Raw genomic sequence first — 57,492 nt, 5'->3', positions numbered from 1 at the left:
CGCAGTTGCTCGTCACGCTGGGCGATGCCGGTGCTGACCGATTCCATCTCGACTTCAACCTCGGCCAGCCCCTTGTCATCAACCTTGCCGTGCAGCACCAGGAAGCGATGCACTTCGGCGATGTCGGTGTTTTTGGTGGAGGTGAACGACAGGCGTGATGACTCGTTATCCAGATACCAGCTGGCGTGGGCGGGAAGCGCCGCTGTGGCCAGAAGAACCAACAGCAGGCGAGGCAGGTTGAGCATGCAGACTCCGGGCGGGCAATTGAGGAGCACCTTATCCGCCTGTCAGACCGCTGGCAAACCGCTCCGTTCGTCCGGCGTCTGTTATGGCGATTTCGACAACAGACGACAACCTTCCAGCGGCCCTTGCCAGGCGGCGATGCTGACACGTCCAAGACCGCTGGCAATCACGCGTTTCTGCTGGGGGTCATCGATCAGCGTGCTGGGCACGTACTGTTTGATATAGGCCCGGCAATACGCCTCGGGGTTGTTCACCACGTAGCGGCACGAGCAGTATTCCTTGGCGGTATACGCGCTGATGATGGTCGGAAACGCTTGCAGGGCGACGCGGTACTGGAAGATGAGTACAGCCAGCGCCGCGAGCAACAGCAGCAGCAGCAGACTGGTGAACGGACGGCGCAGGATGAACGCTCGACGATTACTCATTGCCCGTTCTCCTTGCCGAACGCTGCCTGGATGCGTTTGAGCATCTGGTCGTGGTCATAGCTGCCGTCGCGGTCGTCGGCGTAGCGCACGATCACCAGCTTCTGGCTGGGGATGACGTAGAGCGCCTGGCCCCAATGGCCGAGCGCGGCGAAGGTGTCAGCGGGTGCGTCGGGCCAAGGGCCGCTGCCACCGTCGGCAGTGCGGTTGAGCCACCACTGCCCGCCCGGCACTTCGACCCTGGCCTGAATTTGCTCGCCGTTGAAGGGCGTCAGTACGAAGTCCATCCATGCCTTGTTGAGCAACGGTTTGTCCTGCCACTGCCCGCCACGCTGCATCAGCAGGCCGATGCGTGCCAGATCCCGGGCGGTCATGTAGGCGTAGGACGACCCCACGAAGGTACCGCTGGCATCGGTTTCCCAGACGGCGCTGCGAATGCCGAGCGGTTCGAACAGTGCGGTCCAGGGATAACTCGGGTAGGCCTCGGCACCGACCATGCCCTTCAAGGCGGCTGCCAGCACGGTGCTGTCGCCGCTGGAATACAGGTAGCGCGTGCCAGGTGTCGTAGCGGCCTTGTGGCCGGCGGTGAAGCGGGCCATGTCGTCGCGACCGCGGGTGTACAGCATCGCGACCACAGAGGAATTGAGCGGCGCGTATTCGTAATCTTCCTGCCAGTCCAGACCGGACGCCCAGTGCATCAGGTCTTGAACGGTGACGTCGGGATGAGCGCTGAAGGGCTTGTAGAACTTCGCCACCGGGTCTGTCAGTTGAAAGCGCCCTTCCCCGAATGCCACGCCCAGCACCGTTGCGAGGATGCTCTTGCTGGCCGACCAGGTCAGGTGCGGCGTTTCTGCGGTGGTCACTCCGGCGTAGCGCTCATAGACGATCTCGCCATTGCGGATCACCAGCAGCGCATCGGTGCGCACGCCCGTGCGGTTGACTTCGTCACGGGCCGGGAAGGCGTAGGTTTCCAGTGCATCGAGTGCGGCGCTGCGGGGGGTCGGTCGAGAAGACCATTGCTCGCCGGGCCAGGTTTCGGCCTGTGCATTCAATGCGTTTGCACCCAGGGCTATCAACAGAAACAAGCGAGCCAATCGAGACAGCATGACGAGTCCTCGCAAATTGATCCGGGCACCGTAGCAGGCGTTTATGACAGTCGTGCGGCGCAATGCGTGTTCGTGCTTCTGTTAAGCATTCGCACGCAGCCCGTGACGCTCTGCGTCACTTCAACGGCGGACGCGGAACGAGGGACGGATCACGCGCGTTGCGGCCGTCACACAACCATCACCAAAGCTTCATGGGCATGACACGCCATCTCCCTAGCCTGCAACCACAGCAAAGCGCTTGGACAATTCAGTCGACCGGCCATTTCGCAAGGCTGGCTCATGGAGATTCGTATGACCCAGATCGCACGCATTCGTGAAAACACTTCTGAACGCCGTCTTCAGGCCGAGCGCCTGATTGGAGCACGAGCCTTGCAGGAAGCACAGGCTTTGCGTTTCAGCGTGTTCAGTGAGGAGTTCAACGCCCGCCTCAACGGCGCAGAACAAGGTCTGGATATCGACGACTACGACGTGCATTGCTCGCACATCGGGGTACGTGACCTGAACACCGGGCGACTGGTGGCGACCACGCGCTTGCTCGATCACAAGGCGGCCACCACTCTGGGTCGCTTCTACAGCGAAGAGGAATTCAGTCTGCATGGGCTGGTTCATCTGCAGGGTCCGATTCTGGAGCTGGGCCGCACCTGTGTGGATCCGGCCTACCGCAACGGCGGCACCATCGCCGTGTTGTGGAGTGAGCTGGCCGAAGTGCTCAATGAGGGCGGCTACAGCTACCTGATGGGCTGCGCGAGTATCCCGATGCAGGACGGCGGCATTCAGGCCCACGCGATTATGCAGCGCCTGCGCGAACGCTACCTGTGCAACGAGCACCTGCGTGCCGAACCGAAGAACCCGCTGCCGGCCCTGGACATTCCGAGCAACGTGATCTGCGAGATGCCCCCGCTGCTCAAGGCTTACATGCGCCTGGGTGCGAAAATCTGCGGCGAGCCGTGCTGGGACGAAGACTTTCAGGTTGCCGATGTGTTCATCCTGCTCAAGCGCGACGATCTGTGCCCACGCTACGCCCGTCACTTCAAGGCGGCGGTGTGATGAGTCGGGTACGCGGCTATGCCCGCGTAGTCAGAGTGCTGTTGGTGGTTGCGTTGGGGCTGACGATTGCCGGGGCCTTTGCGGTACTGGAGCGCTTGAAGTTCGGCAGTTCCATGGAGCGTCGTCAGCGCTGGAGCCGCTGGTTCATGGCGCGTCTGAGCAATGCCCTGCCGTTTCGCGTCACCGTCACTGGCGAGCTGCCGCGTGAGCCGATGCTGTGGGTCAGCAATCATGTGTCATGGACTGACATTGCTCTGCTGGGCATGCTTGCCCCGCTGTCGTTTCTGTCCAAAGCCGAAGTGCGGACCTGGCCGGTTGCGGGCTGGCTGGCGCTGAAAGCCGGCACGCTGTTCATCCGTCGCGGTTCGGGTGACAGTCGCTTGATCCAGAAGCAGATGAGCCGCCATCTGCAACAGGGCAATGCGCTGCTGATCTTCCCGGAAGGCACCACCACTGATGGCAAGAGCCTGCGCACCTTCCATGGTCGCCTGTTGTCGAGCGCCATCGAAGCGGGCGTGGCGATTCAGCCGGTCGCGATTGCCTATTCACGTGACGGTAAGCCTGACCCGATTGCGCCGTTCATTGGGGATGATGACCTGCTGTCGCACTTGCGCCGCCTGTTCGCCAACGAGCAAAGCGATGTGCACATCCACCTGCTCGCACCCATCCAGACCGCCGATCAGGAACGCGCCGCTCTGGCCTACAAGGCACAACAGGCGGTTCAAATCGCGCTGTTCGGCGAAAGCGCTCAGCCGAGCGAAGTCACCTCGCGACCCGCCAAGGCAGCCTGAGCAAAGGCCTGCAATTGCGGATAGAACTCAGCGAAATCCGCACTCAGGGGTTGGTAAAGCGCCTGCAGTTCCTGCATGCCGCCTGCCAGCCCTTCCGGCCGTGACAGACGCCGGGAGATCCCGCTCAGCACCTGCTCCAATACGCCGAACTCCCGATACGAACCCAGCCAGTCCTGCGCCGCCATGCGCGGTGCGATCAGCGCCAGCCGTTCCGGCAATTGTGGCTCGGCAGCCAATACGCCGTAGACCTTGCGCGTGAAGCTCTCCAGCGGCAGATCCGCATAGCGATGCCAGTCACGCGCCAGGCAATGGTCGAAAAACACGTCAAGCATGATGCCCGCGTAGCGACGTCGCTGCGTCGGAAAGCGGGCGATGGACGCCTTGATCAACGGATGGTTGTCAGTGAATGCGTCGATGCTGCGATGCAACTGGATGGCCGCTTCAAGCTCCGCAGGGAAACGCCCCGGCAGCGGGCCTTTGACAAAGTCGCCGTACAGGCTGCCGAGCAATTGGGCGGGTCGATGACCGCCGAGATGGAGATGTGCCAGATAGTTCATAGTGGCAAGCGTACGCCGCTTTTCAGGCTCAGGTCCATATATCGATATAACCCGATATACCGATTTCTTCAACGCTCAGTCCAAAATCATATTTGTATATCGCGAAATACAGATATAAGGTTCGCCCTATCGCGATATATCGCTACACCGCCTGTGAGAACGACATGCCCATTGACCTCGACGACATCATCAAAGCACTGGCCCATCCGGTCCGCCGAGAGATTCTGACCTGGCTCAAGGATCCGCGCACCGCGTTTCCATCTCAGGAACACTCGATCGAGCACGGCGTCTGCGCCGGGCAGATCGATCAACGTGCCGGGCTTTCCCAGTCCACCGTTTCTGCGCATCTGGCGACCCTGCAACGGGCCGGTCTGATCAGCAGCAAGAAGGTCGGTCAGTGGCATTTCTTCAGGCGCAATGAAGAGACCATTCAGGCGTTCGTGCAGGCCTTGGTGCAAGAGCTGAACAATCCGGCCTGATCTATCCACTTTTCAAGGAGCCGCCCCCGTGCCTCTTTCGCTATTCATTCTGGCCTTGAGCGCCTTCGCCATCGGCACTACCGAGTTCGTCATCATGGGTCTGTTGCCCGATGTGGCTGCGGATCTGGGCGTGTCGATTCCCGGTGCCGGCTGGCTGGTGACCGGCTACGCGCTGGGCGTCGCCATCGGTGCACCGTTCATGGCGATGGCCACCGCCAAACTGCCCCGCAAGGCCGCGCTGGTCACGCTGATGGGCATTTTCATCATCGGCAATCTGCTCTGCGCACTGGCCAGCGACTATGACGTGCTGATGTTCGCACGCGTAGTGACGGCGCTGTGTCACGGTGCGTTCTTCGGTATCGGCTCGGTGGTCGCTGCAGGTCTGGTGCCCGCCAATCGCCGCGCCTCTGCCGTGGCCTTGATGTTCACCGGTCTGACGCTGGCCAATGTGCTGGGCGTGCCGCTGGGCACTGCGTTGGGTCAATACGCAGGCTGGCGTTCGACCTTCTGGGCAGTGACAGTTATCGGTGTGATTGCCTTGATCGGCCTGATCCGCTTTCTGCCCGCCAATCGCGACGAAGAGAAGCTCGACATGCGTGCCGAGCTGGCCGCTCTCAAGGGTGCCGGAATCTGGCTGTCGCTGACCATGACCGCATTGTTTTCGGCGTCGATGTTTACGCTGTTCACGTACGTGGCGCCGCTGCTGGGTGATGTGACCGGCGTCTCGCCTCAGGGTGTGACCTGGACACTGCTGCTGATCGGCCTGGGCCTGACCGTGGGCAATGTGATCGGCGGCAAGATGGCGGATCGCAAGGTGTCGTCGACGCTGATTGGCGTGTTCATTTCAATGGCCGTGATTTCCACTGCGCTGAGCTGGACCAGCGCTGCGCTGATTCCGACGGAAATCACTCTCTTCCTCTGGGCCGTTGCCGCCTTTGCCGCTGTGCCTGCGCTGCAGATCAACGTGGTGACCTTCGGCAAGGCCGCGCCCAATCTGGTCTCGACCCTGAACATCGGCGCATTCAACGTCGGCAACGCACTGGGTGCCTGGGTTGGCGGCAGTGTCATCGCCCACGGCCTGGGCCTGACCCGCGTGCCGTTGGCCGCCGCGGTCCTGGCAGTGCTCGCCCTGCTCATTACCCTGATTACTTTCCGTCAGACCGGCAATCCCGATCTGGCCCCGGCAACTCATTGATCACTGCAAGAGGATTCGACGCATGACGACTATCTTTGACCCGATCACCATTGGCGATCTGCAACTGCCAAACCGCATCATCATGGCGCCGCTGACACGCTGCCGCGCCGACGAAGGCCGCGTGCCCAACGCGTTGATGGCCGAATATTACGTGCAACGCGCATCGGCCGGCCTGATCATCAGCGAAGCCACATCCGTGACGCCGATGGGCGTAGGCTACCCCGATACGCCCGGTATCTGGTCCAACGACCAGGTGCGCGGCTGGAGCAATGTCACCAAGGCCGTGCACGGTGCGGGCGGGCGTATTGTCCTGCAACTGTGGCACGTAGGCCGTATCTCTCATCCGCTTTACCTGAACGGTGAAGCACCGGTCGCGCCGAGCGCCATCCAGCCTGAAGGCCATGTGAGTCTGGTGCGCCCCATCACGTCATTCCCGACGCCCCGCGCGCTGGAGCTGGCGGAAATCGGTGACATCGTCGACGCCTACCGTGTCGGCGCGGAAAACGCCAAAGCGGCAGGTTTTGACGGTGTGGAGATTCACGGTGCCAACGGTTACCTGCTCGACCAGTTCCTGCAGACCAGCACCAACCAGCGCACCGACCAGTACGGTGGTTCGCTGGAGAACCGTGCCCGCCTGCTGCTGGAAGTGACAGACGCTGCCATCGAAGTCTGGGGCGCTGGCCGTGTAGGCGTTCACCTTTCGCCTCGCGCTGACCTGCATGACATGGGCGACGATAATCTGGCCGAAACCTTCAGCTATGTCGCCAAAGAGCTGGGCAAGCGCGGTATCGCGTTCATCTGTGCACGTGAGCGTGACGCCAGCGACAGCCTCGGCCCACAGTTGAAGAAAGACTTCGGCGGCGTGTACATCGCCAACGAGAAGTTCACCAAGGACAGCGCCAATGCCTGGCTGGCAGAAGGCAAGGCCGACGCAGTGGCCTGGGGGGTGCCTTACATCGCCAACCCGGACCTGCCGGAGCGTCTGGCCAGTGATGCACCGCTGAATGAAGCGCACCCGGAGACCTTCTACGCCAAGGGCCCGGTGGGTTACATCGACTACCCGCGCTTGTAATCCGCGTATGGCAGCACAAGAACCCTGACGCACACGCGTCAGGGTTTTTTATTGCCTCGGGAAACCGATTCGATCACTTGGGAGCGACGGGCTCCGTGACACCAATCACATTGCCTTCTGCGTCAGTGACGGTGCCATCCGCATGCTTCCAGCGACCGTCGGGATAGTTGACCGAGCCATCTGCAAACACCCACGTACCATCCTTATGCAGAACGCTGCCATCGGGGTGTTCGGTGCTGCCATCAGCGTGCACCGTCGTGCCGTCGATATTCTGCACGGCGCCGTTGGGTCGGGTGACGGATTGGGTCTTGGTGTCGGCAACACTGCCGTCAGGGTAAGTGACGGTGCCGTCGGGATTAAAAACGCTGTTGAGTGGATGAATGAGTTGCAGCACGCCCGTCGCGGTATTGACGATGCTTAGCAGTTTATCCAGTCGCGACGGTGGTGTCGGATCGGCAGGCATCTTCATTTCAACAGGAGGTTTTTCGGATGCCTTCACAGGCGGTTTTACAGGAAGCGGCTTGACCTTGGTGTTGACCGGAGGCTTTACCGGGGGCACCTTGCCGTCCTGGTCTCCCGAAATCCTGATCGGCGGTTTTGAAGGCGGCACTTTATCTTTATCGCCACCCCCTACTTTGACAGGAGGCTTCTTGCCTGCCTTGTCCACAACACCTTTGATCGGCGGCTTTTTAACAGTCTTTGCAAGCGGCATGAATCCAGCCGCATGGAGAACCTGCTCATCCTGCACGTTGGCCTCTTCGGCTTGATCGTGTACCGCAGAAGCCGTCAGAGGCTCGATATCACGTTCAGTGGTATCGCCATCAATGTTCGTTGTTTTCGGATGCATCGGGTTGATTCCTTTCATGAGTGAAACTCCGTTCTTGAACAATGACGCAAGCGTAAGCCGTCCCTACATCGGCCGTGATATAGGTAGTTATGTGTCGGGAAATTTCTGCGAGAGCCGACCGGCACCCGCTCTACTCATGCTGAAACCTGCCCGCCACCCGCAAGCATGGCGGGTAGCGGGCTTTGCAGGCCTCAACGACGGGCGTTGAGTTGCTGCGACAGGTTTTGAATCTGGCTGGTCAGGGTATTGATGTTGCGCGTCACCTGAGCACGAAAGGCATCGAACTCGGCGGTATTGCCCGCAGCCGCAGGGGCCGGGCGATTTTCCTGCTCGCTCTTGAGCACGATCAGATCCTGTTCGAGCCGCTCGACGGCGGCGGAAGGATTGCCCTGTTTCTTCAAGGTCGCGACATCAGCGGCCAGGCTCTTGAGCTGAGTGTCCAGCTTGCCTTGATCGGCCTGGGCGGTTTTCAAGTCAGGCAAGGCCGCCTTCAATGCGGTCAGCTCGGTGACCACGCCCTTCAGCTGTTCCTGCAACTGAGCGCTCTCGGCCTGCTGCTGCGTGGTTTGCGCGGCCATCTGTTCCAGCCGTTTGTCGAGGCTGCTTTGCTGGCCCTCAACGCCTTCACGCTGCTTGTCCTGGTCTTCCAGTTGCGCTTCCAGCAACTTGATCCGTTGCTTGAGCGCCTCGCCGTCGCTGGAAAGAGACTCCGTCGCCACGACCTTGCCGGAAATATCCTGCAGGCGTCCCGCCGCTTCCTCACTGATGCGCGCAAAGCTCTCCTGCGTCGCGACCAGTTGCTGCTCCATCAGCGAAACCTGCTGAAAGCTCCACCAGCCCAGACCGCAAAAAGCGATGAACAATGCCCCGACCAACGCCCAGAGCGGGCCGGTGCTCGGCCCTTTGACCTTGACCACTGGCGTGGTGCGCGAGTAGACCGTCGTGCGCTCGCGTGCCCCTTTTTCCGGCACGAAATCATCATCGTCGTCCTTGGCACTGAGGCTTGGGACGTCATCGATGTCGTCATATGGATCGTTACGCATGAGCAACCCTTCAAGAAGCTGTTGAAACCAAAGCTGACGAGTATACCAATGGCACCTGATGATATTTCAATGTGCCACTACTGACTCAGCTCGATTGTTGGGCTTTCCACCAGCCGCAGAACTCGTCCAGCGCAGCCCAGAGGCTGACACGCGGCTGATAGTCCAGATAATGCATGGCACGGCTGATATCAAGCGTGAAGTCCTTGTTCATGACCTGCATTCCAAGACGCGACAGCGTGGGTTCAGGTCGACCCGGCCACAGCATGCAGGCTCCTTCATTGATCGCGGCAGCGGTATAAGCCAGCCCGTATGAACGATAACGGGTGACCTGAGGCAACTGCATCTGCCGCATCACGTAATTGATGGCATCCCACAACGGCACCGGCGAACCATTGCTGATGTTGTAGGCCTTGCCCAGCGCAGAACCGGTCGCCAACAGACTGCTTAACATGGCCTCGTTAAGGTTCTGCATGCTGGTGAAGTCCACCTTGTTCAAACCGTTGCCGACGATGGACAGGCGCTTCTTCTGTTGCATGTGCAGCAGGCGAGGAAAAATACTGTTGTCGCCCGCCCCTGTGACAAAGCGAGGACGCAGGGCGATCACTTCCAGCCCGAACTCCTGCGCGCCGAATACTTTCTGCTCGGCCAGATACTTGCTCGCGGCGTAATGGTTGTGGAAACGCTTGGGGACCTGCTCTTCCTTGATGCCCTGGCGCGAATGGCCGTCGAAATAGATCGACGGCGACGAAAGATGGACCAGTCTTCTCACCCTTTGTTTCAGGCAGCCTTCGACAATGTTTTCGGTGACTTGCACATTGCCCAGCATGAACTCCTGACGCCGCCCCCACACACCGACGGAACCTGCGCAATGCACCACAGCGTCCATGTCATCGCACAACGCCCTGACCAGTTGCGGGTCGGTCAGGTCGCCCTGCACGAATTCGGCGCCCCGTCTGACCAGATGTTCGACGCCTTCGGCTCGGCGACCATTGATCCGCACGCTCATACCCTGCTCCAGGGCGAAGCGCGCGAAGCGTCCACCGATGAAGCCGCTTGCGCCGGTAACCAGAATATTCATTTACCGCTCCATTGACGCGTCTGCGGGACAGGACAAACCCTACCCGCATTGTTTTCATATATGAACGTGTTGACGCTCACTTGCCGCCAGGCGGCACCAGCCAGCGCCCCGACTTTTGTGCCAGATGCTCCGTCAGCCGGTTCAGCAACTGGCCACCGTTGCGCCAGTGATGCCAGTAAAGCGGTACATCGATGTAGCGGGCGGGCAGCAGTTCGCGCAATGCACCGCTGCGTAACTGCTCGCTGACCTGCAGCTCAGGCACCAGCCCCCAGCCCAGCCCGGCCTCGATCATGCGCATGAAGCCTTCGGATGAAGGACACAGATGATGCTTGAAACTGTCCTCGACCCCAAGCAACGCCAGATAACGGTGCTGCAGAAAATCATCGGGGCCGAAGACCAGCGCCGCTGAGCGCGCGAGTTTCTCAGGGCTTACGCCATCGGCAAAATGCCGGTCGATGAAAGAAGGAGACGCCAGGGCACGGTAGCGCATGGCGCCCAGTAACTGACTGCGTGCACCCGCCACCGGCCGTTCGCTGCCACAAAGGCACGCAGCCACCTCGCCTGCACGCATGCGCTTGAGGCCCACATCCTGGTCCTCCACCACCATATCCAGCAGCAGATGATGTTCGGCGCAGAAATCCCCGATCGCCTGCGCCCACCACGTGGCCAGGCTGTCGGCATTCAGGGCAATGCGCAAACGCTCAGGCATGCCCTCTGCGTCCAGCGCAGGCACCTGGCTTTGCAGGTCACGCTCCAGCAATCGAACCTGTTGCACGTGATTGAGCAAACGCCGCCCGACATCTGTGGGGCTCGGCGGCGTGGCCCGGACCAGCACCGGCTGACCGATGCGGGCCTCCAGCAATTTGATGCGTTGCGACACTGCCGACTGAGACAGACCCAGCACTTGGGCAGCGCGTTCAAATCCGGCCTGTTCGATGACGGCGGCGAGCGCCGACAGCAGCTTGTAGTCAAACATCATTTTTCCTAATGAGCGATCAGGATTATTGGTTTTCCTTATACCGCTTCTGACGCCAGAATCGCCACCTGAACTGACTGCCGGAGCGCGTCTGATGTGGCAAAGCTATTTAAACGGTCTGCTGGTGGCTGCGGGCCTGATCATGGCCATCGGTACACAGAACGCCTTCGTTCTGGCCCAGGGGCTGCGTCGTGAGCACCATGTTCCGGTGGCATTGCTGTGCATTGTCTGCGACGCGCTGCTGATTGCTGCCGGCGTGTTCGGCCTGGCCAATGTGCTGGCGCAGAACCCGACCTTGCTGGCTGTCGCGCGTTGGGGCGGCGTGGCATTCCTGAGCTGGTATGGCCTGCAGGCCCTGCGGCGTGCCTGCTCGTCACAAGGACTGGAAAACGGCGCAGCTACCGGAATCCGGTCGCGGCGCGCGGTGCTGCTCAGCGCATTGGCGGTAACCCTGCTCAATCCGCATGTCTATCTGGACACGGTGCTGCTGATCGGATCGCTCGGCGCACAGCAGGCCGTGCCCGAAGCCTACGTGGTGGGCGCCGCCAGCGCCTCGCTGCTGTGGTTCTCGAGCCTTGCCATCGGAGCGGCATGGCTCGCGCCCTGGCTGGCCCGGCCCGCAACCTGGCGGCTGCTGGACGTGCTGGTTGCGGTGATGATGTTCACTGTCGCTGCGCAATTGATCCGCAGCGCCTGATGATTTTCATGGCCATTGGGTCGACAGCGCTGGAACCTCTTTCCCACACAGTTGTTGCGTGGTTATGCCGCAGGGCCGGTGCTATAGTCCGGGGTCTGCGCCGCAAAAGAGTAAAACTCCCGGTGCATGCTGTATCCGGCCGCCCGTGATCGGCCGTGCGATAACCGCAAATGACCTGAAAGGAGATAAACCATGGCTTTTGAATTGCCGCCACTGCCTTATGCCCACGATGCTCTGCAGCCGCACATTTCCAGGGAAACGCTGGAATATCACCACGACAAGCACCACAACACCTACGTCGTGAACCTGAACAACCTGGTGCCAGGCACCGAGTTCGAAGGCAAGACTCTGGAAGAAATCGTCAAGACCTCCTCGGGTGGCATCTTCAACAACGCCGCTCAGGTCTGGAACCACACCTTCTACTGGGAATGCCTCTCGCCTAACGGCGGTGGTGAACCTACCGGCGCACTGGCTGACGCAATCAACACGGCGTTCGGCTCGTTCGACAAGTTCAAGGAAGAGTTCAGCAAGACGTCCATCGGCACCTTCGGCTCCGGCTGGGGCTGGCTGGTGAAGAAAGCTGACGGCTCCCTGGCGCTGGCCAGCACCATTGGCGCGGGCAACCCGATGACCAGCGGTGACAAGCCGTTGCTGACCTGCGACGTCTGGGAACACGCCTACTACATCGACTACCGCAATGTGCGTCCGAAGTACGTAGAAGCGTTCTGGAACCTGGTGAACTGGGACTTCGTGGCCAAGCAATACGCTGCCTGATTTCCAGTGTCATCAAGAACCCGGCCTTGTGCCGGGTTTTTTATTGCCTGCATTTCTCATGTGTGTGACAGGAAGCACAGCCCTTCGATATCGTGAATACGTCGCAGATGCGTCACTCAAATGCGTGAATATGGCGGTTTTTGATGTACAACTGTAACGTGATGTATTGCCAGAAAACGCTAGCTGACTAATATCACCGAACAGTTCTTTTACAGCGTACGCTCAAGTTACAAGCGCAGCCGCCCGACACATTGGGATGCACGAGTCCGTGGGCCCCGGGCAGCGGCGCAGAAAAAAGAGGGATCAACCGGGCGCGACCATCTCGATCACCCGTTTTTCGAGGGTGACAGGGCGATACGCCTGCGACTTGAATTAAGGAACGGCCATTGAAGCTGGAACTCAAGAACAGCTTGTCGGTGAAGTTGCTGCGCGTGGTGCTGCTGTCGGCGTTTTTCGTCGGCGTGGTGTTGAGCTGCGCGCAGATCGTCTACGACGCCTACAAGACGCGACAGGCAGTGGTGAGCGACGCCGAACGCATTCTGGACATGTTCAGGGATCCCTCCACTCAGGCGGTTTACAGCCTGGACCGTGAGATGGGTATGCAGGTTATCGAAGGCCTGTTTCAGGACAATGCCGTGCGCATGGCCTCCATCGGGCATCCGAACGAAACCCTGCTGGCCGAAAAAGACCGACCATTGAAAACCTCGTCGACCCGCTGGCTCACGGATCTCATTCTGGGTCAGGAGCGTAGCTTTACCACGCAACTGGTCGGACGCAGCCCGTACAGCGAATACTACGGCGATCTGCGCATCACACTGGACACGGCCAACTACGGCGAAGGCTTCATCATCAATGCCGTGATCATCTTTATTTCAGGCGTGCTGCGTGCGCTGGCGATGGGTCTAGTGCTGTATCTGGTCTATCACTGGCTGCTGACCAAGCCGCTTTCCAGAATCATCGAGCACCTGACCGCTATCAATCCCGACCGACCCAGCGAGCATCAGCTCCCCCTGCTCAAGGGTCATGAAAAAAACGAGCTGGGTATCTGGGTCAACACTGCCAACCAACTGCTCGCCTCGATCGAACGCAATACGTACCTGCGTCACGAAGCCGAAAACAACCTGCAACGCATGGCCCAGTACGACTTTCTGACCGGCCTTCCCAACCGGGTGCAGTTGCAGGTGAGTCTGGACAACATTCTGGAGAACGCCGGACGGCAACAGCATCGGGTCGCGGTGCTGTGTGTCGGACTGGATGATTTCAAAGGCATCAATGAGCAGTTCAGTTATCAGGCAGGCGATCAGCTGCTGGTGGCTCTCGCAGACCGGCTGCGGGCCCATAGCGGGCGACTGGGTGCGCTGGCACGTCTGGGCGGTGACCAGTTTGCGCTGGTCCAGGCGGATATCGAGGAGCCTTACGAGGCTGCCGAGCTGGCGCAGAACGTACTGGATGAACTTGAAGCGCCCTTCATGGTAGACGGCCACTCCATTCGCCTGCGCGCCACCATCGGTATCACGCTGTTCCCGGAGGACGGCGACAGCCCCGAGAAGCTGCTGCAAAAGGCCGAACAGACCATGACCCTGGCCAAGGCCAGATCGCGCAATCGCTATCAGTTCTACATCGCCAGCGTCGACACCGAGATGCGTCGACGCCGCGAACTGGAAAAGGACCTGCGCGAAGCCCTGCCACGCAATCAGCTGTACATGGTCTACCAGCCACAGATCAGCTATCGCGACAACCAGATCGTCGGTGTGGAAGCGCTGATCCGCTGGCAGCATCCCGAGCACGGCCTGGTACCGCCAGACGTGTTCATCCCGCTGGCCGAGCAGAACGGCACCATCATTGCCCTGGGTGAATGGGTGCTGGACCAGGCCTGCCGGCAGTTGCGCGAATGGCACGACCAGGGCTTCACGGACCTGCGCATGGCCGTCAACCTGTCCACCGTACAGTTGCACCACGCCGAGTTGCCACGCGTGGTGAACAACCTGTTGCAGATCTACCGCCTGCCACCCCGCAGCCTTGAGCTGGAAGTGACCGAAACCGGGCTGATGGAGGACATCACCACCGCTGCCCAGCATCTGCTCAGCCTGCGTCGTTCCGGGGCATTGATTGCCATTGATGACTTCGGTACGGGCTACTCCTCCCTGAGCTACCTGAAAAGCCTGCCGCTGGACAAGATCAAGATCGACAAGAGTTTCGTCCAGGATCTGATCGATGATGATGACGACGCGACCATCGTGCGTGCAATTATCCAACTGGGTAAAAGTCTGGGGATGCAGGTCATTGCCGAAGGCGTCGAAACGGTCGAACAGGAAGCGTATGTGATCTCTGAGGGCTGCCATGAAGGCCAGGGCTATTTCTACAGCAAGCCGCTGCCCGCTCGGGAGTTGCTTGCGTTCCTGAAGCTGGACCAGCGCAATAACGCAGCCATTCTCTGAGCCGGTTACACGCGGTCGCACGGCCCCGTCATGCAGACTCCGGAACATCTCGAAACCGACTGTTACAAGCTCTCGGATAGCTGATCACGACTCGACAGGCGTTTTGCCTTTACATCGAATGCAAATCTTTCGCATTATGTCGCAGATTTTCTGGGCGCTCTGCGCCTTCACCCCTATGAACGCAGGATTCCGTCATGATTCGTATGCCTTTGGCAACCGCCAGTCTCTTGGCCATCGCTATCTCTCTCGCCGGTTGTGGCGAAGGCAAGGACAAGGCTGCAACTCCACCGTCCGCCGCAGCACCTGCCGCTCCGGCCGCCGCGCCAGCGCCGACTGCACCTGCCACGCCAGCCGCCGCCCAGACCGATGACGCCGCCGCCAAGGCTGTAGTCGCCAACTACGCCAACATGGTTTCCGCTGTTTTCAGCGATGCCGAAGCCGGTGCCAAAAAACTGAGCACTGCGGTTGATGCGTTCCTGGCCAAGCCGAACGATGAAACCCTCAAGGCCGCTCGCCAAGCCTGGATTGACGCACGTGTTCCTTACATGCAGAGCGAAGTGTTCCGCTTCGGCAACACCATTATCGACGACTGGGAAGGACAGGTTAACGCATGGCCGCTGGACGAAGGCCTGATCGACTACGTTGCCAAGGACTACCAGCACGCACTGGGCAACCCTGGCGCAACCGCCAATATCATCGCCAACACTGAAATCCAGGTGGGCGAAGACAAGGTCGACGTCAAGCAGATCACCTCCGAGAAGCTCGCCAGCCTGAACGAACTGGGCGGCTCCGAAGCCAACGTTGCCACTGGCTACCATGCCATCGAATTCCTGCTGTGGGGCCAGGACCTGAACGGCACCGGCCCTGGCGCCGGCAACCGTCCGGCCAGCGATTACCTGGAAGGCGCTGGCGCAACCGGCGGCCACAATGACCGTCGTCGTGCTTACCTGAAAGCCGTCACTGACCTGCTGGTCAGCGACCTCGAAGAAATGTCCGGCAACTGGAAAGCCGGCGTCGCCGACAACTACCGCGCCACGCTGGAAGCCGAACCCGGCGTAGACGGTCTGCGCAAGATGCTGTTCGGCATGGGCAGTCTGTCCTTGGGTGAACTGGCGGGCGAGCGCATGAAAGTAGCGCTGGAAGCCAACTCCAGCGAAGACGAACACGACTGCTTCAGCGACAACACGCACAACTCGCACTTCTACAACGGCAAGGGCATTCGCAACGTTTACCTGGGCGAATACACCCGCACCGACGGCACCAAGGTCAGCGGCCCGAGCCTGTCGTCGCTGGTGGCCAAAGTAGACCCTGCGACCGACGCCACCCTGCGCGCCGACCTGGACGACACCCAAGCCAAGCTGCAGGTCATCGTCGATCACGCCAACAAGGGCGAGCACTTCGATCAACTGATCGCCGCAGGCAACACGGCTGGCAATCAGGTTGTTCGTGACGCTATCGCTGCACTGGTCAAGCAGACCGGCGCCATCGAGCAGGCCGCAGGCAAACTGGGCATCACCGACCTGAATCCGGACAACGCCGACCACGAATTCTGATCCACGTCGCGGTCTTGATGTCCCCAAATGCCGGTCTTGCTGACCGGCATTTTTTTGTCTGGATGACGCTGTTTGCGTGACCTGCCAGTGACTTTTCAGCGCTGCCTGTAGGGCCTTTCCCAAACGCCCTTCTGCGTATTGATTGCACCTCTTGCACCACCGACTATCCGCGCCTCATGCCCTCTTCAAGGCGCGCTTATGCCCGAGTTTGAAACCGGTCCCCACGATCTGCCGTGGTCGAAAAATGCCTATCTGCTGCTCAATCCCATCAACGTCCCCGACCTGACCAGAAGGATGGCCGAGTGGGAGCTGAGCGGGGTTCGCACGATGCTGTTTTTGCAGACCCGGCTCCGTGAGCGCCTGGACGCCTCACCTGCGCTGATTCAACTGGAGGGCCCGGATGATCCAATGTTCGTGCGCTTTCTCGCCCATGCTCATGAAGAATGGGGGCTATTGCTGTTCAGCCCGGCAGACCGCAAAACCCTCATCGACCATTTACGCTGGCTGATGTTTGTCGAGATGCCGACAGGCCAGACCTGTTACATGAATCTCTCGGACACGTCACTGGCCAACGCCCTGTTCGGCATGCATCCGGCACACTTCGACAATCGCCTGTTCGGCCCCATCGATCATGTCTATGCACCCGACAGAATGACCGAGCAGTGGGGCTGTCACCCACGCATCGGCGAATCGGCGCCTCATGATCCCGGTGTGCCTTATCGCTTGAGCGCCGAGCAGATCGAAACACTGGGCGACGTCATGTTTCGCCTGACCGTCGTCAACCTCGATCAGCATCTGCGCCTCTTCTTTCCGGATTACCTGCCCGACGTGTCGTTGAAGACGCGTTACGAACAGGTGCACAGGCTGGCCAGCACCGCTTACGAGCAAGGTTTCAAGAGTGAAGCCGACATCTTCCATTACGCCAATGTTGTCCTCTTTCTCGCCGATCAGCCTGAGGATTCTCACCCCCCGATCAGAGCACTGCTGCGCGACACCTCTGAGTTGACCCCCTCACAGCGCATCGAGCAGGCCCACTGGCTCGTGGTGCTGCACGCCCGGCAACAGGAAGGAGCCTCGCAATGAACCCGCAGGACAATCCAAGAACGCTGCCTGCCAAGGACAAGGCCTACTGGGAATCCAGGGCCAGAGAACATGTCGATTCGCGCAGCAGACCGAACACCTGCCCTGCCCCCGGCAACAACATCCAGTTGCTTCCACTGCGCTACGGCCGGGTGGAACGGCTTGGCAGCAAACCGGATTCAAACATTTACGCTCGCCTCAAACGCCCTCTGGGTCTGCGTCTGCTTCGGGATGGCTATCTGTATGTGATCGAAGAAAGCAGCGGCTACCTGCATGAATACCGAGTCGAAAACGGCGTCCCGACCAAGCTGGTGTGGAAAGGCTCAGAGGTTGTTCAGGACGTTCGGCAGACCAGCACGGGTGAACACGCGTTGGTCTTCGCAAAGGACAGCATCCTGCATGTTGCCTACTCGGAACTGCAATGGACCGCAGCCAAATGTGCCCAGGCGCTGGGCAGCGCAGCGGATCGTTTCTACTTCATGCAAAAAGTGGATCTGGCCGAGGCTGACTGCCTGAAAGGCGGAATCCATCTGCGGGTCCAGAAGCAGGTCAGCGAACAGCTCGCCGAACTGGCCGAGCAGCCTGCACAACAATGCGCCACACCCGACATCCCCGAGGCAGAACAGCAGGACTACGTCTGGGAGCATCAGCCTCTGTTTCGCGAAGCCCACATTGGCGAGTTCAGGCATTTGCTCAAGCCGCTGCATGAGAAAAGCCATCTGTACCTGGTGCTCGAAGACAGCATCGGCATTCTGCGCGATCTGGCCGAAGAGCAGGACACCGTAGTCGGCTGGATAGAAGAATGGCGTGAGCGAAACAACAACGAAACCCGCTTTCTCACTGCCACCTACATTGACACGCTCATGACCGTGGGCGACAGCCATGCCCGTCAGGTAAACCCGGAATCAAATCTGCTGAAAAAGACCACGCCGCAGCAGCGCTCGCGCATCTACGACTTTATCAATGCCCGTAACCAATGGCGCCGTGAAAAACGTTTGGGGCCAGAGCCCTCCAGGACACCCGACGGTCAGTATGCCTACAAGAGAGGTGCCGATTACAACGAGCGCCCTCAGCAGCGATTTGCCAGGCTGGACATGGAAAATAAACAGGCGCTGATGAAGTCGGCGCTTGGCGAAAAACTCTACGGGGAACTCGAAGAGGATATCGAAGCGCTGGATGAAAAAAGTCAGGGCACGCTGAACGGTGTGGGGCTGGGTTCACGAGGCATCAACGACCTGATTCGTCATGACGAGATGCAAAGCTACCTGAATCAGGAGCGTTCGCACCTCAGGCGCTGGACCCAGCGACTGGATGACATCACTCATGACCGGATCAGTCTGTTCACCCAGAGCGAACTCTACCGAAGCGCCTGGTATTTCGACCCGGACCATCCTGACCAGCTGAAAAGCGCACTGGCCATGGAGCTCAACTGCACCCGCGACCTGTGCCGCACGGAAGAAAGTCTGCAAAGGGTCAGCGACTACTTTCACGACAACCCGCATTACATCCTGCCAGTGTTTTATGGGCGCCTGAATCTGGAGTTTCTGCGCTCCAAATCAAGCGACCTGATCAAATGGCTGGATGACATCCGCACCTTCAGCGGAGGGCTTGTCGATGCTCAGAACCGTATCACCACGGTCAGCCACGTCATAGGCCACCACTGGACCCTGAGCCTGCATTTGCCTGAAGCCGCACGGCCACTGCATCAGGCAGTTGTCGCCAGCTACATACCGTCCATCGCCCTGCGTATGGAGCAGTGGCTGCGGGATATGAACAGCAAACTGAACGACACGGAAGTGCGTCAGCACTTGAACAACTTTCCGAAGCAGAACAATCGGGCGCAACGCCTGGGCGCACTGGTCGCTATGCAGCAGGAAGCCGTCACGCTGAGCATTGCCAACGAAACCGATGTGCAGAAGTACCGTGACGCGTTCGTGCGCCTGAACCATCTGATCAAGGCCGAGGACGATCTCATCCGGGAGCGAACCCGTCTGAGCAAACTGAGCAGCAAACACTGGCTGACGCCGACCCAACGCAATGAGCTGATGTACGACAAACAGTACATCCAGCAGCAGTTGCTGCAAACGCGCAACCAGTTGGCCGCCATACGCCGCGAACTGGAGCACGCCATCACCCCCACTGGCAGACCCATCAATGGGGCTATCGGGGTGAAGCTGAACATCAACGATGCGCAGTTGCGGTTCTGGAAGACGAGATCGCGCGTTTGCGGGCTGGCCCGATAAGGGGGTATGGAACTCCAGGAGCAGTCGGGAGCGCATTCAAAGGCAGCTTGTTTCCGATGCTGGCGATGACGTTGCAGATTGGGAATTTGGGGGAGGCTTTGGATGTTTGGAGGACGTCGGAGGGGGTGAAGTCTATCAGAGAGCTGACGATAGTATTGGGAGCTTTACTAGCCCCCATAGCAGCAGCGATTTCAGTTTACCAATCAGTTCAAATCGCTTTGGTCGACAACGTATTACAGGGTCTGGCACGCAACCCTGCAGGAACGTCGGGGGGATTATTTGCGGTCCGGCTGGGGAAACTAAGCTTGGGCTTGGGTGCTTTCATTGCGCCACTCAGCCTCTTGAGTGCCGTAGGCACAACATTGAACAACTGGGAAAAATGGACCACTGCGCTGGACCTTGGCACAACGGGTGAAAAGTTCGGTGCCGGTATGGCACTGGCGGGCGATCTCGGATCTACCGCGGTTAACTCGATATTAACTGGCCACGCCATGATTGAACTATATGGCCTTCTTCGAGAAGTCAGAGCAGCACCTTTGGCCGAGCGAAAGTTGGTCGCCAGCCTAGCCTGGGCAACACGAGGCGCACGTTTCCTGCGGTGTTGGATTCGCATGACACCTTGGGGGCTTATCTCCACCGCACTGCAATTGGGCGGGGAATCGCTTTACAACTACTTCAATCTGGATGACCAACAGCGCTGGTTACTCGGTTGTCTTTGGGGCAATGAACCGGAGGGCTGGGATTGGCCTAGTCACGCGCAAAAGCTCGCTGAAACCAACTTGCGTCCCACCGTGCTCGACAAGGGCATGATCCATCGCGAGATCGATGGCGAACCTGTGCGCAGCCTGCACTTGGTAATGCCCGGCCTGACCCGCACCAGCTTCGACGACACGTCCTTACGCTGGTCGGCGCAGTTGCGGAAAGCATCCGATCAACAGGATGTCAGCGAGGCCCTATGCCAAGGACTCTCGGTAGTCGCCGCATCTCCCTTAACCCTAGCACTTGAGATTCCCAATAGTTGGCAAGGGCATCACGCCCTGCTGCTCCTAAGCGTGGCAGTCAAGCCAGCGTTGGTGACGACTTATCTAAAAGCCGATCAGGGGTACCTCATTTACCGCATTCCCCTTGGCATGGACACCGTGAACAAACCTGTCGGCGCATCGGTCGAGAAACCTGCGGAAAATATACAACTCCCGGCCACACAGATCACAAGAGAACATTTGGATGACTTCTGACAAATACGAACGTTCACCAAGAGCCGGGGATACGGAAACCGGATCTGGCACTGAGGTTTTCTACCTTGCACCACGACCAGTACCAACTGGGGTTGCAGCCTTTAGCTCACGCAGTCTTCATCAGTATGCCAATGAAGTTTATATGGACTTTGGACTGAGCTGCGCAACAGTAGAGTTTGCAGTACGCGTTAGCATTGGCTCCGTCATGTTTATTGTTATTTTTTTTATACTTGCCTCCATAGGGTTGGGGATTGATGATCATTTCAGATATGGAGCTCCTGTTTTTGAAGTCTTTGTGACTTTGCTTCTGCCAAATTATTATCTCTGGGGGTTCGCGGGTGGTTTGGCACTCATGTATTTCTGCTGCTTCGTCCACGCTGTCTACCCCCACTCCAGAGTCCCACCCACCCGCTTCAACCGCCAGCGCCGCGAAGTCGCCTACGTCGCCAAACGTGGCGAACCGCCGCGCTTCGTCCCATGGGAAAACGTCATTGCCTGCGTCAGCAGCAGCGTAGTCCCCACCCAATACGGCACTCAACAGAAGTTTGCCCTGATGATCGGTTTGCGGGATGCGTCAGACGGGCAGGTCGTCTGGCTGACCGTGCCCAGCTATACACTGGGTATGGCGGTTGGTGAGTGGGAGGCGATTCGCGCCTACATGGAAGAAGGCCCCACTGCACTGCCGCAGCCGATGATGGGCGAGAACATGGAGGAAGGCACGGTGGAGTTCTTCCACATGTGCCGCAAGGGCTACCGCTACGATCACTGGTACATCCGTTACCTGTTCGGCTTTCTGCTCATCCAGTTCTGCAGCGGCTGGACCCTGCCCTGCCGCATCGCCGCCTGGGTCGAACGCCTGCCGAAGAAAGCCTTTCCCAAAGCCGTGCTCGACTGGTCAAAGCCCTTACCGCCCGAGCAATGGCAACACCCCAGCACTGAACTGATTGAACAGAGCGAGGCCGTGCGCAAGACACTGCGCAGAGGGCTGACGGTGTTCGATCATTTCAGTGCGCAACCGAGAACTGAAGAACAATCACGCTCAATCACTGAATCCGAGAATTCGTAACAACACGTTGCCCCAGCAACAGCAAACGATAATCCCTCTTATTCAAACTGCACGAGGCTGATAAGCTTGCACGCCCTGATTTTCACCTCTTTTCGGGATGTGTATGACTACGCGGCTTCATCTGTCTCTTGCGCTGCTCACGACTCTGGTCGTGAGCGCGTGCGATGACGCCCCGCGTTTCACGCACGCCGAACCGGGCGAGGCGTTGTCGGGCGGCAGTGCTACCGTCAAAAAGAGTGACCAGAATGCGTTTTCACTACCGTCGGCCAATCTGTCGCCGGTACGTCGTCTGGATTTCAGCGTGGGCAACAGTTTCTTTCGCAGCCCTTGGGTCATTGCGCCTTCGACCACCACGGCCCGTGACGGACTGGGGCCGTTGTTCAATACCAATGCGTGTCAGAACTGCCACATCAAGGATGGTCGAGGCCACCCGCCTGAAGCAGGAGACAACAATGCCGTGTCGATGCTGGTCAGGCTGTCGATTCCTGACGATCCTGCCTTTGCCGACCTGATACAGCGCAATGGCGTGCTGCCCGAACCGAACTACGGCGGGCAACTGCAAGACATGGCAAACCCGGGCGTCATGCCGGAAGGCAAGGTTCGCGTGGAATACGATGCGCTCACGGTCAAGTTTCGGGACGGCACCGCGGTCGAGTTGCGCCAGCCAACCTTGCGTATCACCCAATTGGGCTACGGCCCCATGCACCCCGACACCCATGTTTCGGCAAGAATTGCGCCGCCCATGATCGGCCTAGGTTTGCTGGAGGCGATTCCTGATGAGGCCGTTCTCGCCAACGCCGACCCTGACGACAAGAATGGCGACGGCATTTCGGGGCGGGCCAACTGGGTCTGGGACGACGCGCAGCAAACAGTCGTCATGGGGCGTTTTGGCTGGAAAGCCGGACAACCCAACCTCAATCAGCAGAATGTGCACGCGTTCTCTGGTGACATGGGGCTGACCACCAGTCTGCGCCGTTTCGACGATTGCACGCCTGCCCAGACCGATTGTCTGGCGGCACCGAACGGTAATGGTCCGGACGGCGAGCCAGAAGTCAGCGATAACATTTTGCGTCTGGTCGAGTTCTACACGCGTAATCTTGGTGTTCCGGCGCGGCGTAACGTGGACGACCCGCAAGCCCTGGCGGGCAAGAGTCTGTTTTTCCAGGCAGGCTGCCAACAGTGCCATGTTCCGTCTTTCAAGACTCGGGCAGACGCCGCCGAGCCTGAACTCGCCAACCAGGAGATTCGGCCCTATACCGACCTGCTGCTGCATGACATGGGCGACGGACTTGCCGATAATCGCACCGAGTTTCAGGCGACTGGCCGCGAGTGGCGCACCCCGCCACTCTGGGGGCTCGGCCTGACCGCTGCGGTCAACGGCCATACGCAAATGCTGCACGACGGTCGCGCCCGCAACGCCATGGAGGCGATACTCTGGCACGGCGGCGAAGCCCAGGCGGCACAGCGACAGGTATTGGCGTTCAACGCCGAACAGCGCAAAGCGTTGTTGGCCTTTCTGAATTCATTGTGACTTTTCTCTTTTCACGCATAAGGAGCCGGACATGTTCCGACCCAAGTTGTTGCTGACCAGCCTTGCGGCGCTCGCCTTGGGTGCCTGTTCGCCATCCGACCCTCAGGCCGTCACGTCTGCCGCCATTGCCAAACAGGTGATTCTGCCGACCTACAGCCGCTGGGTGGATGCCGACCGTCAATTGGCAAGCAGTGCACTGGCGTTCTGTCAGGGCAAGACTGATCTGGCAACGGCACGTGCCGATTTCCTTAAGGCGCAGAAAACCTGGGCTGAATTGCAACCGTTGCTGATTGGCCCGCTGGCCGAGGGCAATCGCGCATGGCAGGTGCAGTTCTGGCCGGACAAGAAGAATCTGGTCGGACGTCAGGTCGAGCAACTGGTCACCGCCCAGCCGCAGATCAATGCCGAAGAGCTGTCCAAGGCCAGTGTTGTGGTCCAGGGCTTGTCCGCTTACGAATACATTCTGTTCGACGCTGAAATCGACATGGCCAACGCCGAACAGAAGGCCCGTTACTGCCCACTGCTGATGGCCATTGGTGATCGTCAGAAAACCCTGGCTGAAGAAATTCTCAGCCGCTGGAACAGCAACGACGGCATGCTTGCGCAGCTCAGCAAGTTCCCGAATCAGCGTTACGCCGACTCTCATGAAGCCATTGCCGAACTGCTGCGGGTCCAGGTGACGGCGCTGGACAGCCTGAAGAAAAAGCTCGGTACGCCACTGGGTCGTCAAAGCAAGGGCCAGCCGCAGCCATTCCAGGCCGATGCATGGCGCAGTAAAGCGTCGCTCAGCAGCCTTGAAGCCAGTCTGGCGAGCGCCGAAGCCGTGTGGGCTGGGGTCGACAATAAAGGCCTGCGCAGCCTGTTGCCCGCCGAGCAGAAACCGCTGGCTGACAAAATCGATGCGGCTTACGCTGCCAGCCGCAAATTGCTGACAGAACTCAAGCCGCCACTGGCTGACTTGCTGGCGACCGAAGCCGGACGCCAGCAACTCAATGCGTTCTACGACAGCCTGAACGTGGTCCATCGTCTGCACGAAGGCGAACTGGCCAAGGCGTTGGGCATTCAGTTGGGTTTCAACGCCAACGACGGCGATTGATTGAGAGGATAAAGTGATGTTCCGACGTCAGGTCCTGGCCGTTGGCAGTCTGTTGCTCAGCGCTTTTACGCTTGGTGGTTGGACCCTGTTCAAGCAGAAGGATCAGGGGCCGCTGCTGTTGTCTGCCCGTGACGATGCAGAAGGCCGGCATTTCGCCGTCGGTTATCGACTGGACGGTACGCAGGTGTTCGCCACTCAGGTCGGCCAGCGCTGCCACGACATCATCAATCACCCTTCCCTGCCGTTGGCGGTGTTCATTGCCCGTCGACCGGGTACCGAAAGCTACCTGCTCGACCTGCGCGACGGGAGCCTGCTGCAGACCATCACCTCTCGACCTGATCGGCATTTCTATGGACATGCTGTCATCCACCGCGACGGTGAATGGTTATACGCCACCGAAAACGATACCCGCGATCCGGGTCGCGGGCTGTTGGGGGTGTATCGATTCGTCGATGAACGACTGGTGCATTCGGCAGAGATCCCCACTCACGGGATCGGTCCGCATCAGGTGTCATGGATGCCGGACGGCGAAACCCTCGTGGTCGCCAATGGTGGCATTCGTACCGAAGCGGAAAGCCGCGTCGAGATGAACCTCAATGCAATGCAACCCAGTCTTGTGATCATGCAGCGCGACGGCACACTGCTGAGCAAGGAAACCCTCGCTCAGCAGATGAACAGCGTGCGACACATGGGTATCGCCAGCGACGGCACCATTGTTTCCGGACAGCAATTCATGGGGGACTCACACGAGTTGTCCGAACTGCTGGCTATCAAGCGCCCAGGACAGCCGTTCCAGCCATTTCCGGTCGCAGAAGAGCAACTGCGCGCCATGAATCACTACACCGCCAGCGTCGCGTTACACAGCGACCTGCGTCTGGTCGCACTCACCGCGCCTAGAGGCAATCGGTTCTTTATCTGGGACCTGGACAGCGGCGCCGTGAAGCTCGACGCGCCGTTGCCCGACTGTGCCGGCGTCGGTGCTGTGGCTGACGGCTTTGTCGTGACCTCAGGCCAGGGCCGCTGCCGCTTCTACGATTGCCGCACAGCGGAACTGCTGGCCAAGCCACTGGACCTGCCAACCGGTTTCTGGGACAACCATTTGCACCTGGTCTAAGCGCAGCGCCCCTGATCGGCAATGGCCCGGATGCCTTCAACGGCATCGCTGAGCTGGGCGACGATTCGGTTGCCGACATCCTTGTCATCACCTCCCATGCGCTGCTTGCGAACGAACGCCTGCTTGATCGCTTCCCAGCGAGTGAATTGCTCTTCGGTCAGCCGTCCGCACAGCTCGTTCAGCTTGAGAAGGTTTTCCTCGGCACCCTGGGTGAGCAGTTGTGACTCGCCACGGTAATGATCTGAAACCAACTGGTTGATCTCGGCATCGTTCATGACCGCCGATACTTTCTCCGCCAGCCTGTTCATGTTGCGATAACTGCCCTGAAGACGAAACGGTGGTTCTGTTCGGTACTCATCCGCTTGAGAGGCACTGTCGATGTAAGCCGCGTTGACGCGCAACAACACCTCCCGGATCGTCATCAGGCGGCGGATTGTTTCAGTCAGTTCGGTGATTTCTGCACCACTGTACTCATGGCTCAGATCGCCGGTGCTGAATGCCTTTCCCTGGGCATTCCCGGCCAACAGGTAAAAGTCCTGCATATCTCGATTGGCCAGAGGGGCCAGGACCGGATTGGAAGTCATACAGTTTTCGAGATAACTCAAGGCAAAAGTGTTTTCGTTGCCGCCCGATACCTCACCGAGGTTGTAGACATCGGCGCGGTTGACCAGCATATCGGGGATCCTGAACAGCTCGCCCGATTCCGTGTAAGGGTTACCCGCCATTACGATGCAAAACTTCTTGCCACGCAGGTCACAGGTTCGGGTCTGACCTTTCCAGACGCTTTCGATGCGCCGGGAACCATCACACAACGAAATGAATTTCTGAAGAAACTCGGGTGAAAGGTGCTGGATATCATCGATCAGCAGGCAGACGTTGTTGGCCATTTCAAGCGCCAGATTGAGTTTTTCAAGCTCCATGCGCGCAGGCCCGTCCACCGCCTGCGCAGGATCCAGAGACCTCGTGCGATGGCCCAACGCAGGCCCGTTGATCTTGACCAGCGCCATGCCCAATTGAAATGCAACGTATTCGATCAATGAGGTCTTGCCGTAACCGGGCGGAGAAATGAGCATCAGCAGCCCCATCAAATCACTGCGCTTGCCCTCTCCGGAGGTCCCTATCTGCTTGGCCAGATTGTCGGCGATCAGCGGCAGGTAAACATCGTTGATCAGCTGATTGCGAACGAAGGAGGTCAGCGGGCGCGCCTGCAGGTCGTTGATGCGCAATACCTCGCGCTCATGATGCAGGACCGATTGGCGCCATGACTGATAACGGTGCATCCGAGGTATGAACACCTCACGGTGCGTGCGCAGGCGCGTGAAGAAATCATCCAGCGAGAATGCAAGGGAACCCGCGTCGAGTGTCGGATGCTCTCCCAGAAGACCGTCAACCTGTACGTTCAAACCAAACGTGTTGACCCGTAGCGTCGGTTTGCCAGCGAAGCGCAGTAACAGCAAGGCTGTCGCTTCCGGCGCAAAGTGGGCAAGCGCTTCCTGTCTGGAGCCGTGACAGACGCCCATCACCCAGTGCCCGATGAGCGACCATTGCGCTCGAAGGTCGTTTGCCATTGCCTGCACCGTATCGGCCAGTTCCGCTCCACACTCGCCGGCCTCCAGACGCTGTTCCAGAGAACCGAGAATGTCCCAGCCATGCCCGCTGATTTCAAAAACAGGGCGGTCCTGGGTCAGAACCTGCGCAAGGTACTCGGCGCTTTCCGACACGACCTGGGGCGAAACCGTCAGGCCTGTGGCCATCGCGAACGACTCGAGCGTCAGCGCCATCTCCCTGCGAACTTCGATCATGCCATCCGGGTGATTGAACAACCTGAGAACCGTTGAACAGGACCGGGCACGGCGCTGCAAGTCCATCATTCTGGCTTCGAATGTTCCCGGCAGGTGCCAGGCAATCAACGCGAACGCTCTTGCCGATGGGCTGAAATGCAACAGACCGGCCGCAGCCATGCACGGCATCACCTGCTGGAGTATCAATGCTGCGTCGTGATCATGAACGCCTTTCACATAGCCTTGTTTGTAGAGCGGTGTGCAGAATTGACGGACGTGATGCTGCAGTTGCTCAAACGTCATCTGCGACAGGTCGATACCCGACTGCGCCGCAGCCTCAAGCACCTCTCCGGCGAGGTATTCGCTTCGATAGACGCTGTCGGACTCGGACTCCAGGCTGGCTTGAAAGCAGGAGCGAAACGACTCAATGACCTCGTCTTCGAGCCGCTCATAAAAATCAGTGCCGGTGATATGCAACCAGAGATGCCCGTCTCGGGGCAAAAGGGTCAAATCCAGTGCCTGGGTGTTGATACTGAACAGATGTCTGGCTCCCAACTTCAAGAGCTTACCGCTGGCATCGAACAGATCGGCCTTGTCCCGCTGCCCCCTTACGGCCTGATCGCGCGCAGCCTTGAGGCGTGCTTCGATGTCGTCAGACTTGACACTGTCCTCAAGGGTTCGCAGACGATCGGAAAGCTCGCGCAGCTTGAGCACCTGCGGGTCAGTGCTGAAAAAACTGTTCAGTCTGTCGATGTCCAGACACCCCGAAAGACGGCGCGGCAGGCTGTCCAGAATACGACTGGCCGCCTCATACAGCCCTTGCGCCTGACGCTGCCGGGCATTGATCAGCGTCTGTCGGTGCTGTTCGAACGCCTCCAGTACCTCATCACGCTTGCCCATGACATCGTTCAGAAAAGACTCATGCTCACCAAAGCGGCTTTCCAGTTCGTCCAGTTGAATCAGCAATTTCGCCAGTTGCTCATCACATGCCTGGGGACTGTCAGCCAGCGACAGGGCGTGGGTGAGGCTTTGGCCAATCAGCTGAAACTGCGCAGCGAATTGCGCAGTGGACTCGAACGAGACCAGCGCCCTGCGACGGGCCCCCGCATGTGCCATGGACTGATTCATGCGCGCATACACGTTCGAGATGGACTCGATAATGCCGGTACGCTGCGTTGCATCCTCAATGCCCAGCGAGCTCGCAAGCCCTGACAACAGGTCCAGCGCGGTCGCCATTCTTGCAAGGCTTTCCAGTGGCGGCTCCAGTTCGAATACCGATGACGCAGCCTGAACCTGACGATCAAGTTCGTCCAGTTGCAGGCTATAGGGCAAGAGAGCTTCGGCCTGACACATGAAATCGGCAGCATCGCCAGCGGTCCGTCCAAACTCGGCCAGCAGACTCTGCTCCATCTCTTCGATGGCGGGCAGATCGATGTAGCGTTGTTCCTTGAGGGTCACGAGATGGCCGCGCAAGCCGGTGATCGAATCCAGTCGGTCGACAAAACCCTGGATATCCTCGCAACGACTCAGGCGCAATTGGCTGGCGAGCGAAACGTGACGCTGTCGCGCCTCCTGCATCAAGCGGGTGGAGTGAGCCCGCAGGTGCTCGACTTTCTCGAACTCATCAGCAATCGAGCTGCCGGTATCCGCAATACTGCGCAGTGTCGCTGCCAGCGAAGCCGTGCTTTCGTGGATCAACCAGTGATACTTGTCGAACATAAGCGCGACCTGCCGTGCCAGTGCGCTGAAACGGGTGGCAGTGGCGCTGGCAGCAAGAGATTCTCTGGCAAGGTCATACAGATCGGAAATGCCGCGGACCAGTTCGGCATTGCCGATCCGACCGAGAAACGAATGGCTCGACGGCTGACCGGTTGCATGATCCTCGGTGAAGAAAGGGGTCTGCCATACCTGCACAGGATGGTTGCGGGCAGGTTCGACCTCAGCCGAAAAAATCACCATGCGCCCATCTTCGAGGTGCGCGTGACCATGACCGAATACGGGCGTCAGCAACTGACGTCGGATGGTGTTGTAAGTGAACAGGGCCGAACGCCCCTCAACCGCATCATGAAAGATGTACAGAAAATCCTCACCGTTGGGCGAGCGCAGCAGACGCTTGAAAAGCATGCCCTGCATCGCAGATTCGAACAGCCTGTGCTCACCACTCTGAAGATAGAGCCCTCCGGGAAATACAATGCCGTGATCGTCGGGAAGCCGCTGACACGCCAGACCAATCGCATCGATCCGGGTCAGCGCAAGCGTCTTCAGATTACAGACCAGATAGCGGCACTGCTCTTCCTTGTAAGGCCGGACACTCAAAAGGATCAGGTTGCCCAGTCTGGCGAAGGCTACCTGTAAATCAGGCAGCGACTGGTTTTTTTCCGCCAGCCCCTCACGGTACAGCTCAAGCCCTGCTTCTGACGGGCTTGCGCCCCTGACAATCAGTTCGCCGTTGTCCAGATGGATATGGATGCTGTCCAGGATAACAATTCGGGGCATCTGATCATTGACGATCATTTCACGCCCTGCCTGAGTCCATTCAAAATCGTAAGGTGGCACGTTGACGATATCGCGCTCCCCACGATTATCGAGGTAGCGTACCTCGTTGCCCGACGCGCTCATCGCCCAGCGGAAAACCCGGATATCCGTGAGACGTTCGCCGAATTGAAAAATGGCCAGCAACCGGTTTTCAGAGACTGAGAGTTCCAACAGCCGGGCATCTCGGTAATAGGTATAAAGCTCTTCGAAATCCTTGCGAAACACCGGGTCGGCCAACCAGGTGCCGTCCGGATCGACAGAGTGGGTCTCATAACCCTGCTCGCCCTCGCTCAGACGGAACAGCGCAAACACATCCTCGGTTCGGGCTGCCACATTGAGCCCGAGCGACACGTTGTAGCCGAACAAGAGGTCGGGACCGACACGCACGATGCCCCTTGGAATGCAGTTGTTTTCCGTGCGCAACCGAGCTCGTCCCAATACTTCCATCGAGCTGCACCCGAACTCTTCAAGCCTTTGGGCGTTGAGCGTGTCTACCTGTCGAGACAGGCTGTTACCCTGCTCTTGCAAGCGTTTGAGCAATACCTCATAGGCCCCGCTTTCAGTGACCGCCGTGTTCGACGCTTCCTGAGTCGGGTTTTCAAGCTGATCTTGGGACATGGGTCAATCCGGATGGGCAGGTCATGAAGACGCGCCCGGCAATTGAACCGGGCGGTGGGATGGGCATTACTGAGCGTCGGGGCGGCGGTCGGAAGATCTTTCAGCGGCCACTCTGGAAAGCATCCCGAGCCCGGTCTGAATAACCTGAGCGGCAAGCGGACTGCTCTGATTCAAACCTTCGATGGCTTTGCCAACCGAGAGGGATTTCACGAAGGCATCGAATACGCCGTTATCTCCTCCGCCCACGAACTGGATGCTGGCCTTGCTCATGGCAGCGGACAGCACCTCGGCCTGTTGCTCGGCAATCTTCTCGTTGGCCGCGATGCCTGCCATGGTGATGTCGAGCTGGTTCTGCAGAGCCAGACGGAACTCTTCGTGCTCGCGGGCACCGCCCGTCAATTTCTGCATTGCTTCGAACTTCTCGGTCAGACCCGCCGCTTCGGCCTCGAAACGCTTCTGAAGAACCTCGGCTTCGGCAGCCCCGACGTCCTGTATGGTCGCTGCCCTGGACTCGCCGATGGCCTTGTCGCCCTCGGCCTGGGACAACAGACGCTGCTTCAATACGGCTGCTTCCGCCAAGCCCTCACGCTCGATGGCTTCAGCGATCTGTATCCGGACCTCGGCATCGGACTCACCAACGGCACGATCACCTTCTGCCTGAGACAACAGACGCTGCTTCAGCACCAGCGCTTCGGCCTGCCCTTCGCGCTCGGCGGCTTCTGCGATCTGCATGCGGACCTCGGCCTCTGCCAGTCCGGACGCAGCCTTCTCGGCACGTACACCTTCGGCGCGCTTGATCGCAGCCTGCGATTCGCGTTCGGCCTTGCGCAAATCGGCATCGGCCAGTGTCACCAGTTCCTTGGCGCGGTATTCCGACACTACCGTATCCGCTTCGGCCTGTTTGACCAGACACACCAGATCGCGCTCGGCCTGCGCCTGGGCTTCAGTGACGACCACGGTTTTCTTGCGGTCCGCATCGGCGACCATACGTAACGTTGTGATGGCCTCTTCTTCCTGGGCGACGGTCTTCTCGACGATGACGCGTTCGCGAGTGACGCTGGCGATCTCCCCCCGCTTTTCTTCAAGCTGACGATCCCGCTCGATTCGGCTCAGCGACACTTCGCGCTCGCGATCGACCTGCGCCAGAGCCTGGGCGCGAATGACGGTTTCCTTCTCGAGCATGACGACGCGCTCGCTGTTCTGGTTCGCGACATCCACTTCACGCTGATGATTGACCGCAGCGACATCAATCCGCTGCGCGGCGGCGATGCGTGCTTCCTCGGCACGCAAATGCTCTTCGGACTGGATCTTGAGCGTCTCGGCTTCCTCACGGGCGATCACCGATGCGATTTCGCGTTTCTGCCGCGCCTGGGCATCGGCTTCCTGACGCTCCAGCGCCAGACTTGCTTCGATGGTTTCGACGTTCTTCTTCTGAATCTTCAGCGCCTGATCACGTTCCAGCTCGTTGGTGATAACGTTGTGGACGGAAGTCAGTTCGGTAATCTTCCGAATGCCCTCGGCATCGAGAATGTTGTCACGGTCGAGGTCCACCTTGGGCGTTTGCTCAAGGAAGTCGATGGCCACGTCCTCGAGCACGTATCCGGACAGATCCTGACCTATCACATTGACGATCTCATCGCGAAAACGGACGCGATCCTCGAACAGTTCAACAAAATCGAATTGTTTGCCGACGGTCTTCAGTGCTTCGGAAAACTTGGCGTTGAACAGCTCATTGACGGCCGACTTGTCCGAGGCGCGCTGAACGCCGATGGCCTTGGCCACCTTGAGCACATCTTCACGGGTTTCGTTGACCCGCAGGAAAAAAGCGACGGTGATATCGGCGCGCATGTTGTCCCGGCAGATAAGCCCGCCCTTGCCCTTTCGATCGATCTCCAGCGTGATGACACTGATCTGCATTTTCTCCATGAAATAGAGATAGGGCAGCACCATGGCGCCGGTGAAATAGACCTTGGGGCGACTCGACAGGTCATTGACAATCAACGCCGTGCCTTGGGGAACCTTGACGTAAAAGGTCTTGATCAATAGTGCCAAAGCGACCAAAGCAAGAATTGCGACGCAGAGGATGACGAGAAATGGCATGGCCATGTCCAGCATGCTGTATTACTCCATAACGGGCTCAGCCCTTGAATTCCGACTCGCTGACGACGAGATAGGCATGCTCGTCTGCGAGGTATTGAAGAAGCACCACCCGGTCATTGCGTTTGATTTCGGGGGTGCCGAAGGTACGAACCTGAAGCAGCAGTCCTGCACCGCCATCGCTCATCAGCGCGCGTCCACTTTTGCCGGTCACGGTCTGGCTGGTAACGACCGCCACCTGTCCACAAATCGGCGTCGGCTCCGGCCCTCTGATCTTTCTGACGAGAGGCTTGAAAAGGCGAAGGGTGACCAACGTAAAGATCGAAGCGGCCACGAGGGCCAACAGCCCACTGACAAATCCGAGGGGGTAGTAGAAAAAGCCCAGTGACAACTGGTCGATCAAAAGCAGGTGGCCGAGGTAGCTGATCAGCCAGCCGGAAAGACTGATCAGTGTCAGGATGATGGAAGCAGGCACCCCGGAGAGCCCGAGGCGGGCAACCAGACCTTTACCCGACTCCGCACTGGCGCTGTCGAGGGCCGATACAGCCTGCATGTCGATATCGGCCGAACCGCCATCAAGAACGCCCAGGCATACCATCAGCCAATAGAACACGGTTATTGCCAGCAACAGGCTGAATATCACCACAGGGAACGACAACGCTGTTTCGATGAAATGGTACATCTCGACATCCTTTCGAATCAGGCGCACTGCTGCCGGCGACTGGTCTTGATTCGCTGCAATACGGTTTGCGCGCTGAAGTTGTCCACGGTGATCCCGGCGTCCAGCAATCGCTGTTCAAGATCGGCATCGGCAAGGCTCGACTCCTCCTGAACCTGCCGACGGGCCTCCGTCTCCAGTTGACGTTGCTGGAGATCGTTCAATGCATCGGTGGCACTTCGCAGCCTGCTGGCCGACTCCTCGTGGGATACCGTCCAGCCGCCTTGGGCCTGCTGCACGAACTCGGTGGTCCGCACCATCTCGACCTGCTGCCGGAGAGCCCAAAGCTTCTGTTCACTGACGCGCAGACTCGCGCTCAGGCTGCTGGCGGCAGTGGCATAGCCTTGAGCAATACAGGCATCCTCTTCCATCCGCTTTTCCAGCAGGCCAATCTGTGATGCAACTGCCAGGGCGGCAGCTTCATCATCAGCCTCCAGGGCTGCCTCGGCATCGAGAATCAGAGAGGCGACCTGTGCGCGCGCCTGAGCCACCTTTCGCGTTGCATGAAGATTCCTGGCCATCAGACCTGCGAGGCTGGAACGGCTGGCGTCGAGGTGTTGTTCGGCGTTGCGGATTTCCTTGTCGAGGATGTGCAACGTTTGCCGGGCCACCACGCTACTCGACGCTTCGTTTGCTCCGCCCTGCAAGGCAGTCACTATTTTCGTCCAGATACCGGCCATGCCATTTTCCCTTGGGCGTATTGATCGAGTTCTGATGACTCGATAAACATCCCGCGAAAGATGACATAGGAGAAACCGGCGTTATGCCGGAACAGTCGTTTAAAAAAGTAAGAAACTTCCCCAAGGTCTGAAATTCACGACTTTGAACACTTATATTTTTCCAGACGCTGCATTAGCAACTAGATTTGAAAGGCTGCCATTCGGGTCGAGTTCACGATCCTGTGCGCTCCAAATATTCCAGGGAAGTGAAGCATGTTGCGTCGTCGCATGTTGATAATGCTGGGCGTTGTGCTGTTCGTCGTGCTTGCGCTCGCGGGTTACAAAGCGTTTTCCATTTACCGGCAGATTCAGCAGTTCAGCACGCCGAAGCCACCTGTCAGCGTGGCGGTGGCCATCGCTGTCGAGTTGCCTTGGCAAAGTCGGCTCCCTGCCATCGGTACCTTGAAAGCCGTACAGGGTGTGGACCTGAGCCTGGAGATCGCCGGCACGGTCAAGGCGCTGCTGTTCGAGTCCGGGCAGAAGGTTCGCGTCGGGCAGCCGCTGCTGCAACTGGACAGCGATGTGGAACGGGCGCTGCTTGGCACCGCCGAAGCGGACCAGGGGCTGGCACAGGTCGAGTACGGGCGCGGCAGCAGGCTGGTCGGCGATCAGGCGATTTCCCGAGGCGACTTCGACAGGCTGGCAGCGCAATTGAAGAAGGCCAGCGCCACAGTGGCTCAGCTCAAGGCGTCGCTGGCAAAGAAACAGATTCTGGCGCCGTTCAGCGGCACCATCGGAATTCGTCAGGTGGATGTCGGCGACTATCTGGCCAGCGGTACCGTCATCGCGACCCTGCAGGACTTGAGCAGCCTCTATGTCGATTTCCACGTGCCTGAACAGGCCCTGCCAAAGCTGTCCGTCGGGCAGCGGGTGCAAGTCAGTGTGCCTGCTTATCCCGGCCAGTCGTTCGACGCCACGATCAGTGCGATCAACCCCAAGGTCGACGAAAGCACGCGCAACGTTCTGATTCGCGCCACTCAGCCAAACCCGGACGGTAGGCTGCTGCCCGGCATGTTTGTTGATCTTCAGGTCATTCTGCCCAGCGCGCCCAGCCAGATCGTGGTCCCGGAAAGCGCGATCACCTACACCCTCTACGGCAATTCGGTTTACGTGGTGGTGCCCAGACAAACAGAAACAGGAAAGCCTGAAGCCAATGCCCAGGGCGAAACACAACTGACGGTAGAGCGTCGCTTTGTCAAAACCGGCGAGCGCCGTGACGGCAAGGTGGTGATACAGGAAGGGCTCAAGGCGGGAGACCAGGTGGTGAGTGGCGGGCAGTTGAAGCTGGACAACGGCGCTCATGTCGCGATCAGCGCAGACGCAACACAATCCGTCGACAACAAAGCCCCGGCAACGCGCGCGCAATGATCAGGGAACTGTCATGACCTTTACCGACCCGTTCATCCGTCGCCCGGTTCTTGCAACCGTTGTCAGCCTGCTGATCGTATTGCTGGGCATTCAGGCGTACAGCAAGCTGGTCATCCGCCAGTATCCGCAGATGGAAAATGCGCTGATCACCGTAACGACGGCCTATCCCGGCGCCAACGCCGAAACCATTCAGGGCTATATCACCCAGCCGCTGCAGCAGAGTCTGGCCAGTGCCGAGGGCATCGACTACATGACCTCGGTCAGTCGCCAGAACTTCTCGATCATCTCTATCTACGCACGCATCGGGGCTGACAGCGACCGGCTGTTCACCGAGTTGCTGGCCAAGGCCAACGAGGTCAAGAACAAACTGCCGCAGGACGCCGAGGATCCTGTGTTGAGCAAAGAGGCGGCTGATGCGTCGGCGCTGATGTACGTCAGTTTCTACAGCTCACAATTGAACAATCCGCAGATCACCGACTACCTGTCACGCGTCATTCAACCCCGTCTGGCGACACTGCCGGGCATGGCCGAGGCGGAGATTCTGGGTAATCAGGTGTTTGCGATGCGCCTCTGGCTGGACCCGGTGCGCCTTGCCGGTTTCGGCCTGACAGCCGCCGATGTCACCGATGCAGTGCGTCGTTACAACTTTCTGTCGGCGGCTGGCGAGATCAAGGGCGAATACGTGGTTACCAGCATCAACGCCACCACCGAACTGAAGTCTGCCGAGGCCTTCGCCACTATCCCCTTGAAAACCAATGGCGACAGCCGTGTGTTGCTGGGTGACGTGGCACGGGTAGAGATGGGCGCCGAGAACTACAACACCGTCAGCTCGTTCGATGGCATTCCCTCCGTGTACATCGGCATCAAAGGCACGCCGAGTTCCAACCCGCTGGATGTCATCAAAGAAGTGCGGCGCATCATGCCGGAGTTGGAAAGCCAGTTGCCGCCGAGCCTCAAGGTGTCCATCGCCTACGACGCGACCCTGTTCATCCAGGCGTCGATTCATGAAGTGGTGAAAACACTCCTAGAAGCCGTGCTGATCGTGATCGTGGTGGTCTTTCTGTTCCTCGGTGCGCTGCGCTCGGTGCTGATCCCGGTGGTCACCATTCCGTTGTCGATGATCGGTGTGCTGTTCTTCATGCAGTTGATGGGCTATTCGATCAACCTGCTGACGTTGCTGGCAATGGTGCTGGCGATCGGTCTGGTGGTGGACGACGCGATTGTGGTGGTCGAGAACATCCACCGGCACATCGAGGGAGGGAGGACGCCGTTCGAGGCCGCCATTGAAGGCGCAAGAGAGATCGCTATGCCGGTGATGTCGATGACCATCACGCTGGCCGCCGTATACGCCCCGATCGGCTTTCTGGAAGGACTGACCGGTGCGCTGTTCAGGGAGTTCGCCTTGACCCTGGCAGGAGCGGTGGTCATTTCCGGCATCGTTGCCCTCACCCTCTCGCCCATGATGTGCGCCATGTTGTTGCGCCGCGAAGAAAACCCCAGCGGCCTGGCGCACAGACTCGATCAAGTATTCGAAAGGCTCAAAGTGCGCTACCGACGCATCCTGCATACCACGCTCAATACCCGTCCGGTGGTCGTGGTATTCGCGATCATCGTGCTGTGCCTGATTCCGGTGCTGCTCATGTTCACCAAATCGGAGCTGGCACCGGACGAGGATCAAGGCATCATTTTCATGATGGCCACATCGCCTCAGACCACCAACCTGAATTACATCAACGCTTATACCGACCGGTTCGTGGCGCTGTTCAAAGCCTTTCCCGAATACTATTCATCGTTCCAGATCAACGGCTTCAATGGCGTGCAGACTGGCGTGGGCGGGTTCCTGCTCAAGCCCTGGAACGAGCGGACTCGCACTCAGATGGAGATCCTGCCTGAGGTGCAGGCCCGACTCTCCGATATTCCCGGGCTGCAGATATTCGGCTTCAACCTGCCTTCACTACCGGGAACCGGCGAAGGGCTGCCGTTTCAGTTCGTGATCAATACACCGAACGACTATCCGGCGCTGCTGGAGGTTGCCGAACGGATCAAAAAACGCGCAACCGATTCGGGCAAGTTCGCCTTCATGGACATCGACCTGGCTTTCGACAAACCGGAAGTGGTTGTGGATATCGACCGAGCCAAGGCAGCGCAGATGGGCGTGTCCATGCAGGATCTGGGCGGTACGCTGGCAACCTTGCTGGCCGAGGCGGAAATCAATCGTTTCACCCTCGAAGGACGCAGCTATAAGGTCATTGCCCAGGTGGAACGTGCCTACCGCGACAATCCCGGGTGGCTGAACAACTATTACGTCAGAAACAGCGAGGGCCAGTTATTGGCGCTTTCCACCCTGATCACCGTCAGCGACCGGGCACGGCCGCGACAGTTGAATCAGTTCCAGCAACTCAACTCGGCGATCATTCAGGGCTTTCCCATCGTCAGCATGGGCGAGGCGCTCGAAACCGTCAGACAGATTGCAAGTGAAGAGGCGCCTGAAGGTTTCGCTTACGACTACGCGGGGGCATCCAGGCAGTATGTCCAGGAAGGCAGTGCCCTTTGGATAACGTTCGCGCTGGCCCTGGCGATCATCTTTCTGGTGCTGGCGGCGCAGTTCGAAAGCTTCCGCGACCCGCTGGTGATTCTGGTGACGGTCCCGCTGTCGATCTGCGGGGCCTTGATCCCGCTGTTTCTGGGGTTATCGAGCATGAACATCTATACCCAGGTCGGGCTGGTGACCTTGATCGGCCTGATCAGCAAGCACGGCATTCTGATTGTCGAGTTCGCCAACCAGTTGCGTCGGCACCAGGGACTGTCGGCGAGGGAAGCCGTGGAAGAAGCTGCAGCGATTCGTCTGCGCCCGGTCTTGATGACAACGGCGGCAATGGTATTCGCAATGGTGCCACTGATACTGGCAACCGGCGCCGGAGCTGTCAGCCGTTTCGACATCGGTATGGTTATCGCGACCGGCATGTCAGTCGGCACGCTGTTCACGCTTATCGTCCTGCCTTGCGTGTACACCTTGCTGGCTGTGCCTGACAAACGGGCAGAGCGTGCCAGCCCTGTCGTACATTGACCCCTTGCCAAACGACAAAGGCCCCGACAAGGGGCCTTTCAGGTCAAAGGAGTTTTCAATTTTTCGAACCGGTACCCTGTGCCAGGCTGTACATCAGGAGCAGCAGATCGTGATCGGGCTTCACTGCTACTTGACTCTTGATTGCACGAGGCAAAGGACAATGCCCTTCTCCGTGCTGGGCACTCAGGATCTTCGTGCCCGGTTGTTCAAGCGCCGCCATGGCGACTGTTGCAGTCGCCAACGCCGCGAACACGAACAAACCTCTAGCCATTTCGAGCTTCATGACTCTAAACCTTTGATAGAGCTGCCAAACGCCGCCTGGTAAAAATAGACCAACTTCTGCCAGTCTGCGGCACTGAATGACGAATGGCGTCTGAGTTGCTTCATGTCATGCTGCGCGGCCCCGTAGGCTGTCCAGCGACGACGACCCTTTTCCAGGTCAAGCAGTGCAACCTCGGCTCTGGCCTGGGCGCCCTCGCCGGTAACACGCACAAAAATATGCTTGATATAAAGACAGCTGTGCTGCCAACGCCCCAAATGCATGCGTGCCAGCGTTTTACCGATTTCGCTCAGCATTTGCTCGTACAACAGTTCGCCGTATTGCTCGCGACCACCTGCAGCAAGCCATTTTTCGAACTCTTCGAATCCTTCGAGGGCCTCGGTTACCAGAAGCGCACGCCATTCGTTTTCGGTGCGCTCGGCTCCGCAGAACACGATCTGCGGCACACCGACGCCCAGCCTGTTCAGACCTTCAAGCGCATCACGCTCGCGAAGTACGGTCGGGCGTCCAAACGGATGCAACCAGCTGCGGTAGATATGGCCAGTCTGCCGTTTGCTGTAGAGCGTCTGTCCATCGTCCGTGACCAACCGTTGTACGCCGCTCTCGCCACCACGCCGCACGTTGGGCTCTTCAACCCATTCGCCTCGCTGGCTCCAAAAGTGACTGAACCCGTTATTTTCCGGGTTCACAACCGGTTCCCTCAAGGACTGCAGACCCATCTATTCACCTTTTACGCAATACATAGACTCGCCACATGGCGTACATCGGCAGGAAGTCCATTCGCTTCTGAATGCGAAATCCTGCCTCTTCAAATTCGGTTTCTGCGGTAGTGACCGGTAACACAAAACGGTTCTGGTAACTTTCCTGCCCATTTTTCTCGTGACGCTGGCTCTCGAGTTTTCTGCGCCTCCAGGCCTTGAAATTGCCATCCACCCACAATGAGACAATGACACTGTCGCGGGTAACGCGCTGAAACTCCCGTAACAGAGCCATCCGGTCGCTCGATTGCCCGACGTGGTGCAACAGACGCATACAGAAGATGCTGTCCACAGCGTTGTCAGGCAGGTCGATTGCAAAAGCAGACGTCTGCAAAGGTCGTACCCTTTTCACCACATCAGCCGGTTGAGACTCACAGGCGGTTCGCAGCATGTCGGCGGAGTTGTCCGCTCCAATGATGGAACGATTGGGCTTTTCGGCCAGCAAGGGCCAGAACCGACCTGCCCCGCAGGGAAGATCCAGTACCAGACCGGGATCTCCGACCATATGCAGCGCCTTTCGTGCCAATTGTTCGTCGCGATAGTGAGACAACTTGCGCCATAGACCGTCCTGATGTTTTTCCAGGTACTGGCGAGCGTGGTCCTTGTCGTACTTACGGGAAAACTCAAGTTCAATGCGGTCGCTCATGAGAGCATCTCCTGACGTTAATGGCAGCCAAATTAGTCAGGCTGCCGTCATCGTCAGGTCATCTGAATGTGAAAAAAACGTCACATTGACCGGCTAAATGTTTCCAGAGTTTACAGGTACTTGCGTGCCATGTGCGCCGCCTCTGGTCAGAGAGCGGCTTGCACGCGAGGGGTCCAGACGGACATTACGGCTTGACGATGTCCAGCGTAACCTTGAAGCGGCACCCGTGGGGCTCCATCGGAGTCAGGCTGACGCTCCACCCTTGGTTGGCACAGATACGCTGAACCAGCGACAGGCCGAGCCCCAGGCCTTCGCCACGCTGCTCGTTACCCCGCACGAAGGGTTCGAACATGGCTTCGCGTTTCTCTTCCGGGATACCGACACCGCTGTCTTCGACGACAAAACTTTCGGACTGCAGTGTCAGCGTAATGAAACCGTGGTCGGTGTAGTGCAGGGCATTGCGCAGCAGATTGCCCATCACGGCATGAAGGAACGTTGCGTTGTAGCGAATCTCGGAGACCTGACCTTCAGGTGGCGGGTTGTAGGTCAGCGTGAGTCCTTTGCCCTCTATCGGGTCACGCCATTGCGAGATCAGTTGCTCAGCCACGCCGACCAGCGTCGCCTTGGGCGTCATGGCCGGATCCTCGCGTTGCGTGCGGGCGAGCATCAGGAAGGTCTGGACCAGATCACGCATCTCTTCACAGGCACGAGCGATGCGCTCTACCTGACGGCGCGCACGCTGATCAAGTGCCGGGTTTTCGAGCAACAGTTCGCAGGAGCTGGCCAGCACCATCAACGGCGTACGCAGCTCATGACTCACGTCGCTGGTGAACATCCGTTCGCGAATCAATGCCTGGCGCAGACGCCCCAGCGTGGCATCGAAGGCGACGGCCAGTTCACCCACTTCGTCTGCGGCATAGTCAGGCGCCAGAGGCGGCGCAAGGCCCAGCAACTGGTCACGATGGCGGACCTGTCTGGCCAGCCGCACAACCGGCGCCATCACGCGTCGGGCAAGCACCCAGCCCAGGAAGACGGCCAGCGCCAACGCGAGTACGAAGCCCACCAGCACCACCGCGAACAGCACGCGCTCGCGCTCTTCGAAATCGCTCTGGTCCTGCAGCAAGGCGTAGTGCCGGCCATCGACCACTTCGATCATCGCGTGATAGGACAGCGGCCCGCGAAATACTTCGTGAAAGCCGGGTTCAAGATGACGCAAGTCCTTGGGCAGGTCGAAGTCGCCGGGGCCGTTGGTGAAGTAGAACAATTGGTCAGGCTTGGGCCGATGGCTCCAGTCGCTGACGCTGTCCATCAGCATGAGGCGGTTGAGATCGCCGCCCAGACCTGCGGAAATCAATTTCTCTTCGACCAGGTGAACGGTGGAAATAATGCCGATTGCAAAGGATCCGGCGACCAGCGCGCTCATCAGGGCAAACGCGATGATGATGCGCTGGGCAAGGCTCTGTTTAAACTCCATCCCGGCCCTCGGCCAAGCGGTAGCCCACACCGTGTACGGTTTGCAGCAATGGCTTGGAAAACGGTTTGTCGATCACCTGACGCAACTGATGCACGTGACTGCGCAGGCTGTCGCTGTCAGGGCAATCATCGCCCCACAGCGCTTCTTCAAGAATTTCACGACGCAACACGTGCGGGCTTTTCTGCATCAAGACCGCGAGCAGCTTGAGACCGACCGGGTTGAGCTTGAGCATCCGCCCTTCCCGTGTCACCTCAAGCGTGTCGAGATCGTAGATCAGATCGGAAACCTGCAAGGTGCGACGCCCGCCGCCCTGGGCGCGACGCAGTACAGCTTCTATGCGCGCCGCCAGTTCGGACAGGGCGAATGGCTTGAGCAGGTAATCATCGGCGCCGGAGCGAAAGCCCTGCAGGCGGTCGTCGAGCTGGTCACGTGCGGTCAGCATGATCACCGGCGTATCACGACGAGCGTCTTCACGCAGGCGCTTGCACAGGGTGTAACCGTCGATACCGGGCAGCATGATGTCCAGCACGATCAAATCGTAATGTTCGGTGGCAGCCAGATGCAGTCCCGAGAGGCCATCCTGTGCGCAATCGACGGTGTAGCCTTTCATGCCCAGGTAATCGGCCATGTTTGCCAGGATGTCGCGGTTGTCTTCAACCAGAAGAATTCGCATGGAGCACTCTCATATGCAATTTGGGCTGGCGCAGCTTAAGACGAAGTGGACGTCAGGGCCAGCGCCGAAATGGCCTAACGATTTTTTCATCTAGAATTCACAACTCGCGTGACACACTCCGAAACAAAATTGCCGCAATTCATGACTGCGGCCCGTCTTCCACTGAACCGGATTTGCCATATTGAAAGCCGCCTCCCCGCCGTACTCCCGTCCGCTCAACCTCTGGATATACCTGGGCATACCTGCCGTCACCGCTCTGATACTGGTTCTGCTGGAACTGACCACAGTGGACATGGACCTTGCCAGACTCGCCTTCGATCCGGCGACCGGTGCGTTCATCGGCAGGCACAGCTACTTTCTGGAAGACGTGCTGCATGATCGCGCCAAACAGGTGGTGATGGCGATTGGAGTACTGGCGATGATCAGCTTCGCTGCGTCCTTCAAGGTCGAGCGCATGATGCCGTGGCGTCGTGAACTGGGGTATCTGGTGCTGTCGATGGCCTTGGCTACCGGTTTCGTGACACCGCTCAAGGTCGCAACCTCCGTACAGTGTCCCTGGAGCCTGACCGAGTTCGGCGGCCAGGAAACCTACAGCGAACTGCTCAGCCCGCGACCGGCAACCGACAAGCCCGGTCGCTGCTGGCCAGGCGGTCATGCGGCTACCGGTTTTACTCTGTTCGCCCTGTTCTTCATGTTTCGCGACCGCAAGCCACGTCTGGCCAAAGCCGGGCTGATACTGGCATTCACGCTGGGATCGATCTTTTCGGTGGGTCGTATGCTGCAGGGGGCGCACTTTCTGTCGCACAACCTGTGGACGGCGGTGTTCTGCTGGTTGATATGTCTGGGGGTTTATTACTTCGTGCTGTACAGGCCTGAACGCCGCGAACCGGCAGTTCAGCTCTCGCGCTGACGTTTCACCTCGTCATACCAAAGCTGGCTTCACACTGATCATGCCCACCGTTTCGCGTGGGCATTAGGCCCGTGGCGCTGCGTGTCACAAATGGCACAGGTTGCGCCACTTTGACGGAGCGCCGTAAGCAAACTCCTTCGCGCTAGTTACGGCCCCGGCTTCGCCGGGGTTCCTTCGTCCTGACACTGATTCGGTGGTGCTTCGTACTATCGCGTTAAAAGAGCATGACAGCGCTAACGCCGGACTGCAGACCAGCTATAAAAAACCCCGCACAAGGCGGGGTTTTTTATGATGGGTGTTGCTTGAGGGGTAAAGCCGGCTTACATCATGCCGCCCATACCACCCATGCCGCCCATGTCCGGCATGCCGCCGCCTGCTGGCTTGTCTTCAGGCACGTCAGCGATCATCGCTTCAGTGGTGATCATCAAGCTGGCGATCGAGGACGCTGCCTGCAGAGCAGAGCGAGTGACCTTGGCCGGGTCCAGGATACCCATTTCGATCATGTCGCCGTATTCACCAGAAGCAGCGTTGTAACCGAAGTTACCCGAACCCTGCTTGACCTTGTCGACTACAACGCTTGGCTCGTCGCCGGAGTTGGCAACGATCTGGCGCAGCGGTGCTTCAACAGCACGACGCAGCAGAGCGATACCGACGTCCTGATCAGCGTTGTCGCCTTTCAGGCCTTCGATGGCCTGCAGGGAGCGAACCAGAGCAACGCCACCGCCAGGCACCACGCCTTCTTCGACGGCTGCGCGGGTTGCGTGCAGGGCGTCTTCAACGCGGGCTTTCTTCTCTTTCATTTCGACTTCGGAGCCGGCACCGACCTTGATCACCGCAACACCGCCGGACAGCTTGGCCAGACGCTCTTGCAGCTTCTCTTTGTCGTAGTCGGAGCTGGTGTCACCGATTTGCTGGCGGATCTGAGCGATGCGCGAGTCGATGTCGGTTTTAACGCCAGCACCGTCGATGATGGTGGTGTTTTCTTTGTTCAGCACAACGCGCTTGGCATTACCCAAATGTTCCAGGGTAGTGGTTTCCAGGCTCAGACCGATCTCTTCGGAGATAACGGTACCGCCAGTCAGAACAGCGATGTCCTGCAGCATGGCCTTGCGACGGTCGCCGAAACCTGGAGCCTTGACGGCTGCAACCTTCACGATACCGCGCATGTTGTTCACAACCAGAGTCGCCAGGGCTTCGCCTTCGACGTCTTCGGCAACGATCAACAGTGGACGACCTGCCTTGGCGACTGCTTCCAGAACCGGCAGCATTTCGCGGATGTTGGAGATCTTCTTGTCAACCAGCAGCAGCAGCGGGCTGTCCAGTTCGGCAACCATGGTGTCCGGCTTGTTGATGAAGTACGGGGACAGGTAACCACGGTCAAACTGCATGCCTTCAACGACAGACAGTTCGTTTTCCAGACCCGAACCTTCTTCAACGGTGATGACGCCGTCTTTGGTCACTTTTTCCATGGCTTCGGCAATGATGTCGCCGATGGAGTGATCAGAGTTCGCCGAGATGGTACCGACCTGGGCAATTGCCTTGGTATCGGTGCATGGCTTGGACAGCGACTTGAGCTGAGCAACGATGGCGATGGTCGCCTTGTCGATGCCGCGTTTCAGGTCCATCGGGTTCATGCCGGCAGCGACGGCTTTCAGGCCTTCGTTGACGATAGCCTGAGCCAGTACGGTAGCGGTGGTAGTACCGTCGCCCGCGTCATCGTTGGCACGGGAAGCAACGTCTTTTACCAGTTGCGCGCCCATGTTTTCGAAACGGTCTTTGAGTTCGATTTCCTTGGCAACCGACACACCGTCTTTGGTGATCAGCGGAGCACCGAAGCTCTTCTCGATGATGACGTTACGGCCTTTCGGGCCCAGGGTCGCTTTTACTGCGTCAGCCAGGACGTTTACACCGGCGAGCATTTTTTTGCGGCCAGAATCGCCGAATTTAACTTCTTTAGCAGCCATGATCATTATTCCTTGAATACTTTGTAGTAACGGAAATCAGCGCGAGCACTCAGCCTTCGATAACAGCGAGAATCTCGTTCTCGCTCATCACCAGCAGGTCTTCGCCGTCTACTTTCACAGTGTTGCTGCCGGAATAAGGGCCAAACACCACTTTGTCACCCACTTTCACGGCCAGCGCACGTACTTCACCGTTGTCCAGCACGCGGCCGGTACCAACAGCGACGATCTCGCCACGGTTTGGCTTTTCGGCAGCCGAACCTGGCAGAACGATACCGCCGGCAGTTTTCGTTTCTTCTTCGCTGCGACGGATTACGACGCGGTCATGCAGAGGACGAAGCTTCATTGTCGATCTCCTGATTATGGTTGTTGAGCGTCCGGTGAATGCACCGGCCTGTTATAAATTCCGGACTTGCCGGTTACGGTTCGACGCGCGAACCGCAGAATACGGTCTGGCAATCAGGCCAGAAACCTTGCGGTGACCCATACATAAGGGCGGGCAAGGTTATTACAAGGCTTGGGCAAGAAAATTTTTGCAGCCTGACAAAGCCCGCAAACGAGCGCGGCACCCGAAGGTGCCGCGCAGCGAAGGTATTGAAGGGTTTATTTGTCCCGGTGCTCGAACTCGCCCTCGATCACGTCGGGCTCGCGGGTGGGCTGGTGAATTGCGTGCGTGCGGCCGTTCGCCGTTTGCTCGTCGGCACGGCTCTGCAGATCATCGGCGAAGGCGCGCTGGCGCATGGCCTGAGCCTCGGCGCGTTGACGTACCTTGCTGATCAGCAACCGGCGAGTCACAGGCAGCAGGCAGATCACGCCCAGAATGTCACTGATGAAGCCTGGCAACAGCAGCAAGCCACCGCCTACTGCAACCATCAGACCTTCGAGCATCTGCTGGGCAGGCAGCTCACCACGGGAAAGGCTTTCACGGGCACGCAGAGCCGTGGCGAAACCCGCCACGCGCATGACGAAAAGTCCCAGCATCGATGTCGCCAGGACCAGCAGGAAAGTCCAGAGAAAACCAATGGACATGCCGACCCGAACCAGAATGAACAGCTCGAGTACCGGAAAAAGTAAGAACATCAGCAAAAAAACACGCATCAAATCAGTTCCTCAGCGCAAGGGTGCCTTGCAAGTAGACCGTATGTGATGTCAGAAAGTCGTTAATTCAAGCGTGCTTCCCGTCAATTACCGGCCATTTTTCTGCGTGAGCCAGTTGGACCAAGGCCTCACGGACTTGTGTCGGTGTATTACAAGGCTCGCGGAATGCCAACCAATAAAGGCTGTTCGCGATACGCAGGTGCATGCCTTCGCTGTCGATGCCGACCAGTTGCGCGGGTTCGGTTCGCGGCAGGCCCGACAATTCGACGTAGTGGGCAATGGCCTTGGCATGGTCCTGGTTCATATGCTCGACCATGCCCGTTTCGATCTTGCCGGCAAACGGATTGTCCAGCACGACCTCGTCCAGCCAGTGGATGGCGCCGAAGCCGCCGATGTACCGGAAGCGAACAGGATCAAGCACCCAGAAATCGAAATCGTGAGCCATGTGATAACTCTGCGACTCGGGGAAGAACCGGTAGTACCGTCGTGCTGCAGCCTCAATCGCATCAGGATCACTGAGCTTTTCGGCCTGCGCCAGAACCGTCACCCGAGCGACCGCCTGCACATCCTCGGCGCCCCGCTCGCCCACCAGCACCGAGCATCTGGGATCAAGCGTCAGATTACGAGTGTGCTGAGCGATGCGGCTGATCAGTATCAATGGACGACCCAGATCATCCAGGCAGTAAGGCACAACCGAACCGAACGGATATCCCGGCATGGAATTGGAATGCGTGGACAAGGCAGCTCTGTACTCCTTGAGCAGCAGGTGCCTGGCATCCTTAGAGGCTTTCGCGCTCATCATGTGATCCCTTATAACGTTTGTGTCGAGTTGAAGACGAACGCGCGGAAACAGAATATAACGTGCTCTGGCAACGGCACCTGAACTCACCTCGAATGAGTCATGCCGTGAAGACAATCAGCGGATTGGGCACGCACATGGAATTGAAAGACAAGCTAATAATAATCACCGGCGCGGGCCAGGGTCTGGGCCGCGCGATGGCCGAACACCTGGCCGGCAAAGGTGCGAATCTGGCGTTGGTGGATCTCGATCAGAAAAAGCTCGACCAGGCGGTTGCAGCTTGCCAGACACAAGGCGTGCAGGCACGGGCTTACCTGTGCAACGTCGCGAACGAAGATCAGGTCGTGGAAACCATCGGCAGGATCGCCGAGGATTCCGGGGCCATTCACGGATTGGTCAACAACGCGGGCATCCTGCGAGATGGTCTGCTGGTCAAGGTCAAGGACGGCGTCATGACCAAACTGAGTCTGGCTCAGTGGCAGTCGGTCATTGACGTCAACCTGACCGGCGTCTTCCTGTGCACGCGCGAAGTGGCAGCGAAGATGATCGAGCAGAACAGCCAGGGCGCGATCATCAATATCTCGTCGATTTCACGCGCGGGAAACATCGGCCAGACCAACTATTCCGCCGCCAAGGCCGGTGTAGCCGCAGCAACCGTGACCTGGGCACGGGAACTGGCGCGTTACGGCATCAGGGTCGCTGGCGTGGCACCCGGCTTCATCGAAACCGAGATGACCGGCAGCATGAAGCCCGAGGCACTGGAGAAGATGACGTCCGCCATCCCGCTCAAGCGCATGGGCAAGCCAGACGAAATCGCCCACTCGGTAGCTTACATTCTGGAAAATGATTATTTCAGCGGGCGCATCCTGGAGCTGGACGGCGCGATGAGAATCTAGACGGCGGTATGATTGGTCAGCGACGCGCCTGTAAGCGCGTCACTGACCTCTTGCTTACCAGGCGACGCCGAAACCTGCGGTGTAGCGTGTCTTGTCGACATCACCATTGCTGGAGCCGCTGATGACGTCTTTCTCGGCCTTGAGGTTAAGCGAGGCCCATTCGGTGACCTTGTAGCGCAGCCCCGCCTCGACATCCAGCGAGTAGTCCGCAACGCCACTCAACGGTTTGCCCAGCTCGCCGTTGGTGAAGAACTCGACCTTTTTGCCGATCAGGTAGCGGTTGTAATCCCAGGTACCGGCGACCGAATAGAAGTTTTCCTTCTCGTCGTTGGAAAACTCGAAGTCCGTACGGTTGAGCAGTGCACCGACCTTGAAGGCACCCAGCTCATCATCCCAGAACTGGTAACCGGGACCCGTACCGACAACACGCTGGCGGGACAGGTCTTCGATCTTGTCGCGCTTGTAGGTAACGCGAGCGTCCCAGAAGAATTTCTCGGTCAGGAAGCGGTCGATCGAGTACTCGGCGCTCCAGTTGTCGGTGCCGACCACATCGTCTGTCGTCTCGCGGTTGTATTCGCCTCTGGCGTTATGTCGCCATTGACCGTGACGCGCCGATGTCTTGAAGGCGACGTTGTAGTCATTGGTGTCGTTCTCGGCCTGCTGGAAGTCCAGCGCAGCGTCGATATTGCCCTTCCAGACCAGATCGGTGATGACCGGCTTGGGCTTGATGATCTGTTGAATGCTCGCCAGTTCGACGGTCTTGGGTGCTTCGCCATTGGCCAGAACCACTTTGCCGTCATCGGACGCTTTCAGTGACTTGGCAACTTCGCCGGTGTACTGGTCCTGCTTGACCAGCAATGGCTGGTCGCTTTCCAGTGTCTTGACCTTTTTCCAGTCAATCGGAATGGCACCGCCGTATTCGGTCTGCAGCAGCAATTTACCGCCGTCGAAAACCTTGATGGTACCGGTCAGTTTGTCGCCGTTCTTCAACCATACGGTATCGGCAAGCAAAGGAGTGGAGGCAGCGGTGAGGGCAAAACACAGAAGGGTTCTGGACAACATAAGCGACGACTAGGCTCTGTTTGGCGGAAAATCGGGCATCATCCCGCTGGAAAAAAGTCAAGGCAGTCCACGGACCCCCGAACATAGGTATCACTGACCACCAGATCCGTCTGTAGTTCCAGGAAACGACAATCAATCTCGTTTTATACAGGATTAGCATGTGACTGACCCCGTTTCAGAGCAAAACGACCCCAGCGGTCTTTCACCCGCCGACGCACGGCGCACAGCACTTTATCTGACCCTGGCTCAAGTGCCGGAAGGAAAAGTGGTGAGCTACGGGCAACTGGCGGAACTGGCCGGGCTTGGCAAGGCGGCCCGCTGGGTAGGCCGCACCTTGAGCCAGTTGCCGCCGGGTTCGGCGCTTCCCTGGCACCGTGTTCTGGGTGCCGGTGGCAGGCTGAGTCTGCCGCCCGGCAGCCCCTCCGGTGACGAACAGCGCGCCCGTTTGCGTACCGAAGGCCTTACAATTCTGAACAATCGGGTTGATATGCAGCGTCATGGCTGGCGCCCCACGTAGTTCAACGGTTAGAGTGCGCCCTTTGTTTTCGTAAACTGAGGCAGACTCCAGCCCATGCCCCGTAAAACCTGGCGCGCCGCGCTCGCCGCATATGCCAGCCCATCGACTTTAGTGTTGCTGCTGCTCGGATTCGCTGCGGGCATGCCTTACATGTTGGTCTTTTCGACGTTATCCGTCTGGTTGCGTGAAGCCGGCGTCGCTCGCGAAACCATCGGCTACGCCAGCCTGATCGGTCTTGCCTACGCCTTCAAATGGGTCTGGTCGCCACTGCTCGATCAGTGGCGCCTGCCGCTGCTCGGCAAACTGGGCCGTCGCCGCTCCTGGCTGGTGCTGTCCCAGACCCTCGTGCTGCTGGGCCTGATCGGTATGGGTTTCTGCGATCCGCAGCAACATCTGTCCTGGTTGATCGCCATCGCTGTGATCGTGGCCTTTGCGTCCGCAACCCAGGACATCGCGATCGATGCGTATCGCCTGGAAATTGCCCAGGACACTCAGCAGGCCGCGCTGGCCGCCAGCTATATGTCCGGCTACCGCATTGCTGCGCTGCTGGCGACCGCAGGCGCACTGTATTTCGCAGAAGGCTTCGGCTCGACCGGTTTCGCCTACAAGCACTCGGCCTGGACCGGCACCTATGTGCTGTTCGGCCTGCTGATGCTGCCTGCGCTGATCACCACGCTGATCATGCGAGAGCCGCCAGTGCCGTTGCGCACACAGCTGTCGGCAGCGCGCTACGGATTCACTCACCAATTGGCCTCTGTCTTCGTTCTGATCGTGCTGCTGGTGTCGGTTCCGGCAATGTTCACCCAGCTCTACAACACCGATTTTGCCAGCGTGCTGTTCGGAGGCACCAGCTGGATGGACTTGCTGCTGGAAGACCGGGCCTTCCTGCGCGCGATCCTCTATACCCTGCTCACCATCGGCTGCCTGTCCTCGATGGGACGTCGCGGCCTGGCGCCGGTCCTGACCCCGATCAACGATTTCATCATGCGTTATCGCTGGCAAGCCTTGCTGCTGCTGGGGCTGATCGCCACCTATCGCATGTCGGACACGGTCATGGGCGTCATGGCCAACGTGTTCTATATCGACCAAGGCTTCACCAAGGATCAGATCGCCAGTGTCAGCAAGATCTTCGGCCTGGTCATGACGCTACTGGGCGCAGGTGTCGGCGGCCTGCTGATCGTGCGTTTCGGCATCATGCCGATTCTGTTCATCGGCGGCCTGAGTTCAGCGTCCACCAACATCCTGTTTCTGCTGCTGGCAGACATGGGGCCGAACATCAAAATGCTGATCCTGACTATCTCGCTGGACAACCTCAGTTCAGGCCTCGCGACCTCGGCGTTCGTGGCCTACCTGTCGAGCCTGACCAACCTCAAGTTCTCGGCGACCCAGTACGCCCTGCTCAGCTCGATCATGCTCCTGCTGCCGCGTCTGATCGGCGGCTATTCGGGGGTGATGGTGGAGAAGTTCGGTTATCACAACTTCTTCCTGATCACCGCTCTGCTCGGCGTACCGACGCTGGTGATGATCATTCTGCAGTGGAGCAAGGACGCTAAAGGCATGAAAATCGAAGAACCTGCTCAGTCACCGACCATTGACAAGCCTTGAGGCCGACGAGCCTTTTCTGCGCACGATACTAAAGGAACGATATTGAACACCGCAAAAAAACCAAGCTTCAACCAATACCTAATGCTTGCCCTGATCGGGCTGGGTATCTGGGCGCCTGTGGTCTGGACCGTGCTGGCGTATGCCGCCTCGAGCGCCGCCGAGCCGATGACGGTTGGCAGTGCCATCGTGCTGCTGGGCCAGCTTGAGATTTTCGCGATCATTTTTCTGATCGTCTATGCGTTCTGCTTCAAGCCGTGGAGGCTCTCGACAGCGCTGCGTTTCGGGTTTTTCCTGAACGTGCTGGGTGCAGGCATCGCGGCGGTCGGTATCGTAGTCGCGCTGGCCAACCTGTAACGGACACGCGCACATCAAAAAGCCCTGGCTCGCGAGAGACAGGGCTTTTTGTTTGCTACCAGCGGTTACTCCTGAACGACCCGCATCATCCGCTGCGGCGCGGGAATATCGATACCTGCGTCTTTCAGACGATCACGCGCTTCGATATTGAACAGTGACACCACATCGCCAAAGTCACCGGTCTTGGTCCAGACCCGCAGCGACAGGGTGATCGCATTTTCACCCAGCGCCGCGACAACGGCCTGCGGAGCTGGATCTTCGAGTACGCGCGGGTCCTTTGCCATGTCCAGCAGGACTTGCAAGGCTTGCTTCAGGTCCGCGTCGTGGCTGACACCAATGTCGAACACGACCTTGCGGGTCGGCTGGCGGTTGGTGTTGGTGATGATGCCGTTGGACAGATTGCCATTGGGCATGATCACGGTGCGGTTGTCACCGGTACGCAGCACGGTGTGAAAGATCTGAATGCTGTCGACCGTCCCTGCCACGCCCTGCGCTTCGATCCAGTCCCCGATACGGAACGGACGAAACAGCAGAATCAGCACGCCGCCCGCAAAGTTCGCCAGGCTGCCCTGCAAGGCCAGACCGATGGCCAGACCGGCCGCACCGATGGCCGCGACGAATGAAGTGGTTTCGACGCCGATCATCGACGCGACACTGACTACCAGCAGGATCTTCAGAATGATATTGGCCAGGCTGCTGACGAAGCCTTGCAACGCCAGATCTGCATGTCGTCGCGCCAACAGGGCGCCGAGTTTGCCGGTCACTTTGTTGATCAGCCACCAGCCGATGCACAGCGTAACGAGCGCCAGAAGCAGGCGACCGCTGTACTGCATGATCATCGGAATCCAGGCCTGCGACGCTTGCCACAGGTGACCGACTTCTGCATTTAAATCCATCTTTATCTCCTTAACCTGACGAACCGGCGTCGATGGACAGCCACGGCTGTCGTTTCAATGCACAGGGCGATTCGGACTGGCCGGGCAACCCCTGGTTCCCCGGTCAGCGCTGCAAATCGTCAGTCACGGAAGTTGTTGAACTGCAGCGGCATGCCCGAATCGTAGGCGCGCAGGGCTGCGATGGCTTCCTGCAGGTCGTCACGCTTCTTGCCGGTGACACGCACCTGCTCGCCCTGAATGGCGGCCTGGACCTTGAGCTTGGCTTCCTTGATGTGAGCGACGATCTTCTTCGCCAGCTCCTTGTCGATGCCTTCGCGCAGGATGACTTCCTGCTTCATCAGCTTGCCGGAAGCGTAGGCGTCCTTGATCTCCAGGCACTTGGCGTCGATCTTGCGTTTGACCAGTGCGAGCTTGAGGATCTCGATCATGGCTTCAAGCTGGAAGTCTGCTTCAGCGGTCAGGCTGACAGTCAGTTCCTTGAACTCGAACGTCCCCTTGCCTTTCAGGTCGTAGCGACGGTCCAGCTCCTTGATGGCGTTGTCGACGGCATTCGTGACTTCGTGCTTATCCAATTCGGACACTACGTCGAACGAGGGCATGTATGTTCTCCAATTGAACGGCGCGCACGGCAATCAACGGCGCGCATGACTTGACGGTATGAAAGAACGCTCATTATAACGAGACTTTTCCGGCCTTCACTGTGAGCCTTTCATGTCGAATACTGATTTCACTGCTTCAGGGCCGCGTTTGTCCTTGAAGGCCGACAACTGATGGCGACGACCTGGCACGTATTGGGCGCAGGCAGTCTGGGCAGTCTTTGGGCTGCGCGGCTGGCCAGGGCAAACGTGCCGGTGCGCCTGGCGCTGCGTGACGCCGCCCGTGTGGCCGCGTATCAGGCCAGCGGCGGCTGCCTGACCTTGATAGAAAACGATTCGGCCCGTTCGTTCCCGGTACCTGCACAAGCCCTGGACGATCAGACGCCGATCGCTCGTTTGCTGGTGGCCTGCAAGGCCTATGACGCCGAACAGGCCGTGGCGCAACTGGCGCACCGTTTGACGGCCGACGCCGAGGTGATCCTGTTGCAGAACGGCCTCGGCAGTCAGGACGCTGTCGCAGCGCGAGTGCCACATGCGCGCTGTATCTTCGCCTCGAGCACCGAAGGTGCGTTCCGCAAGGCCGACTGGCAGGTGGTCTTTGCCGGTCATGGTTTCACCTGGCTGGGTGATGCCGCGAACCCTGCCCCGCCGTCGCTTTTGAAGGACTTGCATGCCAGCTCGATTCCTCACGAATGGACACCGGATATTCTCACGCGCCTGTGGCGCAAGCTGGCGCTCAATTGCGCGATAAACCCACTGACCGTGCTGCACGATTGCCGCAACGGCGTTTTGCTGGAGCATCACTGTGAAGTCGCCACGCTCTGCGCCGAACTGACCGACCTGCTGCACTGCTGTGGTCAGCCAGCGGCCGCTGTGGACCTGCACAGCGAGGTGGTGCGGGTCATCAAGGCCACGGCAGCGAACTACTCATCGATGTATCAGGACGTCGCCCATCAGCGGCGCACCGAAATCAGCTATCTGCTGGGCTACGCCTGTACGGTGGCCGCGCGGCATCGCTGTCAGGTGCCGCACTTGCAACAATTGCAGACGCGGCTGGTCACGCATCTGGCAAGCAAGGGTTTGCGTACTGACTAGCCCGCGCTACCCTGCTTGCTCCACTTGCCACTGCGACCTGCCCCATGCCTTTGCGCCAACGTCTGGAAAACCTGCCTGTCGGCCAGAAGCTGCTGGCCGCCCTGCTGGTTCTGATGACCACTGTCCTGCTGGTCGCCAACCTGACCTTCATCAGCGCGGCCTATTACATTTCCCAGGAAGCCATGGCGCCGCAGGCCTTGCAGACCATTGGCCGCCTGATCAGCAGCGCCAACCTCAATGAAAACGCGCTGAACTCACCCGACGACGCGCGTGCATTGCTGAGGGAGCTGAAAAGCTACGGTCCGTTGCGGGCGGCAGCCATCTACGACAACAATGGCGAGCGGCTGGGACAAGTGCAGCAAGGCGAAGGCCTTGAGCTGCCTCATCACTTCAAAGACCTTGAAAGCTGGCGCCTGACCGAGTTTCGCAGCACGCAGGTCATTACCGTGCCCAAAGGCGACGCGCCGCCGGGCCATCTGCTGCTGGTCGCCAGCAGTGAACTGCCGCCCGCGTTTTATACCGGCACTCTGACTGCGAGCCTGGGCATCCTGGTGTTCAGCGTCTTGCTGTGGCTGGTCGTGGCCCGGCAGATTCGTCGACTGATCACCGAGCCCATCTACCAATTGGAAGAATTGTCCCGTCAGGTTACCCGCGAGGAGAACTATGCGCTGCGCGCCGAACGTGGCAACGAAGATGAAATCGGCAGTCTGGCTGAAGCGTTCAACACCATGCTGTCGCGTATCGAAGCACGCGAGCAGCAACTCAAACGCGCCCGCGACGACTCTCAGGAAGCCTACGATCAGGCGCAGGGTCTTGCCGAGGAAACCCGACATACCAATCGCAAGCTCGAGCTTGAAGTTCAGGTACGCAGCAAGATCGAAAAGAAGCTCACGGGCTTTCAGAATTACCTCAACAGCATCATCGACTCGATGCCCTCGGCCATGATCGCGCTCGACGAGCAGCTGTACGTGACCCAGTGGAATCAGGAAGCCAGCGCGCTTTCCGGCACAACCCTGGACGAGGCGATGAACCAGCCGATCTTCATCGCCTTCGAGCCGATGCGCTCGTTTCTGCCACAGATCAAACACACTGTTGAACGACACAGCGTGACCAAGATCGAGCGCGTGACCTGGATCAAGAACGACGAGCCGCGCCATTACGCGCTGACCTTCTACCCGCTGACCGGCGATGCAGGCCGTGGTGTGGTTATACGGATTGATGACATTACCCAACGCATCTCGCTGGAAGAGATGATGGTGCAGTCGGAAAAAATGCTTTCGGTTGGCGGCCTCGCAGCAGGCATGGCGCATGAAATCAATAATCCGCTGGGCGCAATCCTGCACAACGTGCAGAACATACGCCGACGTCTGTCGCCCGACCTGCCAAAGAACATCGAACAGGCCGAGGCTGACGGGATCGACCTGGCCGTGGTGAATAACTACCTGACCAGCCGCGAAGTGCCGCAGTTGCTGGATGGCATTCAGCAGGCGGGCGCGCGGGCAGCGAAGATTGTCAGCCATATGCTCAATTTCAGCCGTCTGAGCAACCGTCAGCTCTCGCCCTGCGACCTGCCCGCGCTCATTGATCAGGCCGTGGAAATCGCCAGCAACGATTTCGACCTGACCATCGGATTCGACTTCAAGGGCCAGCACATCATCCGCCAGTTCGATCCGGAGCTGGGACCGGTGCCATGCATTGCCAACGAACTGGAACAAGTGCTCCTCAATTTGCTGAAAAACGCCGCTCAGGCGATTCATCAACGGCCCGATGGCGAGGATGAGGGGCGCATCATCCTGCGCACTCGACTCAATCCGCCGTGGGCCGAAATTCAGGTGGAAGATAACGGCATCGGCATGTCGGAAAACGTGCGCAAACGCACCTTCGAGCCGTTTTTCACCACCAAGGAGATCGGTCAGGGCACCGGACTGGGCCTGTCGGTGTCGTACTTCATCATCACCAACAATCACAAGGGCCAGATGGAAGTGCAATCTTCCGTTGGCAATGGAACCTGCTTCACGCTGCGCCTGCCGCTGATCGCCAATCAGGTGAATGTGCAGCAACAGGTTATTTCCAAGCTATGACCAGGAGCCACTGAATGGGCTTTCGTTTGTCGAAAATCTACACACGTACCGGCGATGCCGGGGAAACCGGTCTGGGCGACGGCCGCCGAGTGTCAAAGGATCACCCACGCGTCGAGGCTATTGGCGAGGTCGACACCCTCAACAGTCAGCTTGGCCTGCTGCTCGCCGGGCTGATCGAACTGGCGCCGAGTGTGTCCGGGCTCAACGAAGTGATCGACGTTCTGGCCCCCTGTCAGCACCGCCTGTTCGATCTTGGCGGCGAACTGGCAATGCCCAGTTACAAGGCCCTGAACAGCGCTGAAGTCGAGCGTCTCGAGGCGGCGATTGATGTCTGGAACGAGGAATTGGGGCCGCTGGAAAACTTCATCCTGCCTGGCGGATCAGCGCTGATTGCACAGGCTCATGTGTGCCGCAGTCTGGCCCGCAGTGCCGAGCGTCGCTGCCAGCACCTGAATGCGGTAGAACCATTGGAAGGCTCTGGTCTGGCGTACATCAACAGATTGTCGGACCTGCTGTTCGTCGCAGCCCGGATAATTGCCCGGCGACAAGGCATCGCCGAGATCCTGTGGCAGCCTGCGCCGAAGCCGGAGTAAGGCTGAGCCAGACTGCTGATCGTGTCCATACTCCGATAACGCTCTGGCCATTCAAGAACGAACGCGGCACATCCTGAGCGGCGTTACCACGTAGGGACGTGGTAACGCTCCAGGTTATCAGAGTTCCTCAGGCCAGAACGCACGTATCCCTGCAACGCCTTGAGCACCGTTTTCCCACGCTTTCCGCCTTTCGGCAGGCCCAACACCACCCAGCAGGTAAACAGGCTTGCTGAAGCCTGTGATCAACTGCGCTGCCTGCTCCCAGCCCAATGGCTGCGCCTCGGGATGTGTCAAGGTGGGCTGCACCGGTGACAGGGTCACGAAGTCAACGCCCATCTGCTCGGCCAGCGCCAGCTCTTCGGCGTTGTGGCATGAAGCCGCCAACCAGCGGTCCTCAGGAAACGGCCGTCCACGGCTGGCGTATTTGCGCAGCTGCTCGGCCGTGAGGTGCCAACCGGCGGACGGAAAGTCGCCCAGCCATTCCAGCGGTCCTTTGAGCATCAGTTGCGCCTTGCCTGCGCACAGACCGGCTGCGTCCACTGCCATGTCGCGGTACTTGGGGTCGTAGCCGCCCGGCGCACGCAATTGAACCAGCTTAATACCGCCAGCAAT

At 58.9% G+C, this 57,492-nt stretch carries 51 protein-coding genes (2 of these 51 running past the window's edge); 26 read left to right on the top strand and 25 right to left on the bottom strand.

The annotated features are described in order from the left end of the window. The 3 genes from JTJ32_RS13855 to JTJ32_RS13845 all read right to left on the bottom strand — a co-directional run. On the bottom strand, positions 1-245 hold the 5' portion of the coding sequence (locus JTJ32_RS13855; RefSeq protein WP_184321097.1) for a YceI family protein. Its footprint begins 337 nt before the window's first position; 245 of the gene's 582 nt are visible here — the first part of the coding sequence; it begins with the start codon at positions 243-245; the stop codon falls past the left edge of the window. 81 nt (positions 246-326) lie between these two features. Continuing rightward, entirely contained in the window at positions 327-668 is a 342-nt protein-coding gene (locus tag JTJ32_RS13850) for an amidase (RefSeq protein WP_210042373.1), read from the bottom strand. Further along, the gene (locus tag JTJ32_RS13845; RefSeq protein ID WP_210042371.1) at positions 665-1,771 is read right to left on the bottom strand and encodes a serine hydrolase domain-containing protein; all 1,107 of its coding nucleotides are present in this window, start codon (positions 1,769-1,771) and stop codon (positions 665-667) included. The genes JTJ32_RS13850 and JTJ32_RS13845 overlap by 4 nt, the downstream gene beginning before the upstream one ends. A 291-nt stretch (positions 1,772-2,062) precedes the next feature. On the opposite strand from JTJ32_RS13845, the gene olsB reads away from it, so the two are divergent. Next, positions 2,063-2,818, top strand: a complete 756-nt coding sequence (olsB, locus tag JTJ32_RS13840; protein ID WP_099226249.1) for an L-ornithine N(alpha)-acyltransferase — start codon at positions 2,063-2,065, stop codon at positions 2,816-2,818. Further along, complete coding sequence (locus JTJ32_RS13835) at positions 2,818-3,609, top strand: lysophospholipid acyltransferase family protein (protein WP_184321103.1); 792 nt, start codon at positions 2,818-2,820, stop codon at positions 3,607-3,609. The genes olsB and JTJ32_RS13835 overlap by 1 nt, the downstream gene beginning before the upstream one ends. On the opposite strand, the gene JTJ32_RS13830 is transcribed toward JTJ32_RS13835, so the two are convergent. Further along, entirely contained in the window at positions 3,567-4,166 is a 600-nt protein-coding gene (locus JTJ32_RS13830; RefSeq protein ID WP_210042370.1) for an acyl carrier protein phosphodiesterase, read from the bottom strand. The two genes, JTJ32_RS13835 and JTJ32_RS13830, sit on opposite strands and share 43 nt — an antisense overlap. Positions 4,167-4,330: 164 nt before the next feature. On the opposite strand from JTJ32_RS13830, the gene JTJ32_RS13825 reads away from it, so the two are divergent. The 3 genes from JTJ32_RS13825 to JTJ32_RS13815 are packed head-to-tail and all read left to right on the top strand — an operon-like array spanning position 4,331 to position 6,912. Then, the gene (locus tag JTJ32_RS13825; protein WP_184321109.1) at positions 4,331-4,645 is read left to right on the top strand and encodes an ArsR/SmtB family transcription factor; all 315 of its coding nucleotides are present in this window, start codon (positions 4,331-4,333) and stop codon (positions 4,643-4,645) included. A 28-nt stretch (positions 4,646-4,673) separates the two neighbouring features. Then, on the top strand, positions 4,674-5,840 hold the full coding sequence (locus tag JTJ32_RS13820; RefSeq protein WP_210042369.1) for an MFS transporter: 1,167 nt from the start codon (positions 4,674-4,676) through the stop codon (positions 5,838-5,840). A 22-nt stretch (positions 5,841-5,862) separates the two neighbouring features. After that, a complete protein-coding gene (locus JTJ32_RS13815) occupies positions 5,863-6,912 on the top strand; it encodes an alkene reductase (RefSeq protein ID WP_210042368.1) in 1,050 nt (349 codons plus the stop codon). 73 nt (positions 6,913-6,985) lie between these two features. Here the strand turns inward: JTJ32_RS13815 and JTJ32_RS13810 are convergent, their stop codons facing one another. From JTJ32_RS13810 to JTJ32_RS13795, 4 genes are all read right to left on the bottom strand, one after another. Beyond that, positions 6,986-7,777: a hypothetical protein gene (locus JTJ32_RS13810; protein WP_184321117.1), complete on the bottom strand. Its 792-nt coding sequence runs from the start codon at positions 7,775-7,777 to the stop codon at positions 6,986-6,988. A 173-nt stretch (positions 7,778-7,950) separates the two neighbouring features. Further along, a complete protein-coding gene (locus tag JTJ32_RS13805; RefSeq protein WP_099226256.1) occupies positions 7,951-8,802 on the bottom strand; it encodes an ATPase in 852 nt (283 codons plus the stop codon). Between the two features lie 85 nt (positions 8,803-8,887). Next, positions 8,888-9,880, bottom strand: coding sequence for an NAD-dependent epimerase/dehydratase family protein (locus JTJ32_RS13800; RefSeq protein WP_184321120.1), 993 nt, complete (start codon positions 9,878-9,880; stop codon positions 8,888-8,890). A 76-nt stretch (positions 9,881-9,956) separates the two neighbouring features. Further along, a complete protein-coding gene (locus JTJ32_RS13795) occupies positions 9,957-10,856 on the bottom strand; it encodes a LysR family transcriptional regulator ArgP (RefSeq protein ID WP_099226258.1) in 900 nt (299 codons plus the stop codon). 94 nt (positions 10,857-10,950) lie between these two features. Between JTJ32_RS13795 and JTJ32_RS13790 the strand changes: the two genes are divergently transcribed. The 11 genes from JTJ32_RS13790 (at position 10,951) to JTJ32_RS13740 (ending at position 25,683) form a co-directional block, all read left to right on the top strand. After that, positions 10,951-11,553: a LysE/ArgO family amino acid transporter gene (locus JTJ32_RS13790; protein ID WP_099226259.1), complete on the top strand. Its 603-nt coding sequence runs from the start codon at positions 10,951-10,953 to the stop codon at positions 11,551-11,553. A gap of 192 nt (positions 11,554-11,745) precedes the next feature. Continuing rightward, positions 11,746-12,327 (top strand): superoxide dismutase, encoded by a 582-nt coding sequence (locus tag JTJ32_RS13785; protein WP_099226260.1) that lies wholly within the window; start codon positions 11,746-11,748, stop codon positions 12,325-12,327. A 386-nt stretch (positions 12,328-12,713) separates the two neighbouring features. Beyond that, positions 12,714-14,765: a putative bifunctional diguanylate cyclase/phosphodiesterase gene (locus tag JTJ32_RS13780; RefSeq protein WP_184321123.1), complete on the top strand. Its 2,052-nt coding sequence runs from the start codon at positions 12,714-12,716 to the stop codon at positions 14,763-14,765. A 194-nt stretch (positions 14,766-14,959) separates the two neighbouring features. Continuing rightward, complete coding sequence (locus JTJ32_RS13775) at positions 14,960-16,318, top strand: imelysin family protein (protein ID WP_099226262.1); 1,359 nt, start codon at positions 14,960-14,962, stop codon at positions 16,316-16,318. A gap of 198 nt (positions 16,319-16,516) precedes the next feature. Further along, positions 16,517-17,401, top strand: coding sequence for a DUF4123 domain-containing protein (locus tag JTJ32_RS13770; protein ID WP_210042367.1), 885 nt, complete (start codon positions 16,517-16,519; stop codon positions 17,399-17,401). Further along, a complete protein-coding gene (locus tag JTJ32_RS26605; RefSeq protein WP_328823968.1) occupies positions 17,398-19,641 on the top strand; it encodes a toxin VasX in 2,244 nt (747 codons plus the stop codon). Before JTJ32_RS13770 ends, JTJ32_RS26605 begins: the two co-directional genes overlap by 4 nt. Before the next feature lie 56 nt (positions 19,642-19,697). After that, positions 19,698-20,876: a hypothetical protein gene (locus tag JTJ32_RS26600; RefSeq protein ID WP_328823967.1), complete on the top strand. Its 1,179-nt coding sequence runs from the start codon at positions 19,698-19,700 to the stop codon at positions 20,874-20,876. Next, on the top strand, positions 20,866-21,942 hold the full coding sequence (locus JTJ32_RS26430) for a hypothetical protein (protein WP_236059294.1): 1,077 nt from the start codon (positions 20,866-20,868) through the stop codon (positions 21,940-21,942). Before JTJ32_RS26600 ends, JTJ32_RS26430 begins: the two co-directional genes overlap by 11 nt. Before the next feature lie 103 nt (positions 21,943-22,045). Further along, the gene (locus tag JTJ32_RS13750) at positions 22,046-23,473 is read left to right on the top strand and encodes a di-heme oxidoreductase family protein (RefSeq protein ID WP_210042366.1); all 1,428 of its coding nucleotides are present in this window, start codon (positions 22,046-22,048) and stop codon (positions 23,471-23,473) included. Between the two features lie 31 nt (positions 23,474-23,504). Continuing rightward, on the top strand, positions 23,505-24,569 hold the full coding sequence (locus tag JTJ32_RS13745; RefSeq protein WP_099226266.1) for an imelysin family protein: 1,065 nt from the start codon (positions 23,505-23,507) through the stop codon (positions 24,567-24,569). A gap of 16 nt (positions 24,570-24,585) precedes the next feature. Next, complete coding sequence (locus JTJ32_RS13740) at positions 24,586-25,683, top strand: DUF1513 domain-containing protein (protein WP_210042365.1); 1,098 nt, start codon at positions 24,586-24,588, stop codon at positions 25,681-25,683. Here the strand turns inward: JTJ32_RS13740 and JTJ32_RS13735 are convergent. The 4 genes from JTJ32_RS13735 to JTJ32_RS13720 all read right to left on the bottom strand — a co-directional run bounded on the left by JTJ32_RS13735 (position 25,680) and on the right by JTJ32_RS13720 (position 34,112). Continuing rightward, positions 25,680-30,617: a DNA repair ATPase gene (locus JTJ32_RS13735; protein WP_210042364.1), complete on the bottom strand. Its 4,938-nt coding sequence runs from the start codon at positions 30,615-30,617 to the stop codon at positions 25,680-25,682. The two genes, JTJ32_RS13740 and JTJ32_RS13735, sit on opposite strands and share 4 nt — an antisense overlap. Positions 30,618-30,683: 66 nt before the next feature. Continuing rightward, positions 30,684-32,732 (bottom strand): flotillin family protein, encoded by a 2,049-nt coding sequence (locus JTJ32_RS13730; RefSeq protein WP_210042362.1) that lies wholly within the window; start codon positions 32,730-32,732, stop codon positions 30,684-30,686. 22 nt (positions 32,733-32,754) lie between these two features. Further along, on the bottom strand, positions 32,755-33,396 hold the full coding sequence (locus tag JTJ32_RS13725; protein ID WP_210042360.1) for a hypothetical protein: 642 nt from the start codon (positions 33,394-33,396) through the stop codon (positions 32,755-32,757). Positions 33,397-33,413: 17 nt separating this feature from the next. Then, positions 33,414-34,112 (bottom strand): PspA/IM30 family protein, encoded by a 699-nt coding sequence (locus JTJ32_RS13720; protein ID WP_184321144.1) that lies wholly within the window; start codon positions 34,110-34,112, stop codon positions 33,414-33,416. Between the two features lie 252 nt (positions 34,113-34,364). On the opposite strand from JTJ32_RS13720, the gene JTJ32_RS13715 reads away from it, so the two are divergent. Next, positions 34,365-35,519, top strand: coding sequence for an efflux RND transporter periplasmic adaptor subunit (locus tag JTJ32_RS13715; protein WP_210042358.1), 1,155 nt, complete (start codon positions 34,365-34,367; stop codon positions 35,517-35,519). Positions 35,520-35,532: 13 nt separating this feature from the next. After that, a complete protein-coding gene (locus JTJ32_RS13710) occupies positions 35,533-38,586 on the top strand; it encodes a multidrug efflux RND transporter permease subunit (RefSeq protein ID WP_210042356.1) in 3,054 nt (1,017 codons plus the stop codon). Between the two features lie 55 nt (positions 38,587-38,641). Here the strand turns inward: JTJ32_RS13710 and JTJ32_RS13705 are convergent, their stop codons facing one another. From JTJ32_RS13705 to colR, 5 genes are all read right to left on the bottom strand, one after another. Continuing rightward, positions 38,642-38,869, bottom strand: a complete 228-nt coding sequence (locus JTJ32_RS13705) for a hypothetical protein (protein WP_099226274.1) — start codon at positions 38,867-38,869, stop codon at positions 38,642-38,644. Next, positions 38,866-39,585 carry a lipopolysaccharide kinase InaA family protein gene (locus tag JTJ32_RS13700; protein ID WP_210042354.1) on the bottom strand — a complete coding sequence of 240 codons (720 nt, stop codon included), beginning with the start codon at positions 39,583-39,585 and terminating at the stop codon, positions 38,866-38,868. Before JTJ32_RS13700 ends, JTJ32_RS13705 begins: the two co-directional genes overlap by 4 nt. 4 nt (positions 39,586-39,589) lie before the next feature. Further along, a complete protein-coding gene (locus JTJ32_RS13695) occupies positions 39,590-40,270 on the bottom strand; it encodes a class I SAM-dependent methyltransferase (protein ID WP_099226276.1) in 681 nt (226 codons plus the stop codon). Between the two features lie 184 nt (positions 40,271-40,454). Continuing rightward, the gene (locus JTJ32_RS13690; protein WP_099226277.1) at positions 40,455-41,744 is read right to left on the bottom strand and encodes a sensor histidine kinase; all 1,290 of its coding nucleotides are present in this window, start codon (positions 41,742-41,744) and stop codon (positions 40,455-40,457) included. After that, positions 41,734-42,417, bottom strand: a complete 684-nt coding sequence (gene colR, locus JTJ32_RS13685) for a two-component system response regulator ColR (protein ID WP_004881475.1) — start codon at positions 42,415-42,417, stop codon at positions 41,734-41,736. The genes JTJ32_RS13690 and colR overlap by 11 nt, the downstream gene beginning before the upstream one ends. A gap of 178 nt (positions 42,418-42,595) precedes the next feature. On the opposite strand from colR, the gene JTJ32_RS13680 reads away from it, so the two are divergent. Then, positions 42,596-43,327 carry a phosphatase PAP2 family protein gene (locus JTJ32_RS13680; RefSeq protein ID WP_210042504.1) on the top strand — a complete coding sequence of 244 codons (732 nt, stop codon included), beginning with the start codon at positions 42,596-42,598 and terminating at the stop codon, positions 43,325-43,327. A 320-nt stretch (positions 43,328-43,647) separates the two neighbouring features. Here JTJ32_RS13680 and groL read toward each other — a convergent pair whose 3' ends face one another. From groL to JTJ32_RS13660, 4 genes are all read right to left on the bottom strand, one after another. Continuing rightward, the gene (gene groL / locus JTJ32_RS13675) at positions 43,648-45,291 is read right to left on the bottom strand and encodes a chaperonin GroEL (RefSeq protein ID WP_099226279.1); all 1,644 of its coding nucleotides are present in this window, start codon (positions 45,289-45,291) and stop codon (positions 43,648-43,650) included. Positions 45,292-45,340: 49 nt separating this feature from the next. Continuing rightward, on the bottom strand, positions 45,341-45,634 hold the full coding sequence (locus tag JTJ32_RS13670) for a co-chaperone GroES (protein ID WP_004881479.1): 294 nt from the start codon (positions 45,632-45,634) through the stop codon (positions 45,341-45,343). Positions 45,635-45,891: 257 nt separating this feature from the next. After that, entirely contained in the window at positions 45,892-46,386 is a 495-nt protein-coding gene (locus tag JTJ32_RS13665) for an FxsA family protein (protein WP_184321152.1), read from the bottom strand. 67 nt (positions 46,387-46,453) lie between these two features. Continuing rightward, positions 46,454-47,185 (bottom strand): HugZ family pyridoxamine 5'-phosphate oxidase, encoded by a 732-nt coding sequence (locus JTJ32_RS13660; RefSeq protein ID WP_210042352.1) that lies wholly within the window; start codon positions 47,183-47,185, stop codon positions 46,454-46,456. A 137-nt stretch (positions 47,186-47,322) separates the two neighbouring features. On the opposite strand from JTJ32_RS13660, the gene JTJ32_RS13655 reads away from it, so the two are divergent. Next, complete coding sequence (locus JTJ32_RS13655; RefSeq protein WP_210042503.1) at positions 47,323-48,081, top strand: SDR family oxidoreductase; 759 nt, start codon at positions 47,323-47,325, stop codon at positions 48,079-48,081. Between the two features lie 54 nt (positions 48,082-48,135). Here JTJ32_RS13655 and JTJ32_RS13650 read toward each other — a convergent pair whose 3' ends face one another. Next, a complete protein-coding gene (locus JTJ32_RS13650) occupies positions 48,136-49,143 on the bottom strand; it encodes a DUF481 domain-containing protein (RefSeq protein ID WP_099226281.1) in 1,008 nt (335 codons plus the stop codon). Between the two features lie 160 nt (positions 49,144-49,303). Between JTJ32_RS13650 and JTJ32_RS13645 the strand changes: the two genes are divergently transcribed. The 3 genes from JTJ32_RS13645 to JTJ32_RS13635 are packed head-to-tail and all read left to right on the top strand — an operon-like array spanning position 49,304 to position 51,619. After that, a complete protein-coding gene (locus JTJ32_RS13645; protein ID WP_099226282.1) occupies positions 49,304-49,660 on the top strand; it encodes an MGMT family protein in 357 nt (118 codons plus the stop codon). A gap of 54 nt (positions 49,661-49,714) precedes the next feature. Then, on the top strand, positions 49,715-51,265 hold the full coding sequence (locus JTJ32_RS13640; protein WP_210042350.1) for an AmpG family muropeptide MFS transporter: 1,551 nt from the start codon (positions 49,715-49,717) through the stop codon (positions 51,263-51,265). A gap of 42 nt (positions 51,266-51,307) precedes the next feature. After that, positions 51,308-51,619, top strand: a complete 312-nt coding sequence (locus JTJ32_RS13635) for a hypothetical protein (RefSeq protein WP_408004596.1) — start codon at positions 51,308-51,310, stop codon at positions 51,617-51,619. A 65-nt stretch (positions 51,620-51,684) separates the two neighbouring features. On the opposite strand, the gene JTJ32_RS13630 is transcribed toward JTJ32_RS13635, so the two are convergent. After that, positions 51,685-52,515, bottom strand: a complete 831-nt coding sequence (locus JTJ32_RS13630) for a mechanosensitive ion channel family protein (protein ID WP_099226285.1) — start codon at positions 52,513-52,515, stop codon at positions 51,685-51,687. Positions 52,516-52,634: 119 nt separating this feature from the next. Further along, the gene (locus JTJ32_RS13625; RefSeq protein ID WP_099226286.1) at positions 52,635-53,114 is read right to left on the bottom strand and encodes a YajQ family cyclic di-GMP-binding protein; all 480 of its coding nucleotides are present in this window, start codon (positions 53,112-53,114) and stop codon (positions 52,635-52,637) included. 171 nt (positions 53,115-53,285) lie between these two features. Here JTJ32_RS13625 and JTJ32_RS13620 point away from each other — a divergent pair, with 171 nt between their 5' ends. Genes JTJ32_RS13620 through JTJ32_RS13610 form a run of 3 tightly spaced genes read left to right on the top strand, consistent with a single transcriptional unit; the run spans position 53,286 to position 56,880 of the window. After that, positions 53,286-54,206, top strand: coding sequence for a putative 2-dehydropantoate 2-reductase (locus tag JTJ32_RS13620; protein WP_210042348.1), 921 nt, complete (start codon positions 53,286-53,288; stop codon positions 54,204-54,206). A gap of 44 nt (positions 54,207-54,250) precedes the next feature. Then, entirely contained in the window at positions 54,251-56,287 is a 2,037-nt protein-coding gene (locus JTJ32_RS13615; RefSeq protein ID WP_210042346.1) for a sensor histidine kinase, read from the top strand. 14 nt (positions 56,288-56,301) lie between these two features. After that, the gene (locus JTJ32_RS13610; protein ID WP_210042345.1) at positions 56,302-56,880 is read left to right on the top strand and encodes a cob(I)yrinic acid a,c-diamide adenosyltransferase; all 579 of its coding nucleotides are present in this window, start codon (positions 56,302-56,304) and stop codon (positions 56,878-56,880) included. 117 nt (positions 56,881-56,997) lie between these two features. Here the strand turns inward: JTJ32_RS13610 and JTJ32_RS13605 are convergent, their stop codons facing one another. Then, positions 56,998-57,492, bottom strand: partial view of a Nudix family hydrolase gene (locus JTJ32_RS13605; protein WP_210042343.1) — the 3' portion only. It continues 453 nt past the right edge of the window; the window shows 495 of its 948 coding nt (coding positions 454-948); its start codon lies off the right edge, out of view; it ends in the stop codon at positions 56,998-57,000.

The sequence above is a fragment of the Pseudomonas alliivorans genome, assembly GCF_017826695.1.
Taxonomy (GTDB): domain Bacteria; phylum Pseudomonadota; class Gammaproteobacteria; order Pseudomonadales; family Pseudomonadaceae; genus Aquipseudomonas; species Aquipseudomonas alliivorans.
The sequence above is the reverse complement of the archived record's forward strand: the minus strand, read 5'-3'. Positions and strand labels throughout refer to the sequence as shown.

Bases quoted from the DNA above. Each gene is read 5' to 3' on its own strand.
- JTJ32_RS13850 (WP_210042373.1), bottom strand. From the start codon at position 668: ATGAGTAATCGTCGAGCGTTCATCCTGCGCCGTCCGTTCACCAGTCTG.
- JTJ32_RS13845 (WP_210042371.1), bottom strand. From the start codon at position 1,771: ATGCTGTCTCGATTGGCTCGCTTGTTTCTGTTGATAGCCCTGGGTGCA.
- olsB (WP_099226249.1), top strand. From the start codon at position 2,063: ATGACCCAGATCGCACGCATTCGTGAAAACACTTCTGAACGCCGTCTT.
- JTJ32_RS13835 (WP_184321103.1), top strand. From the start codon at position 2,818: ATGAGTCGGGTACGCGGCTATGCCCGCGTAGTCAGAGTGCTGTTGGTG.
- JTJ32_RS13830 (WP_210042370.1), bottom strand. From the start codon at position 4,166: ATGAACTATCTGGCACATCTCCATCTCGGCGGTCATCGACCCGCCCAA.
- JTJ32_RS13825 (WP_184321109.1), top strand. From the start codon at position 4,331: ATGCCCATTGACCTCGACGACATCATCAAAGCACTGGCCCATCCGGTC.
- JTJ32_RS13815 (WP_210042368.1), top strand. From the start codon at position 5,863: ATGACGACTATCTTTGACCCGATCACCATTGGCGATCTGCAACTGCCA.
- JTJ32_RS13810 (WP_184321117.1), bottom strand. From the start codon at position 7,777: ATGAAAGGAATCAACCCGATGCATCCGAAAACAACGAACATTGATGGC.
- JTJ32_RS13805 (WP_099226256.1), bottom strand. From the start codon at position 8,802: ATGCGTAACGATCCATATGACGACATCGATGACGTCCCAAGCCTCAGT.
- JTJ32_RS13800 (WP_184321120.1), bottom strand. From the start codon at position 9,880: ATGAATATTCTGGTTACCGGCGCAAGCGGCTTCATCGGTGGACGCTTC.
- JTJ32_RS13795 (WP_099226258.1), bottom strand. From the start codon at position 10,856: ATGTTTGACTACAAGCTGCTGTCGGCGCTCGCCGCCGTCATCGAACAG.
- JTJ32_RS13790 (WP_099226259.1), top strand. From the start codon at position 10,951: ATGTGGCAAAGCTATTTAAACGGTCTGCTGGTGGCTGCGGGCCTGATC.
- JTJ32_RS13785 (WP_099226260.1), top strand. From the start codon at position 11,746: ATGGCTTTTGAATTGCCGCCACTGCCTTATGCCCACGATGCTCTGCAG.
- JTJ32_RS13775 (WP_099226262.1), top strand. From the start codon at position 14,960: ATGATTCGTATGCCTTTGGCAACCGCCAGTCTCTTGGCCATCGCTATC.
- JTJ32_RS13770 (WP_210042367.1), top strand. From the start codon at position 16,517: ATGCCCGAGTTTGAAACCGGTCCCCACGATCTGCCGTGGTCGAAAAAT.
- JTJ32_RS26605 (WP_328823968.1), top strand. From the start codon at position 17,398: ATGAACCCGCAGGACAATCCAAGAACGCTGCCTGCCAAGGACAAGGCC.
- JTJ32_RS26600 (WP_328823967.1), top strand. From the start codon at position 19,698: ATGCTGGCGATGACGTTGCAGATTGGGAATTTGGGGGAGGCTTTGGAT.
- JTJ32_RS26430 (WP_236059294.1), top strand. From the start codon at position 20,866: ATGACTTCTGACAAATACGAACGTTCACCAAGAGCCGGGGATACGGAA.
- JTJ32_RS13750 (WP_210042366.1), top strand. From the start codon at position 22,046: ATGACTACGCGGCTTCATCTGTCTCTTGCGCTGCTCACGACTCTGGTC.
- JTJ32_RS13745 (WP_099226266.1), top strand. From the start codon at position 23,505: ATGTTCCGACCCAAGTTGTTGCTGACCAGCCTTGCGGCGCTCGCCTTG.
- JTJ32_RS13740 (WP_210042365.1), top strand. From the start codon at position 24,586: ATGTTCCGACGTCAGGTCCTGGCCGTTGGCAGTCTGTTGCTCAGCGCT.
- JTJ32_RS13735 (WP_210042364.1), bottom strand. From the start codon at position 30,617: ATGTCCCAAGATCAGCTTGAAAACCCGACTCAGGAAGCGTCGAACACG.
- JTJ32_RS13730 (WP_210042362.1), bottom strand. From the start codon at position 32,732: ATGCTGGACATGGCCATGCCATTTCTCGTCATCCTCTGCGTCGCAATT.
- JTJ32_RS13725 (WP_210042360.1), bottom strand. From the start codon at position 33,396: ATGTACCATTTCATCGAAACAGCGTTGTCGTTCCCTGTGGTGATATTC.
- JTJ32_RS13720 (WP_184321144.1), bottom strand. From the start codon at position 34,112: ATGGCCGGTATCTGGACGAAAATAGTGACTGCCTTGCAGGGCGGAGCA.
- JTJ32_RS13715 (WP_210042358.1), top strand. From the start codon at position 34,365: ATGTTGCGTCGTCGCATGTTGATAATGCTGGGCGTTGTGCTGTTCGTC.
- JTJ32_RS13710 (WP_210042356.1), top strand. From the start codon at position 35,533: ATGACCTTTACCGACCCGTTCATCCGTCGCCCGGTTCTTGCAACCGTT.
- JTJ32_RS13705 (WP_099226274.1), bottom strand. From the start codon at position 38,869: ATGAAGCTCGAAATGGCTAGAGGTTTGTTCGTGTTCGCGGCGTTGGCG.
- JTJ32_RS13700 (WP_210042354.1), bottom strand. From the start codon at position 39,585: ATGGGTCTGCAGTCCTTGAGGGAACCGGTTGTGAACCCGGAAAATAAC.
- JTJ32_RS13695 (WP_099226276.1), bottom strand. From the start codon at position 40,270: ATGAGCGACCGCATTGAACTTGAGTTTTCCCGTAAGTACGACAAGGAC.
- JTJ32_RS13690 (WP_099226277.1), bottom strand. From the start codon at position 41,744: ATGGAGTTTAAACAGAGCCTTGCCCAGCGCATCATCATCGCGTTTGCC.
- colR (WP_004881475.1), bottom strand. From the start codon at position 42,417: ATGCGAATTCTTCTGGTTGAAGACAACCGCGACATCCTGGCAAACATG.
- groL (WP_099226279.1), bottom strand. From the start codon at position 45,291: ATGGCTGCTAAAGAAGTTAAATTCGGCGATTCTGGCCGCAAAAAAATG.
- JTJ32_RS13670 (WP_004881479.1), bottom strand. From the start codon at position 45,634: ATGAAGCTTCGTCCTCTGCATGACCGCGTCGTAATCCGTCGCAGCGAA.
- JTJ32_RS13665 (WP_184321152.1), bottom strand. From the start codon at position 46,386: ATGCGTGTTTTTTTGCTGATGTTCTTACTTTTTCCGGTACTCGAGCTG.
- JTJ32_RS13660 (WP_210042352.1), bottom strand. From the start codon at position 47,185: ATGAGCGCGAAAGCCTCTAAGGATGCCAGGCACCTGCTGCTCAAGGAG.
- JTJ32_RS13655 (WP_210042503.1), top strand. From the start codon at position 47,323: ATGGAATTGAAAGACAAGCTAATAATAATCACCGGCGCGGGCCAGGGT.
- JTJ32_RS13650 (WP_099226281.1), bottom strand. From the start codon at position 49,143: ATGTTGTCCAGAACCCTTCTGTGTTTTGCCCTCACCGCTGCCTCCACT.
- JTJ32_RS13640 (WP_210042350.1), top strand. From the start codon at position 49,715: ATGCCCCGTAAAACCTGGCGCGCCGCGCTCGCCGCATATGCCAGCCCA.
- JTJ32_RS13630 (WP_099226285.1), bottom strand. From the start codon at position 52,515: ATGGATTTAAATGCAGAAGTCGGTCACCTGTGGCAAGCGTCGCAGGCC.
- JTJ32_RS13625 (WP_099226286.1), bottom strand. From the start codon at position 53,114: ATGCCCTCGTTCGACGTAGTGTCCGAATTGGATAAGCACGAAGTCACG.
- JTJ32_RS13620 (WP_210042348.1), top strand. From the start codon at position 53,286: ATGGCGACGACCTGGCACGTATTGGGCGCAGGCAGTCTGGGCAGTCTT.
- JTJ32_RS13615 (WP_210042346.1), top strand. From the start codon at position 54,251: ATGCCTTTGCGCCAACGTCTGGAAAACCTGCCTGTCGGCCAGAAGCTG.
- JTJ32_RS13610 (WP_210042345.1), top strand. From the start codon at position 56,302: ATGGGCTTTCGTTTGTCGAAAATCTACACACGTACCGGCGATGCCGGG.